This window comes from Bradyrhizobium sp. JYMT SZCCT0428 (assembly GCF_018131075.1).
Lineage (GTDB): Bacteria > Pseudomonadota > Alphaproteobacteria > Rhizobiales > Xanthobacteraceae > Bradyrhizobium.
Window position 1 is genome coordinate 112,751 of record NZ_JAFCLS010000010.1, and the last position, 57,671, is coordinate 170,421.

Genomic DNA, 57,671 nt, shown 5'->3' on the forward strand with positions numbered 1-57,671 from the left:
AGACGTCTGCGACAACCTCTTCAACACCGATCCCTACTACCAGCAGGGCGGCGACATGGTCCGGCTCGGCGGCCTCGCCTATGCCTGCACGCCGGCGGAAAGCGTCGGCAAGCGGATCTCGGAGCTGACGCTCGACAATGGCAGCCCGCTGCAAGCCGCCAAGAGCTACAAGGTGGCGGGATGGGCCTCGGTCAACGAGCAGACCGGCGCGCCGGTCTGGGATGTGGTGGCGAAGCATCTGAAGTCAGGCAAGCCGCCCAACCGATCGGCCCCGGGCGTGACGCTGAAAGGCGTCGAAGGCAATCCGGGCATTTCGAAACAGGTATGACAGGCCGCTTCACCATTATCCGCGCGATGACCGCGGCGCTGTTGATCGCCGCGACCGCACCGGCCGCGCGGGCCCAGCAGGCGCCGCTGCAGGACAAGCCGTTTGCCGAGCACAAGATCGTGCTGCAGCTTTCGGACAATGACCCGCGCAAGCAGGGCCTCGTGCTCAGCGTCGCCAGCAACCTGATGAAGCACTACGACCCCGACAAGGTCGCGATCGAAATCGTGGCATTCGGCCCGGGCATCGAGCTGCTGCGCCCGGAAAATCCCAACCGCAAGATGGTCGAAAGCCTGGTCGCTCAGGGCGCGCGGTTCGATATCTGCCTCAACACCGTCGACACGCTCGAACGCGAAAACGGCAAACGGCCGGAATTCATCGCGGCGGCGACGCCGGTCCAGGTCGGCGTCGCGCAGATTCTGTTCCTGACTGAGAATGGATACACGCTGGTCAGGCCGTGATCGGGCATGGATCAGCAAGATTACCTCAAAAAAGCGACCTCGAAGAGACGAAACCTGTTTGAGGGGGCAGCTGAAATAGAATAATATCCTCCGCAAGACTCCCATAGCGAACGCGGCAGCGATCATGATCTTTCGTCAGCTCTTCGACAGTGTTTCGGGCACCTACAGCTATTTGCTGGCCAGCCGCGCCGGCGGCGAGGCGCTGATCCTCGATCCCGTGCTGGAAAAGGCCGACCGCTATTGCCAGCTGCTGCGCGAACTCGACCTGCGGCTGGTCAAGGCGGTCGACACCCATCTGCACGCCGACCACGTCACCGGTCTTGGCGAACTGCGCGACCGCACCCAGTGCATCACCATCATGGGCGAACAGAGCAAGGCCGACGTGGTGTCGATGCGCGTCTCCGACGGCGACAAGGTGATGATCGAAGGTTTGAGCCTGGATGCCATGTACACGCCCGGCCACACCGACGATTCCTACAGCTACCTCATGGGCGACCGCGTCTTCACCGGCGACACGCTTCTTATTCGCGGCACCGGCCGCACCGATTTCCAGAATGGCAGCGCCCGGGCGCAATATGATTCGATCTTCAACCGGCTGCTGAAACTGCCCGACGAGACCATGGTATTCCCCGCCCATGACTACAAGGGCGACACGGTCTCCACCATCGGCGAAGAGAAGCGCTACAATCCGCGCCTTCAGGTGCGCGGCATCGACGAGTATGTCGAGTTGATGAACAATCTCAATTTGCCGAATCCAAAACTGATGGACGTGGTGCTGCCGGCCAACATGCATGTCGGCCTGCATCAGGACGATCTCGCCAAGCAGGGCCTCGCATTGTCAGCGCGCGCCGCGATCGACAGTATCGGCAAGCCCGACATCCTGCTGGTCGACCTGCGCGAAGCCAGCGAGCGCGCCAAGCACGGCACGCTGTCGGGCGCGCTGCATGCGCCCTACCCCGGCATCGCCGAAAGCTTGGCGCCGGGCGGCATGCTGCGCGAAGTCGCGGCCGCGACCGGACGGCGCGTGGTGTTCTTCTGCGCGTTCGGCGAACGCTCCGCGATGGCGGTCACCGCCGCCAAGAACGCCGGCCTTGCCAACACCGCCCATATCGAAGGCGGCATCGACGCCTGGAAGAAAGCCGGCGGCCCGGTGGTGATGGGGTGAGCGTTGCTGTCGTCCCTGCGAACGCAGGGACCCATACGCCGCGGCCTATCGATTAAACGACGCTGGCAGACGCCTTCTGCAACAAACATCGGTGACTATGGGTCCCTGCTTTCGCAGGGACGACGAAATAGTTTTACCGGGACTTCACCGCCCCACCCGCTTCAATTCCGCCGTCAGCACATCAAGCGCTTCCGCCAGCATCACGCCGCCGCATTCGGTCAGCCGTTCCGGGATCACGATGCGTTTTTCCGGCGGATAGAATCGCGCGAGCGCCGGATGCAGCAGAAAAGCCTGGCCGTCGTCGCGCGCGAAATCGCCGGCCTGCGACACCAGCAGCAAATCCGGCTTCTGGCTCACGATCGCCTCGAGCGAGGCGAAGCCGCCGAAGTTGAAGCCGAGATCGCCGGCCGTGTTGAACAACCCGGTCTCCGACAGCAGCGAGCCGACAAAGCTGTCGCTGCCCGCGACCCAGCCGCGCCGCGACAGCGGCAGCACCCGATAGTGTTTTGCGGCGACAGCCTGGCGCGCCCGCGCTAATGCCGCATCAAGCAACGCGATCTGGGCCGCCGCGCGATCGGGGTGACCGACGATGTCACCGAACTCGCGAATCTGGTCCTTCACCTCGGGCAGGGTCCGCGGCACCGGAAGTTCGGCGAGGCGCAGCCCGTGCGCCTTTAGCAATTCCCGCGTCGAACGCTTGTCGTACAGGTTGGCGACGACGATGTCGGGCTTCAGCACCATCACGTCTTCCGCGCCGCCCGACAGTTTTGGATAGCGCGCGACGTCACCGGCCACCCAGGCATCGCGCGAATACCGCGAAAGCCCCAGTATCTGTTCGGGGTCGGCCAGCGACAACAGCAATTGATCGCTGCAGACGTTCATCGACACGATGCGCGGCAGCTTGGCGGCCAGCGCCGCGCTATCAGACATCGCCAGCGCCGCAACCGCCAGCAGCACGGCAAGCCGGCGGCGCATCACAGATCCGCCCACGGCACGATCACGGCCTCGCGCTGGTATTCGGCGCGGTAGGCGCTGATCCGGAACACGTCGGCGATCACCTGCTCCGACATCGCCTCCACCGGCGCGCCCTGCGAGACCAGCCGGCCCTCCTTCAGTACCAGCACATGATCGGCGAATCGGGCGGCCAGGCCGAGGTCGTGCGTCACCACGATGACCAGCACGCCCTTGTCGGCGGTGGCGCGCAAATTCTTCATCACGTCGATCTGGTGGCGCGGGTCGAGCGAGGCGGTCGGCTCGTCGGCGAGGATGACAGGCGCCTCCACCGCGAGCACGCGCGCCAGCGCGACGCGGCTGCGCTCGCCGCCGGACAGTTCGGTGATGCGGCGTTCGCTGAACTCCACCACATCGACCGCCTGCATCGCACGCAATACCGCTTCGGTATCCCTTGGCGACAGCCGCGCCGGATCGGTCGCACCATGCGGATAGCGGCCGAGCGCCACGATGTCGCGCGCCGGCAGCGGCCAGTGCACGATGTGGCCCTGCGGCAAATAAGCAAAGCGTTTTGCGCGTTCGCGCAGCGGCAGGTCAGCCAGCGCATCGCCAGCAATATGGATGTCACCACTGGACGGCAGCAACCCGGACAGCGCGCGCAGCACCGTGGTTTTGCCGGCGCCGTTCGGCCCGACCAAGGCGACCAGATGACCCGCGGTCAGCGACAGCGAGACATCGCTGAGCACATGGCGACCGGCCAATGTCACGTTCACGCCGCGGGCGGTGAGAAGCGCGGCTTCGCTCATGCGACGCCTCCCCCGAGCGCCCGGCGTTCGCGCGCGATCAGATAGAGGAAGAACGGCACGCCGATGATCGAGGTCAGCACGCCGACCTTGATGTCGCTGGTCGAGGGAATGATCCGCGCCGCGATGTCGGCGGCGAGCAGCAGCGCCGAGCCTGCCAGTGCACTCGGCACCAGCAACCGCGCCGGATCATGCCCGATCAGGGGCCGCATCAGGTGCGGCGCGACGAGACCGATGAAGCCGATGGTGCCGGTGACCGCGACCGCGCCGCCGACCCCGAGCGCCACGCCGGTGATCACGATTAGCCGCAGGCGCCCGACATCGACGCCGAGGCTCTGCGCGGTTTCCTCACCGAGACTGAGCGCGCGAAAGGAATGGCGCTGGCTGAACAGGATGATGCCACCGGCGATGATGAACGGCAGCGCCAGCATCACGTGCTGAAAACTGCGATCCTCCAGCGAGCCGAGCAGCCAGAACGCAATCTCCAGCACCACGAAGGGATTGCTGGAGAGGTTCATCACCAGCGCAGTGGCGGCACCCGCCAGACTTGAAATCGCAAGACCCGCCAGGATCAGGATCAGCAGCCCGGCATTGCGGCCGGCGATCGTCAGCAGCACGAACACCGATCCGAACGCGGCCATGATCGCCACAACAGGCAGCGCATAGGAGCGCACATCTGCCCAGCCCAGCGCGATCACCAGCACCGCGCCGAAGGCCGCTGATTGCGGCGCGCCGAACAGCGAGGGCGAGGCCAGCGGATTGCGCAGCAGGCCCTGCAGCGACGCGCCTGACATTCCCAGGATGGCGCCGATCGCCACCGCCAAAATGGTCCGCGGCAGGCGGATTTCCCGCACGATCACCTGCGACACATCGCTGCCGCCGCCGAGGAGCGCTTCCATCACCGCCAGCGGCGACAGCCGCACCGGCCCGATGCCGAGCGAGATCAGCACCAGCAGCCCGACGAGGCCGGCAAGCGCGGCCGTCACACCAATCCGGCGCCGCGCGGCCTCCTCGTTTGCAGCAATGATGGTCTCGACACTCATCGATCGTCCCCGAACGGTCAGCCCGTACCGCACAACGCGTTCGAACGGTACTGCTCATGCGACATAAAAGACGCACTCGTCCAGTGAGGATCGCAGGCGAGGCCTGACGGGATTGACTCTATCTTTGACAAACTTCTACCATAATTTTCGACGGTTCCCGTTTTGGGGATCAAAAGGGAATGCGGTGCGGGGACAATCCCCCAATTCCGCGGCTGCCCCCGCAACTGTAAGCGGTGAATCTTTCGTCCTACGCCACTGGGATTCTCGGTCCTGGGAAGGCGACGAAAGGTAACGACCCGCAAGCCAGGAGACCTGCCGTCAGCCGTGGTCACACGCGAAGATGTCGGTCGGGGAGTACAGGCATTAGTTTCACCAGAGCTGTTTGCAGCACAATGGTGGGACTTGGTTCGCTGTGACGTGCCACTGACGTCATACCGAGGCCTGAACCATGTCTTCCACCACCACTGCCGCAAAGCGGTTCCGCCGTCTTTTGCTGGCGTCCAGTTTTCTGGCGCCGATCATGGCGATCGCCCATTCCGGCGCGCAGGCCCAGCAGACCGTCGCGGCCGCCGATCAATTGCCGGCGATCGAGGTCAACCCGCCCGGCGACCAGAACCGGACCCGTGCCAAGCCTGCGTCCGATCAGGACTCGGGCACGCGCCGCGTCGTCGCGCCGAACCCGAGGCCGTCAAGCAATCGGAACCCTGCGCCGGGGACCGGCTCGAACGTCGCGTCGCAAGGCGATGGCCAGGGCGGCGGCGGAGCGCCCGTCCGGCAATTCGCCGGCATCGTCGGCACATCGGCGACCGTCATCACGGCTGAAGAAATCGCGCATTCGCCTGCGCAGACCTTGCAGGAAATCATCGCGCAAACACCGGGCGTGCAACTGACCAGCCTGTTTGGCGGCGTCAACGGCGCGAAGACCAGCGTCGATCTGCGCGGATTCGGTGCGTTTGCGACCTCCAATACCCTGGTGCTGATCAACGGCCGAAGGCTCAACGACATCGACATGGCCGGCGTCGATTTTTCGACCATTCCGCGCGATTCGATCGAGCGCATTGAAATCACCCGCGGCAACAGCGGCGCGGTGCTGTACGGCGACAATGCCGTCGGCGGCGTCATCAACATCGTCCTGAAGAACGGCGTCGGTGGTCCCCCGGTCGCGATCCGCGGCGAAGCCGGCGTCGGGTCCTTCAATCAGCGCATGGCCTCGGTCTCGGCCGCGACCAATTTTGGTCCGTGGTCGACATCGTTCTACGGCAACGGCATCAAGTCCGACGGCTACCGCGTCAACAATGCGCTCGACCAGCGCAACGGGGTCGGCAACCTCAACTACACCACGCCCGGCCTCACCGCCTTCGTAACCGTTACCGGCGACGACCAGAAGCTCGGCTTACCCGGCGGCCGGCTGGTCGATCCATCCATTGGTCTCAACGAGCTCGTCACCAACCGCCGCGGCACCAGCACGCCGTTCGATTACGGCAACCAGCAGGGCGCCAGCGCCACCGCCGGCTTCACCAAGACCCTGTGGAACGGCGTCGATCTCATCATCGATGGCGGTGTGCGGGACAAGAAACAGCAGGCCGCGTTCTTCAATCCCTTCGCCAACAGTTACGTCGACAGCCATCTGCAGACATGGTCCCTGACGCCCCGATTGAGCGTCAAGAACGTCATGTTCGGGCTGCCCTCTTCGATCCTGACGGGCATCGATTATTACGATGCAACGTTCCACCAGGAGCGGCCGGAATTCAAGGGCACACCGCCGATCCATACTTACGATCTGTCGCAAAGAACGATTGCAGGCTATTGGCAGCAAACCCTTGGGCTGTTGCCGACAACGGATTTCTCGTACGGCGCGCGAATCCAGAACACCAGCCTGAGTGCGCGGGACCGTCTTAACGATCCGCCGAATTGCGCCCTGTTTTTTACCTGCGGCGCTCAGAACCTTCCGCTGGATAGCAGCGAAGTCCAGCACGCGCTGCATGTCGGCCTCGAACATCGCTTCAACAATATAGTCTCGGTATTCGGCCGGGCCGCCCGCGCATTCCGCACGCCGAATGTCGACGAGAGATTGTCCTCCGGACCCTCCTTCGATCCTGTCCTCTTCACTCCAATTCCCGGCACCTTCCAGCTGAAAACCCAGACCTCGCACGACGTCGAAGGCGGCTTCCGCATCAAGTCGGGCGGATTCCAGATGCAGTCCAGCATCTATAACATGGACCTCGAGAACGAGATCCATTTCAACCCGGCGCTGTTCTACAACGTCAACCTCGATCCGACCCGCCGCTACGGCTCCGAAACCAGCGCCTCGCTTCGCGTCAGCGACAGCGTGCTGCTTCGCGGCGACGTGGCCTACACCCGCGCGGTGTTCCGTGAAGGGCAGTTCGCCGGCAATGACGTTCCGCTGGTGTCCCGCTACACCGCCAGTGGCGGCGTGACGTGGAATATCTGGCAGAACTATCTGGTTGCGGACGCCACGGTGCGCGGCTGGAGCGAGCGCTACATGGACAACGACCAGAAGAATACCCAGCGCCGCATCCCGGCCGATGCCACCATCGACTTCAAGCTGAGCGGGGCATATCAGCACTTCTTCTGGTCGGTGAGCGTCAACAACGTGCTCAACGCGCTGTACTACGACTATGCGATCGCAAGCACGTTCACCGACGGCCGCTTCAGCGCCTATCCGCTGCCGGGCCGGACCTACATGGTGAAGGCCGGCGCGACGTTCTGAGCCCGGCCGCCGGTCCGGGGCCCGCTCCGGACCGGCTTGTCCTGACCTGACAAGCCAGTATTCTCTTTGGCCCCGAGTTAAGGGAATGCTGGTTGATGCCTGATGTTTCCGCCGTCGCGGCGACCGATCTGTTGCAGCGGGAAATCGCTGATCCCGACACGCAATGGAGTCTCGGCACGTTCGGCGCCATCGCCGAATTCGCCCGCGACCGCGACGAGCCGGTGCGGCTGACGCAATCGGTCGAGGCCGTTGCAGCCGTGACGCCGCGCGGCGGCATTGCATTGAACCACAACGGCAACAGCCGGCCGTTCGCCTCCGAGAGCATCAGCAAATCAGGCTGGAGCCATCGGATCGCGCTGTGCCTGCCGTCAGGCGATTGCGCGATGAACCGCCGTAACGCACTGACGGAAGTCGGCGCCGATCGCGAGGCGCTGCGGCCGGAGGACCGTGAAGCCATCCTGTTCGATCTCGGCCTCGGTGCGCTGCAGGCGGATTTCTGCGTGCGCATCGCTGACCCCTATCTCGCCGCGCGGCTGCGCCAACTCTGCGGCCGCGCCATCTTCGAACACGACAATCCCGCGATGGAGATGATGCTTGGCGCGAACCCGCATCGCGTCTTCATCAGCCGGCTCGGCCGCATCGAGGTCTATCAGCCGATCCCGCCGCCCTCGGGCAAGAGCCCGGAAGGGCCGCACACGCATGTGCTGCCAAGACTGCTGAAAAGCGGCCGAACCCATGCAGCCACCGAGCCGGTTCCCGAAGGCTGGATCCCCTGCGCGCACATCTATCCGCCGCATCCGTTGCGTGACGGAATGGGCGAAGCGCGGCCGTTCGACCGGGCACATCACCAGCGTTTTCAACGGATCCTGGCGGCGTGCGGCGATCCCGAAACGCTGGCGATCAAGCGGCGGGTCGTCGCTGCGGTGCTGGCGGGGGAGCCGCCGGTGACGATCGCCGGCGACCGTCACGGCCGCGCCGGCATCCGCATTGCGCTTCGCCAGGTGAAAGCCGAAGGACAGGCGTCAACGACATTGGCGGCCTGGCTGGCCACTTTCGACCAGAGTGGTCCTGAAGACGGCGATGATCCCGCCGCTCTTCACCATGAGGGCTGAATCAACGAGATAACGGGGCGTTTTCGAGCCAAATTCGCGCCCCCAGCGGCGCAATCCATGGTATTACGGCCGAAACACCGCCCGACGGCATGCGTCGCGGTTCCAGAGGTATATGATGAACGACGAACCGAAGAGTCCGGCCGAAATGAAAGAGATTCGGCTGCACCGCAAGCGTACCCAGGAGGTCGAGGGCATCAAGGCGATGGCCGAGATCGCGGCCTCCGACATTGCGATTCGCAAGCGGACTGAAAAGCTGCGCGCGCTGCGGCTCGCCAAGGAAGCTGAGGATCTTGCCAATCCGCCCGAGCCGAAGGCCAAGCCCAAGGCGAAAGCCAAAGTGGCGAAGAAGGCTGACGTAAAATGAGCAAAGATGATCGCGACCGCGCCCAGGCGCGTCTGGATAAAACCACCCGCGCAGCCCAGGATGCGCGGTCCGGCAAGGCCGACCGCGATGCGGCCTCGAGGGCCATGCTCGACAATATGGCGAAGCTGAAGGCGTTGCGGCTTGCCCGTGAGGCCGCCGCGCCTCCGGCTCCCGTCAAGGCAAAGAAGGCCGCTGCCAAATCGAAACAGCCGGGCGAGAAGCGCCCGACCCCGGCGTTGGGCGATTGGCTGGCGAGTCAGCAAAGCGGCGGACGACGGACTTAAGATCGAAGACCATGAGCTGAGCTCTTTGAGCTCAGCTTTGAAGTTCAGTCTTGAAGTGTCGAAGTCAAGTCTTGCGCCGTTAAGCCGGCGGCCAATGGATCATCGAGCGCGTCTTGGTCTCGGCGTCGTAGACCTGCACTTGCAGCATCTGGAATTTGTTCTTCAGCGCTGTGCCCGCCTCTTCGGCGGCTTCGACCGTGTCGTGGTGCGATTTGAAGTGACCGTCGACCACCAGCGAATATCCTGACGTCGGCGCCTTGTCGGCGCGAATGACTTTGCGCGGCTGCTGTTCTTCGGTTTCGATGCGAGGCTTCTTCATTCTGACTCCGTTTGATTGCCCCGTTTGAAGCCCTATCGGCAAAAAGGGCAAGGAAAATTCGTGTTGCTGGCGGTAGTATATTGCGCAAAGTCGGTCGGATTGCGGTGAATGCGTACCTTCCACCGGATAAAGCCGGCTGCGCCGGCGAAAAGGAGCGATATGGGTGGAAACGGGAAGAAGAACGAGCCTGCCAGGCAGGACAACGACAAGCCCGTGAAGCCGAAAGGCCCGCCTGTCGAGGACGACGATTACGAGGATGGCGACATCGCCACGCCCAAACGTGATCGCCACGGCAATGACGACGAGCCGTTGTGATTATTGTCGTCCCGGCGAAGGCCGGGACCCATAACCACCGATGTCTGTTGCCGAAAGAATCTCTACCCACCTGCCGCATCACGACGGCTGCGGCGTATGGGTCCCGGCCTTCGCCGGGACGACGCGGTAAACCTAGCCAAACTCTCCGCTCTCAATCTTCCGGATACTCCCGAGATCAAGCAGATGCGCGCCAAAACCGCCGCGCGCCAGTTTGATCGCTGACGACGGCGAGGCCAGCAGAAATGCTGCGGTCATCGCCAGCGGCACGGCGCTGAACCAGTCCAGCCGCACCGGCGTCAGTTCTTCGCGACTGCCGGCGTAAGGTCCGGTGGCGGTGAACACCCGGCCGCATTCCCGGATAATATCGCCGCGCGTGCCGCCGCGCGATGCGCAGCCGAGCAGCGCCTGCATCGCCAGATGCGTGAGCACGCCCTCGCGGCTTTCCGGCAGCGGCTCCGGCGTCTCGCCTTGCGAGACACGCAGCAATAGCCCAACGAGATCGATGCCGGCGCGATAGGCGTTGACCGGTTCGACCAGCCGCGGGTTGCAATCGATCAGGAGCGGCGCCGTGCCATCGTCGGGCATGATAAAATCGACCGACAACGCACCGTGCCAGCCGAGATGCCCGCCGATGGTCTCGAGATAGGCGCGCACCATCGGCCGGCCCACGCTTTGCTTGATTGCCTCGCCGCCACCGACGCCGAGGGCGACTTGCCGATAGGCATGAAAGCCGACCAGCCGTCCCCGGCAAAACACCGACTGCGCCTTCTCGGTGGTGCCCGTGATGAGCTCCTGCGCCAGCACCTCATCGGCGAACGCATCGTCGGCGCCGAGATCACGCAAAGCTATTTCGAGATCATCCGTATTGCGCACGAACCAGATGCCGCGGCTTGCGGTGCCGATCGAGGTCTTGACCACGGCTGGAAAACCGATGGCGTCGCGCAGCGCGCGTGCAGATTTCACGATCCGCGTCGGCGGCTGCGGCAGCTTCCATTGATCGAGCAGCCGGCTGAATCCAGCCTTGCTGTGCGCGGTGCGATAGCTCTCGAATGAAGGCAACGCGACACCGGTACGGCCCTCTAGTCGCGCGCGCATCCGCGCAAACAGAAAACCCTGCTCGTGCGTCGGCAGCAGCACATCGAAACGTTCGCGCGCCAGCAATTGTTCGACAAACGCCAGAAATCCGGCGGGGTCCGTGCGCAGGCCCGGGCAGCGGTGAAATTTGCGGACGAAGCGTGAGAACCGCGCCAGGCAATGGGCGGAGGGATCGCAAACCTCGACATGATGGCCCGACAGGCCCAGTATCGTGATGGCCTCGCGGGCTGAGGTACTGGAACCTTCTGACACCAGCACCCGGAGCGGCTTCCCCGGATCGATCATGCCGGATCATTGCCGCGCCCGCCGACTTTGTCCCTGAACTAATTGACGCATTTGGCCCCTTCGTACCCTGCGCCGGGGCAGCCATGCAGCGGTATTCATGGACAAATAACCGCTAACCACTATTTTCGCCGGGCATTTTCAAAAGCCAGCCTTTGCCGGGCCGTAGATCGAGACGGGGTTTGACGCTGATATGGTCGATGTTCTGACCGCACCGCAGCACGTGAAAGCGGACAGTTCTCTGCGCACGCTGGCGGGAATTTCGGTGGCCCATTGGGTCAGCCATTTCCATATCTTCGTGCTGCCGATGCTGTTTCCTTATCTGAAGGCACAGCTCGGCGTCGGCTATATCGAGCTCGGCTTCGCCCTGACCGTGTTCGGATTGGTGTCCGGCCTGACCCAGGCGCCGATCGGCTATCTCGCCGACCATATCGGCGCGCGCAAGGTGCTGCTGATCGGCCTTTGTGTCGGCGGTCTCGCGCTGATCATGCTCGGCATGAATCTGAGCTACACGTCGCTGATCGTCTGCGCCGCGCTGCTTGGTCTCGCCAACAGCGTCTATCATCCCTGCGACTACGCCATCCTCTCGGCGCATATGGATGTAAGGCGGATGGGTCGCGCGTTTTCGATCCACACGTTTGCGGGCTTCCTCGGCGGCGCGGTGGCGCCTGCGATCATGGCAGCACTGGTGGCGTGGCTTGGCGGCCTCGGCGCGCTGATCGTGGCCGGCGCGGTCGGACCTGTGGTGGCGCTGCTGTTGATCGTGGTCGGCATTCCCGATGCGAGCTCGGCCGACCGCAAAGTGGATGGCGCGACACCCCACAGGCAAAGCGTCATCACGTCGGCGATCATCATGCTGACGTTCTTCTTCATGCTGCTGGGTCTCTCCAACGCCGGCATCAGCAATTTCGGCGTGGTCGCACTGATGAGCGGCTATGGCGTGACCTTCTCCGCCGCCAATATCGCGCTGACGGCGTTTCTCGGCGCCAGCGCGGCGGGCGTGCTGGCCGGCGGCTATCTTGCCGACCGCACCACGCGCCACGGACAGGTCGCCGCCGCCTGCTTTGGAATCAACGCCATCATCATGCTGGTGATCGCGACGACCACCCTGCCCTCGGTGGTGCTGACCGCGGCAATGGGAATCGCCGGGTTCCTCGGCGGCGTGATCGCGCCCTCGCGCGACATGCTGGTGCGCAACGCCGCCCCTCCAGGTGCGGCCGGCCGCGCTTTCGGCATCGTGTCCACCGGATTCAACTTCAGCGGCATTTTGAGCCCGCTATTGTTCGGCTGGATCATGGACCAGAACCTGCCGCATTGGGTGTTCGGCGCCTCCGTCGCCTTCATGGTTTTGACGGTGCTGCTGGCGCTCATCACCGACCGCAAGCCGAAGACGCGGTCCGAGGGCCCGGTCACAAGCGTGATGCATTCCTGAACCTCAATCCCGGCGGTTGACTGCATCAGGGTATTACCGATGATGCAGTCAACAAAACTTCAACCCGGGATGAATCGCCATGACCAGTTCCCCTGATCTCGTGATCCGCGGCGGCAACATTGCCGATGGCAAGGGCGGCGACCTCTATGAAGCCGATATCGCCATCTCGGGCGGCCGCATCACCGAGGTCGGCAAGGTTTCGGGGAAAGGCAAGGAAGAGATCGACGCCAGGGGCAAACTGGTCACACCCGGCTTCGTCGACGTCCACACCCATTATGACGGCCAGGTCACCTGGAGCCAGGAGATTACGCCGTCGTCGCAGAACGGCGTAACTACAGCGATCATGGGCAATTGCGGCGTCGGCTTCGCGCCGTGCCGGCCGAGCGACCATGTCCGCCTGATTCAGCTGATGGAAGGCGTCGAGGATATTCCGGAGCCGGTGTTGAGCGCCGGCATTCCCTGGGCCTGGGAAAGCTTCCCGGATTACATGGAATGGCTGTCGAAACGCAGCTTCGACATGGATGTCGGCGCGCAACTGCCGCACGCGGCCTTGCGCGTCTATGTGATGGGCGACCGCGGCGCGCGCCGCGATCCCTCCACGCCCGAGGACAACAAGGCAATGGCGGCGCTCGCCGCGGATGCCGTGCGCGCGGGCGCACTCGGCTTCTCGACCTCGCGCACGCTCAATCACCGCACCTCGACCGGCGACTACACGCCGACCTTGAAGGCCGGCGAGGACGAGTTGACCGCGATTGCCGCCGCGATGCACGGCCAGGGCCGCAGCGTGCTGCAGTTCGTGCTCGACCTATCCACCATCAACGAAGATCTCCCGATGATGCTGCGGGTGGCCGAGAACACCAAAATTCCGGTGACGTTCTCGATCACGCAGAACGACAAAGAGCCGCAGCGCTGGCGCAAGACGCTCGACATGATCAGCGCAGCATCTGCGCGCGGCCTCGACATCACCGCGCAGATCCCTGCCCGTCCGGTCGGATTGATGCTCGGACTCGAATTGTCGCGCAACCCGTTCCAGACTCATCCGAGCTACAAGGCGATCGCCCACCTGCCGCTGGAGGAACGCCTGAAGCGCCTGCATCAGCCCGAGATGCGCAAGGCGATCCTGAGCGAGCATGCGACCGCGACCGACGATCCGCTATTCTTCCGCCCGAACTACGACAAGATGTACCTGCTCGGCAATCCGCCGGATTACGAACAGCCGCCGGAAAACACGCTGGGCGCGCAGGCTCGCCGCCAGGGCCGGCAGCCGGAAGAACTTGCCTACGACGCGATGCTCACCGACGACGGCCGTGGCATGCTCTATGTGCCGTTCCTCAATTATTCTGACGGCAATCTCGATGCGACCCGCGAGATGCTGCGTGATCCGCATTCGGTGCCGGGCCTTTCCGACGGCGGCGCGCATTGCGGCATCATCTGCGACGCCAGCTTCCCGACCTATCTGCTGACGCACTGGACCCGTGACCGCACCCGCGGCGAAAAGCTCTCGATCCCGTTCGTGGTCGCGGCGCAGTCGCGCAAGACCGCGCTCTCGGTCGGCCTCTACGATCGCGGCGTGATCGCACCTGGCTTCAAGGCCGATGTCAACGTGATCGACTACGACAAACTGCATCTGCATCCGCCAAAGGTGCATTACGATCTGCCGGTCGGCGGCCGCCGGCTGATGCAGCAGGTCGACGGCTATGACGCCACCATCGTATCCGGCGTGGTGACGCAGCGCGGCGGCAAGGCCACCGGCGCACGCCCCGGCAAACTGGTGCGCGGCGCGCAGGGATCGCAACCGAAGTTTGGTGCAGCGGCGGGCTAGGGCGGGATTGGCTTAGCCGCAATCGACGTCAAGCGCGTGACCGCGCTTCGATGCCATCCGTCGCAGATCAGCCGCCACCAAACTTGGACGGATCATTGTAGGCCGGGGTCTGGTCCATGAGCACGGGTGGAAAGCGCGGGTCTACCGGCTGGACGGGACGGACAATGACATGTCGCGGCTTGGCGTGATGCACCTTCTTTGCGGCGCTGGCGGAAGCACTAAAGGCGATCAAAAGGCCCAGGGCCAAAATAAAACGCATCGCAAATTTCCTTTAATCACCCCCCGCTTCCCATGTGTGGCCCCTACCGCACTGCCGCAATCTGTGACGGCTTCAAAATCGCTCAAATCGGGGTGATCGCAAGGCGCAGGTGCACGCCCGGGCAACCGGCGCGCGGGGGCGCAAGGGTGTCACGACCGAATTTTGGACCAGCGTCAGGCCTTGGTCGCAGCCTGGGTGACAAATTGATGGCCGACCCACCATACCGGTTGGCGGGGATTCAATGCCTCATGCAGCATGGCGTATCCGCAGGCCTTGAACACGATTTCACTCAGCGCCGCCGTGAGAAGCTTGCGGCCATCCTTGTGCATGTCGATGATTGCTTTCGAGGTGGCGTGCATCAATTCCATCTGCTCGGGGCCATTGTGCTGCGGCCATTGTTCGAACTTGGTCCAGCGCTGAATAATGTCTGAGCAGAAATAATTGTCGGTGAGCTCGATCAGCGCCTCAAGGCTGTGTTCGGGTTTCAGCAGGTCGGCACACTCGGCCAGAAGCTTCCTGGTGACCGGATGATCGGGCGCCTCTTTCTTGAAGGCGGTGAGCAACGGATAGAGCGCCACTTCAACACCCAGAAAGATCGAGCTTGAATTGGTCAGGATCTCCGGCGCATTGAAGACACTCGCTTTCACGCCCTGCTCGGTCGCGCGCCGCGCGATATTTTCGAGTTCGATTTTCGCAAAACCCTGCAGGTAAGGCGAATAGCTCTGCCAATGATACTCGCCGGCAATCAGTATCTCGGTGCCATGATAGCCGTAGGCCACGTAGGAAACCTGACCGCCGTTCCTGGCGACGCTGTCGCGTAGCCCGGCACCCAGTTCGATCAGATCCGAAAGACTATTCGCACTCACATCCATAAAGCTCATTTCGCAGAGCCGGCCGAGGTCGCCTTCCCAAAAATCCTTGGAAGAGGTCGCGGTCCCTTTGAAGACCCGGTTCATCACGGGCATCATGATCTTCGCGCGCGGAACGCCGCCGGCCATGGTGTGAGCGATCAGGACCTTGGCGCCATCGGGAATTTGCTTTTGCAATTCGACCAGATATTGCGTCACGCGCGTGCGAAAATTTTCGCGGCCGGCCTTGCGCGACTCTTCCACCTGCGCAAGATCAACCGTGGCCTTGTCCCACTCGCTGAGCTTTAAGCCCTTGAGCTGGTCGCATGGACTGAGACCCTTGCTCGATTTTGCCAGATCAAATCCGCATTCCAAGGGAACGTTGACCAGCGGCTGGTCTTTCTCCGCCAACTCCTCCGCCGTCAGGGGGCGTAGCTGCTCATTCTCATCGCGGCGTCCGACCGTGCCATAGATGACAGTCATCCCGGCCTTCTTGGCTTCATCGATCAGGCCGTTGACGTAACCTCGGGCAAAGACCTCGCCGAAAATGACCAGAACGTCGTTTTTGCCGTAGCCTGAAACGGGGTTGACCTGACGAAGCGGCTCGAACTTTTGCACGCGGATATCCTTGGCTGGAGAGGGTCTTCGAATACTAACAAACTGACCGCTACCAAGTACATCGGTTCCATCCTGAACCCAAGTATGAACCCAAGCATCGATACGCTATCGATAGGCGCCGTGCTGGCTTTCCCCATACCCGGAGGGTATAATTTGAGGGAATTTGGCGATGGTACGGATGTCGATCTTTGCAGGCAGATTAGGTCTCGCACTCGTCCTGGCGGCGCTCTGTCTGGGCGGGCGGACGGCCCACGCCCAGGCCGCCCCTGTGCCCTATTGGAGCCCGAGTTGGCCCCTCGGCTTTGGCGGGACCCTGCCCTCCGACCAGGACTCCCCGACGCGCTACAATTTCCAGAACGGCATGTTTATCAGCGGCACCAGCATTCCTGCGGGAATGAACTGGAACGGCATCAACCAGGCTGGAGCGTTCGGCAATTTCGGCTCGCTCCGTTACGAGGGCGTGCAGACCGGCTACAATTTCGGAAGCGCGGGCGGGTTACCCGTTTCGCTCTATGCCGGCTTCGAAACCTTGAAGTACGATGGCGGCGTCGGCGGCCCGTTTGCGGCATTCGACAAGAAGTCCGGCACGCTGCCGGGCTATCGCGCGAATGCCGGCATTGAATTCCAGCCGGCGCCGAATCTCAGCCTGTCACTCGGCTTCGGCTACACCCAGCGCTCCGGAAGCGTCCCCGTCGACAGCGAAATCAATTCGCTGCCCGGCGCTTCGATTATCCCCAGCGCTCCCCGCTGAACGCAGGGCTTCCGGCCAACTCCGGTCGCCGCCATCAGAGCGGACCGAGGATGCCCCATCGACGATCGCAATATTCCTTGATGGCCGCCACGACACCGCTGCTGATGATGTCCCGGCGTTCGGCTGAGTCCATCTGGAGCTCTTCGTCCCGGTTGATGATCGAGCCCGCCTCCAGCAGCACGGCAGCCATCCTGGTCTTTTTCAGCACGATGAGCTTGTCATAGCTGTAGACACCGGTTTCCTTGTTCAGCAGCGGATGCTGGTAGCGGCCCATGATGGGCTGCGAATATTGCTCGGCATATTTCAGGCCCTGGGCCTTCATTTCCTTCGCCAGCAATTCGGCGATCGAGAGGCTCGCCTTGTATTCCGGGTTATTGCTGGAGACGAACACCGAATAGCCGCTGAAGCGGTCGCTGAAACGGCTTTTCCTGCCGCCGAACTCCCAGTCCTCGAGAAATTTCTTGGGCACGGAGTCATGGTGGATCGACAGGAACAGATTGGCGGGCAGATTGTTCGCCGCGGCGACGCGCTTGACCAGGCTGGCCCTCGCCTTGCCTTCGGTCAGCAGCAACTTCGTCTCGGTGAAGCCTTCGGCCTTCAGTTTCTCCTCGATCCGCTGCGTCAGCCGCAAATTGTAGACGAACTCGGAAACGTTGCGGGCGCTGATCGCGCCTTCCGACTGGGCGGTATGCCCCACATCCAGAACGATCCGGAACTTTGACGGTTCGCAGGTGGTTGCAACCGTCTTCGAAACCGACGGCTTGGCCGCCGCCCTCGGGGCAACAGCCTTCGCCGTGCGGCGGTTCGGAGCGGCCGCGGGCTTCGCCACCCTGGCTGGCTTTGACGAAGCGGCCGGCTTTGGCACAGCGGTGCGCTTTGGCGATGGACTCTGCTTTGCCTGCTTCGACGTGCCCTTGAAGACATCAGACAGCCAGCCGGCGTGACTGGCCTCGACCGACAGAAGCAGCAAGGCGACCATCGCGGCGACAATGGTGCGGCGGGGCCAACCGCCAAAGCCTGACTGGTCGAATGTTTTCCTTACCGACGGCAATCCCCACTCTCCCCCAGAGTGACCTTCTATGCGCGCTTCACGACCGCATTGGACAGCATCGGCCCGTAGTATGAACCATGAGTTACCGGTTGCAAGGTTCCACCGGCCGGCTTCAAACCTTTTGCCCCGCCTTGATCTCCTTGAACCTGGCAAGCGCCTGTTCGAATTTGGCATTGAACAGCCACATCGCATCGAGGATTTCGCGCATGGTTGCAGACGTCCGCGCCCTGTCGGCCTGTCCAAAGGTGAAAACGCTGTTGTTCCGCAAGAATCCCATGATCCTGGGATCGGAAATCCGGTAGTTGAGTAAATTGCCTGACTTGAGCGCGGATTTGGTCGGCGCGGGAATAATCTGAATCAGCTCGAACAGCTTCATCTGGTCGATCGGGTCCGGCAGCGTCCTCACGATCGACGGCACCTGCGGGAACACTTCCGCATGCGCGTTCATCAGGGCATCCCGCACCGAGGTCCAGTGGTTGAACCGGTGATCCATATTGCCGGCCCGCGCCTCCTCCTTGTCGTCGCGCTGGATCAGCGCAGGATCGAACGCCGCGATCGACGGCTTGATCGCCGCCCACTTCCTGCGGCCGTTCAGATCTTCGGATGTGCCGGTTTGCAGGCTGCCCTTGTACTTGTTCGAGCGCGCATTGCCGATGGTTTGATTGCCATTGGTCTCGGCAAAGAACAGCCCGAGGCTGATCCGGCCTGCCGCCTCGGCATTGACAGCATCGAGGCCTTTGGCGCGCGCGATCGCTGTTCCCAGATCGACGACGTCCTTGAACGGGGTATCCGATTTTTGCGCGCTGGCGGGCGGCGCCTGCATCACATCGAAAAGCTTCCGGTACTCGTCGAGCAGCGGCTCGGTAGCCACGTTGAAATAGGCCGGCGGGATTTCGTATTTGTTGGGCCCACCGATCCTGGACGGCATCGCGTCGGTGAGATCCTTGTAGGCGCTCAGCATCTTGTTGCGCGCCAGATAGAGCGCCTGTCCAGGCAGGTTCGGCAGCGGTTGCTTCGCATTGATCTGCGCGCGCCGCTGCCCCAGGATCAACTCGAAGTTCCTTACCGCCTCATTGTACGCATTGAGCGCTTCCGATTGCGTCTTCGTGAGTGCACCCTGCGCCATCGCGGGGCCTGTGAAACCGATAGCCATCGGCAGCGCAAACAACAGCGCGAGCGCAAGCGCCGCCACGGACGCGCCGATGCAATAAAGCTTGTAGCGGGCCATTGGCTCACGCGAACTTCGGTTGTGCGGCCTGAGCCAGCAGCCGCGCACGCTCGCTATTGGGCCACAGCAGCAGCAAACCCAGCAACCCCGACGACACCATAACGACCGCGTTGATGGTGAAGCCGGTCAGATAGCCGTCGAGCGGCGTTGCCGCGTGCTTGATGACGCTTCCCATCACGAGGGGAGCGACAATGCCCGCCAGCGTGTAGATTGCGCCATAGATCGCAATCACGGCGCCACGCTGCTGCACAGGCGTGAACTCGCCGAGCATCGGCGGACAGACGACATAGATCGAGCCGCACAAACCGGAGCCGACCACAAGCAGCGCGATCATCGTTCCGCCCGGCGCGGAATAGGGCATCATCGCGAGAATCAGGCCGCCGATGATCAGCGGCACCGAGCCGAGCACGCCGCGCGCGCCGCGGGTGGTAAAGCCCCGCGTCAGCATCACTTGCGAGATCCAGCCCGTGAGCAGCACGATCACCGCGCCGAACACCCAGGGCAGCACCGAAATCCAACCCGCATCCTGTTGCGAAAAGCCGAGCCCCTGCACGATGAAGGGCGTGAACCAGGTGAGACCGAGCGACAGCGCCCAGTAGGCACCGAAGGTCGCGGCGCAGCAGCCGATGAAGGTCCGCGAGGTCAGGAGCTGAAAATAGGGAACGCGCGGATCGGCGGCGGCCATCGCGACCGTCTGCACCAGCGGGCCTTCCTTGCCCATGATCAGCCACGCCACCACCCACATCAGGCCGACGACGCCGAGCGCGCCGAACGCATAATGCCAGCTGTGATTGACGATGATCCAGTTCAGCGCCGGCACCGCGAGAATCACGCCGAAGGCCGAGCCCTGCGACAGGATCGCGGTCGGCAGCGTGCGCTTCTCGTCCGGAAACCATTTGTAGACCGCATGCACGGCGACCGAGAACGCCGGGCCTTCGCCGGCGCCGAGAATGATGCGGCAGATCAGCAGCGTCGTGAAGCTGACGGTGCCGACCATCGGGAACTGCGCCACCGACCAGACCACCGCCATCGCGAGCAGAACCCAGCGGGTCGGTACGCTATTGACGATGAAACCGACGACGATCGCCGAGATCGAAAACAGCAGGAAGAACGAGGAGCCGAGCGTGCCGAACTGCTCCGCATCGAGCTTCAGCTCGGTCATGATCGGCACGCCGGCCAGGCCGACCACGATCTTGTCGGCAAAATTGACCAGCATGAACAGAAACAGCAGAAATGTGATTGTCCAGGCACCTTTGGGCGTCACATGTTCAGTCATGGCTGCTACCCCAAGTTTATCCTTGCCGATTCAGTGACTTCGGCATTCGATGCTAGCCATGGCCTCCCCGGCAACGCAACTGCGCATTTTGACCGGAGGGTGCCCTGTAACTCCGCACGGCCGGATGCGCACCGTTACAACCGAATCACGATCCCGTCGTCTCTGATATTGAGGCCGTGATCTGACATCGCGGTCCTGATATGTTGCAGGGCATCATGCCAGGGGAATTTCATGGTCAATTCGATCCATCGTCACATCGATATTTTGGCCAGGCCGGCTTTCCCCACGCGCCGGAAGCTCGCGTGATCAGCGCATGAGCAACGGCGAATCAATCGTGCTCACCGTGAACGGCCTGACCAAGAGCTACCGCGCCGCCGGCGAGGAGGTCGCGGTGCTGCGCGGCGTCAATCTGTCCGTCGCGGCCGGCGAGAGCGTCGCGCTGACCGGCGAATCCGGCAGCGGCAAGAGCACGCTGCTGCACCTGATCGCCGGCCTCGATGCCGCCGATGGCGGCGCGATCAGGCTCGACAACGCGCTGGTCTCCGAACTCTCGGATGCCGGCCGCGCCGAACTGCGCCGCGATCGCCTCGGTCTCGTGTTCCAGCAATTCAATTTGATCCCGAGCCTGACCGTCGAGGACAATCTGGTGTTCCAGTCGCGCATCGCCGGACGCCACGATGATGCCTGGCATCACGAGTTGGTGGAGCGTCTGGGCCTGAAGAATTTCCTCAAGCGCTATCCCGAGCAATTGTCCGGCGGTCAGCAGCAGCGCGTTGCGATCGGCCGCGCGCTGGCAACCAAGCCGCTGCTGCTGCTGGCGGACGAGCCGACCGGCAATCTCGATGAAGCGACCGCCGACGAAGTGCTGGCGCTGGCGCGCGATCTCGTGGCGCGCAGCGGCTGCGGCTTCCTGATGGTGACGCACAGCGCGCGGCTCGCCGCCACGCTGGACCGCCAGGTCAATCTGCACGCCGGGGTAATCGCGTGAGGCGCGCGCTCTGGACGCTCGCCGTGTTGCTGAGCCATTGGCGGCGGCATCCGATGCAGCTCGCGACCTTGCTGATCGGCCTGATTTCGGCGACCGCGCTATGGAGCGGCGTGCAGGCGCTCAATCAGCAGGCGCGCACCTCCTATGACCGCGCCGCCGCGACATTCGGCGGCACGCGGACGGCGATGCTGGTCGGCCGCGACACGCCAACCTTCCCGCAACAATTCTTCGTCGACCTGCGCCGCGCCGGCTGGCCGGTATCGCCGGCGCTCGAAGGCCGCATCCAGATCGGCGGACGCTCGTTCCGCCTGCTCGGCATCGAGCCCGTGACGTTGCCGCGCGAGGTCGGCAGCGCGCCCGGGGTCGAAACCGCCAATCTGCAGGCCTTCATGACGCCGCCCGGGCAAATGCTGGTGGCGCCGGAAACGCTTTCCGATCTCAAGCTCGCCGAGGGCGCCACAGCCGTCACCAATGGCGGCGTGGCATTGCCGCCGCTGCGCGTGCAGACGCAGCTGGTGCCCGGCGTGCTCGTCGTCGACATCGGCATCGCGCAGACTCTTTTGAAAATGCCGGATCAATTGTCCCGCCTGCTGATCGGCAAGGCTAAGGGCAAACACCCCGCGTTGGAAAATGTCGTCGGCGACAAATTGCGGCTGGTTGCGCCGGATGCCGAAAGCGATCTCGAACGGCTCACCGACAGCTTTCATCTCAACCTCACCGCATTCGGACTGCTGTCGTTCTTCGTCGGCCTGTTCATCGTCAATTCCGCCATCGGCCTTGCCTTCGAGCAGCGCCTGCCCACCTTGCGCACGCTGCGCGCCTGCGGCGTGTCGGCGCGAATGTTGAACAGCGTGATGGTGATCGAACTGCTGTCGCTGGCGCTCTTCGCAGGCCTGATCGGGCTCGTCTGCGGCTACCTGATCGCGGCGACATTGCTGCCCGACGTCGCCGCATCCCTGCGTGGACTTTATGGCGCGCAGATACCGGGGCAGTTGACGCTGAAGGGCGAATGGTGGCTCGCGGGCATCGCCATCAGCATTCTGGGCGCGCTCGCGGCCGCGGCGACCAGCCTGACCAAGGCGCTTCGTTTGCCGCTGCTCGCCACCGCGCAGCCCTATGCCTGGCAACAGGCGCAGCGCCACTGGCTGATGTTCCAGAGCGCGGTGGCGCTCAGCGTATTCGCCGCTGCCGGCGCGTTTTTGCTGTTCGGCGATTCCCTGGTGTCGGGCTTTGCCGTGCTCGCGGCTCTGCTGCTCGGCGCGGCGCTGATCCTGCCGATGCTGCTGGAAGTCGTGCTCGCGTTCGGCCAGCGGCACGCGCGCGGCCCGCTCAGCACCTGGTTCTGGGCCGACAGCCGCCAGCAGCTTTCGGGATTGTCGCTGGCGCTGATGGCGCTGCTGCTCGCGCTCGCGGTCAATGTCGGCGTCGGCACCATGGTCGGCAGTTTCAACCGCACGTTCCTGGTGTGGCTCGACGGAAGGCTGGCGGCGGATGTCTATATCAGCGCGTCCAGCAATACCCGGGCGACCGAGATCAGGGCGTGGCTGCGCGAACGGCCCGAGGTCGAGGCGATCCTGCCCGGCGGCCGCGCCGATACGCAACTGGCAGGCGCGCCGCTCGAAGTGCTGGGCCTGCCCGATCACACCACCTATCGCGACAGCTGGCCACTGCTGGATCAGGCGCCGAACGCCTGGACCAGACTTCGGCCCGGCACGACCTGTCTCGTCAGCGAACAATTGGCGCGGCGCCTGAAATTGTCGATCGGCGATCGCATCGACATTCCGGCGCCGGGCGGCAACTGGACACTGGAAATCGTCGGCATCTATGCCGACTACGGCAATCCGAAGAGCCAGATCGCGGTCAACTACGCCGCGCTGACGCGGCGCTTTCCGGAGGTCCCGCTCACACGGATGGGCCTGCGCGTTGCACCCGGCCAGATTCCAGCGCTGATCACGGCCTTGCAGGAAAAATTCGGGCTCGACGATCGAAGCGTCGCAGACCAGGCGACCATGAAGGCGGAATCGAAACGCATCTTCAACCGCACCTTCTCGGTGACTGCGGCGCTCAACGCCTTTACGCTCGGCGTCGCCGGCATCGCGCTCCTGACCAGCCTGCTGACGCTGAGCAATTCGCGGCTGCCGCAGCTGGCGCCGCTATGGGCGATCGGCATTACCAGGCGCAGGCTGGCCGCGATCGAGCTTCTGAAGACGATGTCGGTCGCATTGATCACCGCGCTGTTCGCGCTGCCGCTGGGCCTCCTGGTGGCGTGGTGCCTGCTCGCGATCGTGAACGTAAAGGCCTTTGGCTGGCGGCTGCCGTTCCACGTCTTCCCGGCGCAATTGCTGTGGCTGGTCGGCGTCGCGATGGCGGCGGCCTTTTGTGCGGCAGCGCTTCCGGTGATGCGGCTGGCGCGGATGCAGCCGGCCAGCCTGATCAGGATCTTTGCCAATGAACGGTAGCGGCCTGATATCCCGCCGCAGTTTTGTGAGCGGCTTGTTGATCGCCTCGCTCGGAAGCAAGGCGTTGGCGCAGGGATTTGCCGGCTTAGGCGAAAGCGCCAGCGGCTATGCCGCCGTCATTCCCGGCAGGACATTTTCATTTCCCGCCGATCATGACCCGCATCCGGAATTCCGGATCGAGTGGTGGTACGTGACCGCCAATCTTACCGATGCCAAAGGCACCGCCTATGGCGCGCAGTGGACGTTATTCCGGCAGGCAACAAAGCCGGGCACGCAACAGGAAGGTTGGGCCAATCAGCAGCTCTGGATGGGCCATGCCGCGGTGACGCGCGCCGATACCCATCGCACCAGCGAAACCTTTTCCCGCGGCGGCGTCGGACAGGCCGGCGCTGAAGCTGCGCCCTTTCTCGCCTGGATCGATTCCTGGGAAATGCGCGGGCTTGATTCCATGAGCGCAACCAACATGGCGCCGCTCGAACTCAAGGCCTCAGGCGCCGATTTCAACTATGCGCTGCGCCTCGATGCCGACCGGCCGCTGGTGCTACAGGGCGAGGCCGGCTACAGCCGCAAATCGCTGCGTGAGCAAGCCTCCTATTATTACAGCCAGCCGCATTATCAGGCGAAAGGCAGCATCACCATCGACGACAAAACCGTCGATGTAACCGGACAGGCCTGGCTCGACCGCGAATGGAGCAGCCAGCCCCTGGCCTCCGACCAGAGCGGCTGGGACTGGCTGTCGCTTCATTTCAAGACCGGCGAAAAGCTGATGCTGTACCGGATGCGCCAGACCGACGGCCAGCATTACGGCTCGGGCAAATGGGTTGCCCGCGACGGCAGCACTGAGCCGCTCGCTTCAGCCGACATCAGTTTCACGCCGCAGGCTTACACGGAGATCGCGAACCGCAAGATCCCGACCTCATGGCGCATCGCGATTCCCAAACTCGCCGTCACGATCGACTGTACGCCGCTCAACCCGAAGAGCTGGATGGGAACGAATTTTCCCTATTGGGAAGGCCCGATCAGCTTTGGCGGCAGCCACACCGGATTAGGCTATCTGGAGATGACGGGGTACTGAAAGCGCTTCTGATTCATTCACTCATGGCCGGGCTTGTCCCGGCCATCCACGTCTTTCCAGCCTAACCGAAGCAAGACGTGGATGCCCGGCACAAGGCCGGGCATGACGAAAGAAAGAATCCAAGAGGAATCATTCACCAATGTACCACTTCACCGCTCTCGTCACCTGCCTTGCCATCCTGTTCTACTTCTTCACCTCGATCCAGGTCTCGAAGGCGCGCAGCGCGTTCGGCGTCAAGGTGCCGGCGACGTCAGGCCATCCGGATTTCGAGCGCGTGTTCCGCGTCCAGATGAACACACTGGAATGGATGCCGATCTTCCTGCCATCGCTGTGGCTGTTTGCAATTTACATCAGCGACCCCTTTGCGGCAGGGCTCGGCCTGGTCTGGATCGCCGGCCGCCTCCTCTACATGTTCGGCTATTCGCAGGCCGCCGCCAAGCGCGGCCGCGGCTTTGGCATCCAGGCGCTTGCGGCGAGCGTGCTCTGGGTAGGGGCAACAGGTGCGATCGTGTGGCGCATCGTGCAGGGGTGAGTGATCTCCCTCGCCCCGCTCTTGCGGGGAGAGGGTCGGGGTGAGGGGCTCTCTCCGCACGACTGTCTGCGAATCGTTGGACCTGTACCCCCTCACCCGGATTGCTTCGCAATCCGACCTCTCCCGCAAGCGGGGCGAGGTAAGAAGCCCCTCACTTCACCAGCGGGCAGCCCGAATCCTTGGCGGTCGGAAACGCCTTGTCGCCGGGGACCACGGCGAGCTGCTTGTAATAGTCCCACGGCTTCTTCGACTCCGACGGCTTCTTGACCTCGAACAGATAGAGGTCATGCACCATGCGGCCGTTTTCGAGCACCTTGCCTTGCGCGAAGAGATCGTCGACCGGAAGCTCCTTCAGCTTTTTGGCGACGGCCTCGGTATCCTTGGTGCCGGCCGCCTTGACCGCCTTGAGATATTGCAGCGTCGCGGAGTACGTGCCGGCCTGGATCATGTTCGGCATCCGGCCGGTGCGCTTGAAGAAGCGGTTGGCGAGGTCGCGGCTCCTGTCGTCGCGATCCCAGTAGTAGCCTTCCGTGAGCACCAGGCCTTGCGCCGCTTCCAGTCCGAGGCCGTGGACTTCGGCGAGCGTCAGCAACAGGCCTGCCAGCTTCTGTCCGCCTCTGACGATGCCGAATTCGGCCGCCTGCTTGATCGAGTTGGTGGTGTCGAGACCGGCATTGGCGAGCCCGATGATTTTCGCCTTTGAACTTTGCGCCTGCAGCAGGAACGACGAAAAATCCGACGAGTTCAGGGGAATGCGGACCGCGCCCAGCACCTTGCCTCCCCTTTCCTTGACGAGGTCGCCGGTGTCTTTTTCCAGCGCATGGCCGAAAGCGTAGTCCGCGGTCAGGAAGAACCAGCTGTCGCCGCCGGATTGCACCAGCGCGCCGCCGGTGCCGACCGCCAGCGCGTGGGTGTCATAGGCCCAGTGGAACCCGTAGGGTTGGCAGGCGTCGCCGGTGAGGCGCGAGGTGGCCGCACCGACGACGATGTCGATCTTCTTCATCTGCTTCGACAGATCGTGGATCGCGAGCGCGACCGAGGAAGTCGTCAGCTCCGTGATCATGTCGACGTTCTCGACCTCATACCAGCGCCGCGCGATCGCGGTGGCGAGATCGGGCTTGTTCTGGTGGTCGGCGGAGACGATCTCAATCTTGTGGCCAAGCACCTCACCGCCGAAATCCTCGATCGCCATCTTGGCGGCCTCGAACGACCATTTGCCGCCGTAATCGGCATAGACCCCGGACTGATCGTTCAGAATGCCGATCTTGACCCCCTGCGCCGAGGCCGATCCGGCGAACAAAACGCCGCTCAATGCCGCGGCCGCCAACAAACCCGCCTTCATAATTCTTGCTCCCAGCAGTTCCGTTCAGGGTAAATTCCGCCCGACAATATTTTATAACCCTGCCGCTGCCCATCTATTTCAGATCGGCCGATGGTATGGGGAGATCCGTCACCCTGAGGTGCGCGCTCTTGCGCGCCTCGAAGGGCGACGGCCCGTCTGTGGCCGATTCATCCTTCGAGACGCGCGCAAGAGCGCGCTCCTCCAGCGATAACGGCAAAGCCGTTACGCGGGGATGACGGGGATGGAGTCCGCGACTCACACCGCGGCGGCATCCTTCGGCTTCTTCGGATCGGCCAGCCCACGGACGATCATGTAGAAGATCGGCGTGAAGATCAGGCCGAACAGCGTGACGCCGATCATGCCGAAGAACACCGCGACGCCGACCGCCTGGCGCATTTCCGATCCCGAGCCGGACGAAATCACCAGCGGCAGCACGCCGAGGATGAAGGCGAACGACGTCATCAGGATCGGTCGCAGCCGCAACCGGCAGGCTTCGATCACCGCCTCCAGCCGCGGCTTGCCTTCAAGCTCGATGTCGCGCGCGAACTCGACGATCAGGATCGCGTTCTTCGCCGCCAGCCCGACCAGCACCACGAAGCCGATCTGGGTCAGGATGTTGACGTCCTGTCCCATGATCCGCACGCCGATGGTGGCGGCGAGCAGGCACATCGGCACGATCAGGATCACCGCGAACGGCAGGCTCCAGCTGCCATATTGCGCCGCCAGCACCAGGAACACGAACAGCACGCAGATCGGGAACACGTAGAGACCCGCATTGCCGCCGGTGACCTGCTGATAGGACAGGTCGGTCCATTCGAAGGAGAACCCGCTCGGTAGCGTGTCCTCCGCGAGTTTCTTCATGGTGTTGATCGCGGTCGTCGAACTCGTGCCCGGCGTCCCCTCGCCCTGCAGCTCCGCCGCCGGATAGAGGTTGTAGCGCGCCACCCGGTCGGGGCCGGATACGTCACGGAAATCCACCACGCTGCCGAGCATCACCATGTCGCCTGCGGCGTTGCGGGTGCGCAGCCGCGCCAGATCCGACGCCTCCTTGCGGAACGGCAGGTCGGCCTGGGCCGTGACATGATAGGTGCGGCCGAACAGGTTGAAGTCGTTGACGTAGGTCGAGCCGAAATAGGTCTGGATCGTTTCGTTGACGCCGGAGATCGGCACGCCGAGCTTCTGCGCCTTGACCCGGTCGATGTCGACGAAGAGCTGCGGCGTATTGGCGGTGAAGGGCGAAAATACCTGCGTCAACTGGGGCGCCTTGCGCGCCGCGGCGACAAGCTCGTCGTTGGCGGCTGCCAGAAGTTCAGGGCCGCGGCCCTGACGATCCTGGACCCGCATGGTGAAACCTCCACCTGTTCCGATGCCCGGCACGGGTGGCGGCGGAATGACGATGATGAAGGCCCCCTGTATCGCGGCCAGGCGCTGTCGCAGATCCGCGGTGATCGCCTGCGCGGTCAGGCCTTTCTTCAGACGCACTTCCGGTTCTTCGAACACCGGGAAGAGAGCCGCAGCATTGCCCGACTGCGTCCGGGTCGCGCCCGAGAAGCCGGCGAATGCCGCGACGCGAATGATGCCTGGGGTATCCAGCGCCGTTTTCTCGATCTGGCGGACGATATCGGTGGTGCGCGCCAGCGATGCGGCTCCCGGTAACTGCGCCGATATAATGACGTAGCCGCGGTCCTGGGCGGGGATGAAGCCTTGCGGCGTGATGGCAAGCAGCCATCCGGCGCTGCCGATCAACGCCAAATACACGAGCAGCATGACCGTCGAATGCCGGATCACGAAGTTGGCCGCATTGGCATAACCGTGGGACAGCCGGTCGAAAGTCCGGTTGAAGACGCCCGCAAATGCGTCCCAGCCGCGGGCGATGAAATTCCAGCTTGCCGGCGGCTTCTTTTCCGCGTGCGGCACCAGAATCAGCGAGGCCAGCGCCGGCGACAATGTCAGCGAACAGAAGCAGGAGATCGCGGTCGCCACCGCGATGGTGACGGCGAATTGCTGGAAGAACTGTCCGGAAATGCCGCCGAGGAACGCGGTCGGCACGAACACCGCGCACAGCACCAGCGCGATCGACACCAGGGCTGCGCCCACCTCCTCCATCGTCTTGAGCGCCGCGTCGCGCCGGCTCATGCCGTGCTCGAGATGCCGTTCGACATTTTCCACCACCACGATCGCATCGTCGACCACGATGCCGACCGCGAGCACGAGCCCGAACAGCGTGAGATTGTTGATCGAGAATCCGAGCGCCGCCATCACGGCGAAGGTGCCGACCAGCGACACCGGGATCGCGATGATGGGAATGATCGCCGGACGCCAGCCCTGCAGGAACACCAGCACCACGATGACGACAAGGATCATCGCCTCGTAGATCGTCTTGATCAGTTCGTGAACGGACTGCGCGATGAATTCGGTGGGGTTGTAGCCGATATTGTAGTCGAGGCCCTTTGGAAAACGCGCCTTCAGCTTCTCCATGGTATCGGAGATTCTTTTCGCAGTCGCCAGCGCGTTCGAGCCAGGCCGCTGCGTTACCAGCAGCGCGACCGCCGATTTCCGCAGCAGGAAACTGTTGGTCGAATAGGACAACGCACCGAGCTCAACCCGCGCCACGTCGCGCAGCCGCACCGTGCGGCCGTCGGCGCCGGCCCTGACCACGATGTCCTCGAATTGCCTCTGATCTTTCAGCCGTCCGGTGAAGGTGAGATTGGGCTGGAATGCGCGGTCGGCGATCGGCGGCTCGCCGATCTGCCCGCCCGTGATCTGCAGGTTTTGCGCGCGGATCGCAGCTATCACCTCGGCCGAGGTCAGGCCGAGCGTCGCGATGCGGTCCGGGTCCAGCCACAGCCGCATCGAGTAGTCGCGGGCGCCGAACATCTGGATGTCGCCGATGCCATCGAGGCGAAGCAGCTCGTCGCGCACCTGCAGCAGCGCATAGTTGGAGATGTAGAGCTGGTCAAAACTGTCGTCGGGCGACAGCATGAACACGACCATCAGGATGTCGGGGCTGTTCTTGCGGGTGACGACGCCGTTGCGTTGCACCTCTTCCGGCAATCGCGGCTGCGCGATGGCGACGCGGTTCTGCACCAGCACTTGCGCCTTGTCGAGATCGGTTCCGAGCTTGAAGGTGACCGTGATGGTGAGATTGCCGTTCGAGGTCGCCTGGCTATAGAGATACAGCATATCCTCGACGCCGTTGATCTCCTGCTCGATCGGAGCTGCAACGGTGTCGGAGACGGTTTGCGCGGTAGCGCCGGGATACTGTGTGGTGACGACGACGGTCGGCGGCACCACTTGCGGATACTCCGAGACCGGCAGCGTGGTGTAGGCGATCGCGCCGACGATCAGCAGCACGATCGACAGCACCATCGCCAGGATGGGCTGGTTGATGGAGAGCCGGCCGAGGTTCATGACTTGCCACCGGCCGGCGCCGTCTGCGGCGTCACCTTCGCACCGACCCGGGCGCGCTGGATGCCGTCGACGATGACGCGATCTTCCGCCTTCAACCCCTCGCGAACCACGCGCAAGCCTTCGTCAAGCGGTCCGAGCTTCACAGCCCTTGCTTCGACGGTGTTGTCATCCTTGACGACAAAGACGATCTTGCGCGACTGGTCGGTGGCGATGGCCGTGTCCGGCAGCAGCAATGCCTCGTAGGGCGAGGAGCCGATCAGCCGCACGCGGCCGAATTGCCCCGGCAGAATCGAGAAGTCCTTGTTGGGAATGATGGCGCGGCTGCGCAGCGTGCCGGTCGAGACATCGAGACGGTTGTCGAGAAAATCCATCTTGCCTTCTTTCGACGGCTTTTCCTCGCCGGTCAGAGCGACCTCCACCGGGTTCGGCGTGTCGCGCGAACTCGGCCGCTTTCCCTCGAACCACAGCCTGTTGTTCTTGAGATAGGTCGCCTCGTCGACGTCGAAATAGATGTAGATCGGATCGAGCGTGACGATCGAGGTGAGCAGCGTGGCGCTGCCCTCGCTGCCCTGCACGAGATTGCCGGGGCTGACGAGATGGCGGCCGACACGGCCGGTCATCGGGGCCAGGACGTGGGTGAATTCGATATTGAGTTTCGCCGCCTTCAGCGCACCATCGGCCTGCATCTCCGCGGCATGCGCGGCCTGCAAGGCCTGGCGGCGCTGGTCGACGGTTTGTTCGGAGACGGCACTGGTCTGGACCAGATTCAGCGCGCGATCGAGTTCGCGCTTGGCAAGCTCCACTTTGGCGCGCGAATCCGCGAGCTGGCCCTCGGCCTGCGCGGCGACGGCTTCGAAGGGGCGGGAATCGATCGTGTAAAGCAGATCGCCGGCGCGCACGATGGCGCCATCGCGGAATTCGACGGTGTTGACGAAGCCGCCGACCCGGGCGCGCACCTGCACCTCTTCCAGCGCCTCGAACCGCCCGGTGAATTCATCCCAATCCGTGACGGTGCGCTTCACCGGCTGCGCGACCGTCACCGGCGGCGCCGCGGCCGCGGCCGGCTGCGGCGGTTTGTCACCACATCCGGACAACGCCAGCGCGGAGACCAGGATCAGCGGCGAGAGACTGCGAAGCGAGGGGAAGTAGACTTGACGGCCTCCCGGTTGAACCGGACGATTCCGTTTTTCAGTCGCGCTCAATTCCATCTGCTCGATCTCCCCTGACTTCCCGACATCTCGATCGATGGAGGCGGCTGCCGCTCCCCGGCGGAGGTCACAGATGTGACTGGTTCCCAGTCTGTTCAAGAAGGCGATGGGATCAAGCACAATCGTTATGCATGGCGGACGATCACGCCTTGCGCCGCCGCGGGTACCGGGTGGGTCGGAAGCGCTGGCCTTCAGGAAAATCGCCGATGGCGCGATTACCCCCACGGTCGAGGCCGCGCTCGAGATGACGAAAACGTGACATCACACAATTGTCGTCGGTCGCATCGCCCAAAGTTCCACCTGGGGGAAGAGGACGACCGGAAGCACCTCCGCGTCCACGTTACTGCCCACGCCTTCATGGTTAATAATCCGAGGACATTGACTCCAGGTTGTACGCTCGGCTACGATCATGGTTGCTAAAGCGTAAATTTTTATACAGCCGCATTTATCGAACATTGATTACCCCCTTTTCGTTGCGGTGTGAGTGAGAGGCATTTCGGAGTGACGAGCGAAATTTGTGTCGCTGGTAACAGGTCTCCCCGAATTGCGTTTGCAGTCCACCGTTCAACAGGCGGACCGGGCTGCTGCAGAATCGCACGCACCATCCATCAAAACATTCGACGTGTTCACGCATCGCGCTAGCCGCGCGACTGACTGTGTGACGCGGACAAGAAACTTGCGTTGGGAGTACGAATAATGGCGAACGAATTGCCCCCCGGTTCGATGCCGCCGCCCGCGACCGGCGGCACACCTCCCGGCGTAAACCCGCCGCCTCCGCCACCGCCTGGCCCCGGCACGCCTCCCGGTGGCCCCGGCACGGTCATCGTTGGGCCCGGACCACCGCCGCCGACAGCCAATACGCCGCCGGCGACCGCGACCGATATCAACGCCGCGGCCAACAATGTCGTCGAAGGCGCCGCCGTCAATACGCTGGTCGGCGTCACCGCGCGCTCGACGGACGCCGAAGGCCAGACCATTACCTATACGCTGGCGTCGGACACTTCCGGCGGCGGCTTCAAGATCGACGCGGCCACCGGCGTGGTGACGGTCGCCGATCCCGCCAAGATCAACTTCGAGACCGCGGCAGGCCACGCCTACACCATCACCGTGAATTCGTTCGACGGCTTCTCCACCTCGTCGCAAAGCTTCACCATCAACGTGTCACACATTGCGCCCTCGACCCCGGTCGACAGCAATGCCGGCGCCAACACCGTGGCGGAAGGCGCCGCCGCCAACACGCTGGTCGGCATCACCGCCTCCTCCAGCGACATCAACGGACCCGGCGTCACCTACAGCCTGAGCAACAGCGCCAACGGCGCCTTCAAGGTCGATGCCGCCACCGGTGTGGTGTCGGTCGCCGATCCCACCAAGATCGATTTCGAAAGCACCGCGACCCTCAACATCACCGCGGTCGCCAGCGACGGCACGCTGTCGAGTTCGCAGAATTTTGCCATCAACGTGACTGACGTCGCGCTGGCGACGCCGGTCGACAATAACGGCGCCGCCAACAGCGTGGCCGAGGGCGCGGCCAACGGTTCGACCGTCGGCCTCACCGCTGTCGCCGCCGACCCGAACGGACCGGCGACGACCTATTCGCTGATCGGCGACACCTCCGGCGGCGGCTTCACCATCAACGCCACCACCGGCATCGTCACCGTCGCCGACGGCACCAAAATCGATTTCGAAAGCGCGCCCGGCAACGCCTATTCCGTGACCGTGCAGGCGGCCAATGGCGTCTCCACCACGACGCAGAGCTTCACCATCGGCGTGGCGGATGTCGCGCCCGCGGCCCCGACCGACAGCGATGCCGCGGCCAACTCGGTGCTGGAAGGTGCGGCCAACGGCACCTTCGTCGGCATCACCGCCGCCTCGGCCGATATCAATGGCGGGGCTGTGACCTATTCGCTGACCGGCGATACATCCGGCGGCGGCTTCACCATCGACGCCACGACCGGCATCGTCACTGTCGCCGATGCGAGCAGGATCGACTTCGAGACCGCGGCCGGCAACGCCTATACCGTCACCGCGCAAGCCAGCGACGGCACCCTCACCAGTTCGCAAACCTTCACCATCGGCGTGACCAATATCGCACCATCGATCCCGGTCGACACCAATGCCGGCGCCAACGCGGTAATCGAAGGCGCGGCCAATGGTTCAACCGTCGGCATCACCGCTTCCGCGACAGATATCAATGGACCCGGCGTGCTCTGGAGCCTCGCCGACAGCGCCGGCGGCCGTTCACCATCGATGCCACCACCGGCGTCGTCACCGTCGCCAACTCCAGCGCCATCGACTTTGAGAGCGCGCCGGGCAACCTCTATACGATCGTGGCGCGGGCCACCGACAGCGGCGGATTATTCAGCCAGCAGTCCTTCACCATCGCCGTCACCGACGCGACGCCTTCGACGCCCGTCGACGGCAACGCAGCCGCCAACACCGTCGCCGAAGGCGCCGCCAACGGCTCGACCGTCGGCGTCACCGCGTCTTCGACCGACGTCAACGGCCCGGGCGTGACTTACTCGATGGTCGGCGACACCTCGGGCGGCGGCTTCACCGTCGACGCCGCGACCGGAATAGTTACCGTTGCCGACGCCACCAGGATCGATTTCGAAACCTCGGGCGCCAGCTATACCGTCGTTGTGCAGGCCAGCGACGGCACCCTGGCCTCTTCGCAGGCCTTCGCCATCAACGTATCGGACATCGCGCCCTCAACGCCTGTCGACAGCAATGCCGCGGCCAACCAGGTCGCCGTCGGCGCCGCGGCCGGCGCCACTGTCGGCGTCATCGCGTCGTCCACCGACGTCAACGGCCCGGCCGTCACCTATTCGCTGGTCAACGACACCTCAAACGGCGGCTTCACCATCAATGCCGCGACCGGTGTCGTCACCGTCGCCGATCCGAGCAAGATCCTGCTCGCCGATCCCAGCTACGACATCACCGTCGATTCCAGCGACGGCACGCTGCACAGCCAGCAGACGTTTACGGTCAATGTCGTCACCAACCTGGCGCCGGCCATCGATTCCGACGGCGGCGGCGCCGTCTTCGCCAAATCGATCGCGGAGAACACCACGGCGGTAACCACCGTCCACGCCACCGACCCGGATGCCGGCCCCTCGCCGGTCACCTATTCGATCGTCCCCGGTGACGACGGCGCCAAATTCGCGATCGATGCGAACACCGGCGTTGTCACTTTCATCACCGCGCCCGATTTCGAGAATCCGACCGATACCGCGACCAGCGGCAACAACACTTATGTTGTCACCGTCCGCGCCTTTGACGGCCTCTCGTCCGACGACCAGACCATCACGATCACTGTGACCGACGTCAATGACGCACCGGTCATCACCTCGAGCGCTTCGATCAACGTCAACGAGAACCAGACCGCAGTCGCCACGGTCACCTCGTCAGATCAGGACAGTCCGGCGCAGACACTGACCTACTCGCTCGCCGGCGGCGTCGACGCGGGCAAGTTCTCGATCGACCCCGGCACTGGTGTACTCACCTTCCAATCCGCTCCGAACTTCGAGGTCCCGACCGACATCGGCGCTGACAACAACTATGATGTCATCGTTCGCGTCACCGACAACGGCGCGCCGAACCTGCACACCGATCAGGCCGTCACCGTTCACGTCCAGGACGTCAACGAGGCGCCCAATACCAACGCCATCATCGCGACCGGCAACGAAGACCCGGCCGGGCCGGCCTACATTCCCATCACGATCACCGGCACCGACGTGGACGCCGGCGACTCCGTTGCGTCGTTCCACATCAGCGGTTTGCCGGGCGGCGCGCAGGGCACACTCTACAGCGACGCCGGCCTGACTACGGTCGTGACCGAGGGCGCCGATGTGGCGGCCTCAGGCAACGCCGCGACGCTGTATTTCGTCCCGGCCGCAAATTTCAACGGCCCGGTAACGTTCAACGCGGCTGCGACTGACAGCCATGGCCTCACCGACGCGACCGCGGCGGTCGAGACCATCAACGTAACGGCGGTCAATGACGCGCCGGTCAATACCGGCGTGCCGGGTCCCTTCACGGTGATGTCCGGATCCACCCATCCATCACCGGCCTGTCGGTAGCTGATATCGACGTCAATGAGGCCGGCGTTGCCACCGACATCACGACGACGCTGACATCGGCCGGCGGCGGCGCGGTGACGATCGGTGCCGTCGGCGGCGGCGCGGCCATCGGCGGCAACGGCACCGGTACGGTGACGCTGACCGGGCTCGATCGCAGAGATCAACGCTTCACTCGCGGGCAGCGTGGTCTACACCGCGGCGGACGGCGCCACCGGTTCATCGCTGACGACGCTGACGATTGCCACCAACGACCATGGCCACACCGGCATCCCCGGCGCCATCACCGACACCGATGTCATCCAGGTCGGCGTCACGCCGCAGGTCTGGTTCATCAACGGCGACCAAAGCGCCATCGACGGGGCCGCGCCGCGCGGTTCTCAGACCAATCCATTCACCGACGTCACCGAATTCAACGGGTCCAGCGGACCTGGCGTCAACGACTACATCTACGTCAAGGCCGGCACGTATACCGGCCCCGGCATCAACCTGAAGGACGGGCAGACCCTGCTCGGCGACGACCAGCCGCTGTCGCTCACCGATCCGTTCGGCGGCCCGGCCATCGTCATCGAAACCGCCAGCGGCGCGCGGCCGACCATCAATGTCACCAGTGCCGGCGACCAGGGCATCGACCTCGCCCAGAACAACACCATCCACGGCATCAACATCACGACCGCCGCGGGCACCACCGGCCTCGACGACGGCCAGGGCGGCGGCGGCAACGCGGTCGGCAGCCTGACCATCGACCAGATGCAGATTTCGGGCGCCGGCCAGGCGGTCGACATCGACCAGGGCGGCGCGCTCAACGTCACAATCGACACGTTGAGTTCATCCGGCGGCGCCTATGGCGTTCAGCTCGGCGGTGCGCTGACCGGCACCTTCACCGGCACCACTGGCACGCTGTCCGGCCACACCACTGCGGAATTCGACATCAACGGCGGCACTGGCAACATCAGTTATGGCGGTGCGATCGGCAATGGCACCGGCCTGTCAGCTTCGGTCGCCAGCCACACCGGCGGTACGGTTGCCTTCTCCGGCGCCGTCACCGACAGCAACGATGCCGGTGGCGGCATCTCGCTCACCGGCAATACCGGCGGCACCATCAATTTCACCGGTGGCATGACGCTGGATACCGGCGCCTCGAACGCCTTCGTGGCGACCGGTGGCGGCACGGTCAACGTGACCGGCACCAACCACCTCACCAGCAGCACCGGCACCGCGCTCAACATCGCCAACACCACGATCGGCGCCAGCAACGTCACCTTCCAGGACATCTCGTCCAACGGCGCGGTCAACGGCATCGTACTCAACACCACCGGCACCAGCGGACATCTGGTCGTCACCGGCACCGGCACGACGGACGGCACCGGCGGCACCATCCAGAACACTACCGGCCACGCCGTCAGCCTGACCAATACGCAGGACGTCACCCTGCGCAACATGAACATCACCGGCGCCGACGGCAACGGCATCAACGGCAACACAATCAACGGCCTGGTGTTGAGCAACCTCAACATTTCCGGCAGCGGCGACTCCACCGCGGGCAACGGCGAAGGCAATATCTATCTGTTCGAACTGACCGGTAACGCCAGCCACGCCACCACCTTCGACGACCTCAACGTCACCAATTCCTATGTCCACAACGTCTTCATCGAGAACACCGGCGGCACGCTGACGGATCTGGTGGTGACCGACAGCACCTTCTCCAACAACGGCGCCTCGACGTTCGCCGGCAGTCAGTTCGTGGCCAACCTCGCCTCCGGCGGCGTCGCGGGAACGCCAACCGCGACGGTTCACGCCACGCACAATACGTTCAGCGGCAATCTGTCGACGCCGTCGACCTTCACCGCGACCGGCTTCCAGGGCTCGTCCAACGACGGCACGCTCAACGTCCACATCGGCGACGGCACAGCCGGCGGCCTCAACACCTTCAATACCAACAATTCCGGCATCACGCTCTCGAACTCGAACGCCGGCAACCTCAATTTCGACGTCAACAACAACACGGTCACGAATAACCGCGCGGTCGGCATTGCCATCAACCATTTTGGCACCGGCACCGTCACCGGCTTCCTGCAAAACACCACGATCGGCACCCAGGGCGTGGCAGGTTCCGGCGCGCAGATCGGCAACGGCCTTGACCTCCACGACGAGGCCGTCAGCGGCACGATGACGCTGAGCGTCACCAACAACATCATTCAGAGCGTCGGCGGCGGCGGCCTGGGGTTCGAGGGTATCGTCGCCCAGGTCGGCGTCGGTGCCCAGAACTCGGCGAGCACCTTCAATCTCACCCTGACCGGCAACACCATCCGCGACATCATCGATGACCGTGGACTCTTCGTGAATAATTTCAACACCGCCGGCCTCAGCGTGATCAACGCGAATATCAGCGGCAACACGTTCTCCAACGCCAACGCCAGCGGCGCCAACACCACCGCGCGCGTCGGCGGCGCGCCCGGAGGGTCTGATCACGTCAACGTCACCCAGGCCAACGCCGCGGCGCTGGCTACGGCCAACGGCCTGACCGCAAGCGGCGCACCCGGCAACACGATGCGGGTCGACACCAACGTGTTCTTCAGCCAGCCCGCCCCGCCGTCGCCGCCGCCGACGCCGCAAATGGCGTTGAACGGCCAGGGCCCGGGCAGTTCGGACGTCCTCACGATGGACGCGCTGGCGCCGCTGCTCGCGGTTGCGATTGCGCATTGGGCCGCTGCCGGTGCTTCAGCCGCGCAGATCGAGCAAATGCATAATGCCCAGATCCGCATCGCGGACCTGCCGAATTCCGGCTTCCTGGCCAACAGCGACGAGCGTGGAATCACGATCGACAGCAACGGCGCAGGCTGGGGCTGGTTCGTCGATCCGACACCGACCAACAACAGCGAATTCGATACAGTGGCGCCGAACCAGCTGACGGCAACCAGCGGGAGCGCCGCCGGTCGTATCGATCTGCTGACGGTGATCGAGCACGAACTCGGTCACGTGATCGGCCTGGAGCATTCGGACGTCGCCGGCCTCATGAATGTCGTTCTCAATATCGGCGAACGCAGGTTGCCCGACACGATCGACGTCGCGCTGGCCCCAACCACGACCCTGACGCCGACGATCTCGCTCGGACCGGTGACACCCACCACGCCAGAGAGAGCTGTCGCAAATGCCGGCAACGACACCATCGATGCCGGCCATGGCGGTGGCTTCCTGTTCGGCGGCGGCGGCGCGGACACTTTCGTGTTCGCCAATGTCGACGTCCACGCGGCGGCGCCGCCGCAGGTCACGCATGTCGTGGATTACAGCTACGCCGAAGGCGACCGGTTCGACTTCTCCGCGCTGACCTCGCAGTTCCACGCGACCGGCTTCAGCGACGGGATGATCGTGCGCGCGGTCGAGGATGGCAGCGGCCAGTTCGCGACGCTGCAGGTGAACGCGAACGACCCCTACGGTCCGCCGGCCGCGGCCAATTGGGTGAGCGTCGCGCAAATCGACGGCGCGCATTCCGGCAGCGCCGTGAACGTGCTGATCGACAGCCATTCGGGCGTTCATCTCACCCAGATCCACGTCGGTTTGCTGGTCTAGAGCCAGCACACTGCGTTTGGCCGTTGCGCCGTCCCCTACGGATGAATGGCCGCGCCCCTCCCGCGCGTCGCTGCAGATTCATCTCGACGGCGAAGATAAGATAGGTTAACACCTTAGGTAGATCGACTGGAAGCAAGGGGAGAGAGCGTGGGTCAACCTTACCTGGGTGAAATCAAGCTTATTTCCTGGAATTTTGCGCCGAAGAACTGGGCGTTCTGCAACGGGCAGCTTCTGCCGATCAATCAGAATCAGGCGTTGTTTTCGATACTCCAGACATTCTATGGCGGCGATGGACGGACCACCTTCGCGCTCCCCGATCTGCGCGGGCGAACCGGGCTTCATCAGGCCCCGGGCTTCGCCATCGGCCAGAAAAGCGGCGAGGAGTTTCACACGCTGATTACCGGCGAAATGGCCGCACATAATCATGGACTGCTCGCATCCGACACGCAGGGCAACGTGAACACGGTGCAGGGCAACATCCTCGCACGTGAGGTTGGCATCCCCTATGGGGGTCTCACCTCTCCAACGACATTGCATCCCGAGACCGTATCGAACGTCGGCGGTGGCCAGGCTCACGAGAACCGACAGCCATTTCTCGTGGTCAATTTCATCATTTCCCTGACGGGCATCTACCCGTCGCGAAACTAGAGATTTTCCATGAGCAATCCCTATATTGGCGAAATTCGAATGTTCGGCGGCAACTTTGCACCAGTCGGCTGGGCGTTCTGCGACGGGTCCCTGATTGCGATCTCGGAGAACGACGCGCTCTTCACCCTGATCGGCACCACCTATGGCGGAGATGGCCAGTCTACTTTCGCCCTGCCCGATTTGCGGGGTCGCCTGCCGATCCATCAGGGACAGGGCCCCGGTATCGTGCAATCCTACACCATCGGCCAAACTGGCGGCGTCGAAACGGTGACGCTGACTACCCAGCAGATTCCGATCCACAATCATGCGTTCATGGCCTCGACTGCGATCGCGACGAACCCGAGCCCAAGCGGCAATGTGCTGGCGACCTCGCCAACCATCAGCCCCTTCGTGATCGATGTGGCGGGCCCTCAATTGGTCGCCACCGCCGTCCAAGGCATCGGCTCCAACCATCCGCACGACAACATGATGCCTTTCCTGACCGTCAGCTACATCATTTTCGCTGTACGGCATTTTCCCGACGCAAAGTTAGAGGCCATCCATGTCAGACCCGTTCGTTGCGGAGATCAGGATATTCGGCGGCGACTTTGCGCCGACAGGATGGGCGTTGTGCAACGGCCAGCTCATGCCGATCTCGCAGAACACGGCCTTGTTTTCGATAATCGGGACCTACTACGGCGGCGACGGCAAATCGACCTTTGCGCTCCCCAACCTGATGGGCTCAGGCGCCATCAGCCAGGGGCAAGGGACGGGCCTGAGTGACCGCTATCTCGGCGAATCCGGCGGCGGCCAGACGGTGACCCTGTTGCAGGGGAACTTGCCGCTCCACAACCATTTTATCCAGGGCTCGACCGAGAACGCCACGCTCAAGGAGCCGACGCCTACCGAATTCCTCTCGCGATCCAAGGCGGGCACCATCTATCAGTCCAACATCGCCAATCTCGTCCAGATGAATGCGCAGACACTGGCTCTTACCGGCAGCTCGCATCCTCATAACAACATGCAGCCGTATCTGACGCTGACCTACATCATCGCCTTGCAGGGCGTTTTCCCGCCACGCGGATGAACCTGCGGCCCGCCGACATCTCGGCAGTTTCGTTCGGCTGGTTGCGCGCTGCCGGCGCAGGTCTCGGCTTCCGCCGCATCGCCGACGCCGATCTGGCGTTCCTCGCCCGGCTGTATGCCTCGACCCGCACCAGCGAGCTCGCGGCTTTTCCGTGGAGCGAGGCCGAAAAGGCGGTGTTCCTCGACATGCAGTTCCGTGCGCAGCACACACATTACCAGAGTCAGCATCCCGAAGCCGACCGGCTGGTGGCGATGCGAGCCGGAGAAAACATCGGCCGTCTCTACATCGAACGCTGGCCGAGCCAGCATTGCATCATCGACATTGCGTTCCTCCCCGAACATCGCGGCAAAGGGCTTGGCGAAGCCCTGCTGCGTGACCTGCTGGACGAAGCCGCCGCCGCCGGCAAGGACGTCTCGATCCATGTCGAGAAGTTCAATCCGGCGATGCGGCTGTACCGGCGCCTCGGTTTTGTGACCGAGGAGGACAAGGGCGTCTTTGATTTGATGCGGTGGCGGTCGGGGGCATCCTGAAACTCGTCATGCCCGGCCTTGTGCCGGGCATCCACGTCTTGCGGCCAAAAGAAAGGCGTGGATGGCCGGGTCAAGCCCGGCCATGACGGGGACTCACGCAAATATCGCCTGATAACCGCTGCCGCCTTGCAGCGGTCCGATCGGCACCAGAAATATTTCCATCACCCCAAGCACAGGATGCGTCACCGGATAGATCGCCTGCGGCAGCGATGTGCCGGCGGGTGCTGCGAACAGCAGCGAGAACGCCGCGCCTTCCCTTCCGCCCGCGCCAGTCGGATCGGCCTTCACCAGCTTCAGCGGCAGCACGCCGCCGGTCGTCTGCATCTCGAAGTCAGCATCGAGATGGGCTGCGAAATCGTCGAGCTTGAGCGTCGCAAGGTCCGGCGATGAAGCCATCAACTATCCCCTTCGGTTGTGGCAAGCGTCTAACATATCGCGGAATGATGCGCCCGGATTTTTGTGCAGTCCAAGGCAATACACCCTCCGTCATTCCGGGGCGCGCGCAGCGCGAACCCGGAATCTCGAGATTCCGGGTTCGATGCTGGCGCATCGCCCCGGAATGACGATTTAATTAAACGCCTCTCCCCGTCATTGCGAGCGCAGCGAAGCAATCCATATTGCGCCAAGCCGAGGAATGGATTGCTTCGCTCCGCTCGCAATGACGGCTGGGTGCGACATAGTGGACCGACGGCTGCGCCCGGCGTAGCCTTGGCGAAGCCGGGGAAAATCACTTCTGTTTATCGTAAATCATGTCAAGCACAAAATTTCCGAAAATCAAAAATATTTTGCTTTACAGAAAGCAAATCAGTGACACAACTATCGCCATCCCGTCCCACTCAGAGGGGCGTCGGCCGTCGTCACGACGAGGGGCGGGGTTGCGGTGGACGTTGACGTTGCGATTGACGGTCGCGGCTGAAGCGTACGGTGAAAGCGTGTGGTCCTGGCGCCCGTAACGGCGTCAAGCTCTGAAGAAGCTAACGCTTCCGAAGAGTGACGGTGGCAATAGAGGCCGTCTCACCGGGGAGAGCGCGTTATAAGCCGTAAAGCCACTGCGCAGGGAATGTCGGATGTTCTCCGCTGCCCTGTATGCTCGTGTGCAGCTTTCTTTGCACTATTCGCACACGAGACCGCGGGTGCAGCGCGCATCCGGCATTCCCTGCGCCCTCTGATTTTTGGGGGCGGACGTTACCTGCAAACCTCGGGCGCATCGTGCCGCGAGAATGTGGACATATGTCTACCCGTCATCCTGAGGTGCGAGCGTAGCGAGCCTCGATGGATGAATCGGCCACAGACGGGCCGTCGTCCTTCGAGGCGCGCAAGAGCGCGCACCTCAGGATGACGGGTCTGAGATCGCAGCACCACCACCGCGACGCGCCGCACAAACGGCGACGCATGGCCGCCATCCGGCACCGTCCACCCCTCCGCATCATCTTCGGGCATGACGGCCGGAAATTCCTCCGCTAACCTCCCCCCAACAAGACCAAAATGTCCGGGGAGGACAAGCGTGCATAGAGGGCGTGTGGTATTCGGCGCCATGGATGAGGTCGTGTTCGGGCGGCCGGCATCCGAGGTAATCGTCGAGCAGATGGAACGGCTCGGCGCCGTCAGAGCGTTCCTGATGGTCAGCGGCACGCTCAACCGCGAGACCGACGTGATCAGGAACATCCGCGACATGCTGGGGCCGCGCTGCGTCGCGACCTTCGACGCGATGCCTGCCCATACGCCGCGCGCGGCCGTGATAGCGGCGACCGAACAGGCCCGCGCCGCCAACGCCGACCTCATCGTCACCATCGGCGGCGGCTCGATCACCGACGGCGCCAAGGCGGTGCAGCTCTGCCTCGCCAATGACATCACGACCGTCGAAGGCATCGACAAAATAAGGGCCGTTGCCGGCGCCCCGCCGCCGATGAACCCGCCATTGGTGCGGCAGATCAGCGTGCCGACGACGATCGCCGGCGGCGAATTCACCGCGAACGCCGGCGTTACCAATGAGCGCACCAAGGTCAAGGAAGCGCTGCGCCATCGGCTGGTGATGCCGCGCGCCGTGATCCTCGATCCTTCGATCGGCCTGCACACGCCGGAATGGCTGTGGCTCTCGACCGGGATCCGCGCCGTTGACCATTGCGTCGAGGGCATTTGCGCGCGCGAGGCGCATCCCTATGCCGACGCCCAGGCGCTGAAGGGACTGTCACTGCTGGCGCAGGCGCTGCCGCGGGTGAAGGCCGATGGCTGCGATCTCGACGCGCGGATGGACTGCCAGATCGGGACATGGCTATCGACCGGCCCCTTGGCCGCGGGCGTGCCGATGGGCGCCAGCCACGGCATCGGCTATGTGCTCGGCGCCGAGTTCGGCGTGCCGCACGGCCATACCTCGTGCGTGATGCTCCCTTCCGTGATGCGCTGGAACCTATCTGTTAATGCCGAGCGCCAGGCGCTGGTATCAGCCGCGATGGGGCATCCGGGCAAGGACGCCAGCGAAGTGCTTGATAAATTCATTGGCGGCCTCGGCATGCCGCGCAGCCTGCGCGAGGTCAAAGTCGGGCCCGAGCATTTCGACCGGATCGCGCAGCAGGCGATGGCGACGCCGTGGGTGCCGCGCAATCCCCGCAAGATCGAAGGGCCGGCACAGGTCCGCGAAATTCTCGAACTGGCTGCCTAGAGCATGATCCGGAAAAGTGGGCACCGGTTTTCCGAGAAGATCATGCTCAAAACAAAAAGATAGACGGGAAGTAAATGTACACCGGCAAACATGCTCGACTTCGCCCCCTGCAGCCCGCCTTCATCATGGCGGCGACCGGCGAGACCGTGACCTACCGCGAACTCGACGCGCGCTCCAACCGGCTGGCGCATCTGTTCCGTCAACGGGGCCTGCAGCGACTCGACCATTATTCGATCTTCATGGAGAACAACAGCCGCTATCTCGAAGCCTGCGGCGCTGGCGAACGCTCCGGCCTCTATTATACCTGCGTGAACTCCTACCTCACCGCGAGCGAGCTCGCCTACATCCTGACCAACAGCCAGTCGCGCATCCTGATCACCTCTCGGGAAAAACTCGATGTCGCGCGCGAGGCGCTGAAGGAATGCCCGCAGGTGGAGCTTTGCATCGTCGCCGATGGCGAGAGCGAAAGCGACCGCGTCGTCGGCCTGCTGGACGTAACGGCGGGATTGCCGCACACACCGATAGCGGATGAATGCGTCGGCACCGCGATGCTGTATTCCTCCGGCACCACCGGCCGGCCGAAGGGAATTCTGCGCCCGCTGCCGGAACTGCCGGCCGATCAGAATTTGCCGCTGTTCGATTTCCTGGTGAAGATCTGGCAGTACCGCGAGGGCATGATCTATCTGTCGCCGGCGCCGCTCTACCATTCGGCGCCGCAGGCCGCCGTCAACCTCACGATCAAGATGGGCGGCACCGCCATCATCATGGAGCGGTTCGACCCCGAACATTATCTCTCGCTGATCCCGAAATGGGGCATCACGCACACCCAGCTGGTGCCGACGATGTTCTCGCGGATGCTCAAGCTGCCGGAAGAAGCGCGGACGCGCTACGACCTCTCCTCGCTGGAGATCGCGATCCATGCCGCCGCGCCCTGCCCGGCGGCGGTCAAGGACGACATCATCAAATGGTGGGGCCCGATCATCCACGAATATTACGGCGCCACCGAAGGGCTCGGCTTCACCTCCTGCAACAGCGAGGAGTGGCTGGCGCATCGCGGCACCGTGGGTAAGGTGCTGCTCGGCGATCTACATATTCTCGACGAGAGCATGCAGGCCGTTCCCGTCGGCACGCCGGGCACGGTGTGGTTCAAGACCGCGACCCCGTTCGAGTATTTCGGCGACCCGGCCAAGACAAAGGAAGCCCGCTCGGCCGACGGCAGCATGAGCACCGTGGGCGATGTCGGCTACGTCGACAATGACGGCTTCCTCTACCTCACCGACCGCGCGACGTTCATGATCATCTCCGGCGGCGTCAACATCTACCCGCAGGAATGCGAGAATCTGCTGATCACCCATCCCAAGATCGCCGACGCCGCGGTGTTCGGCGTGCCCAATCCGGATCTCGGCGAGGAAGTGAAGGCGGTGGTGCAGCCAATGCCCGGCGTTTCGCCGGGACCTGATCTCGCGGAGGAACTGATCGCGTTCTGCAGCCAGTCGCTGTCGCGCCAGAAGGTGCCGCGCTCTATCGACTTCGAGAAAGAGCTGCCGCGGCTGCCCACCGGCAAACTCTACAAGCGCCTGCTGCGCGACCGCTATTGGGGCAACAAGACCTCGCGGATCGTGTGAGCGCGGATCGCGTGAGCGCTCGGGTGAGGCAATATGGCGCGATCATCTTGTGTGCGTCGCAACGACGGCGGCCATTGCTCAGCCATTTCCGTGCAAATCGCCGCAAAAGTCAGGCCAGTTCCGCCATACGGAGTTTCAGTAGTTCGAATTGCCAACCTCCGCACGGCCTTGGCCGGTTGCCCGGCAGGATGGTCATGCTATCGTCGGCGGTAATCGGCCATTGAGACCGAACATTCTCGGGAGGGGACACCATGCGGAGCGTGCGAACGCTTGCCGTCGCGGCGTTGTTATTGTTGCCGGCCTACCATGTTGCATCGGCGGGCGAGCCCAAGCAGGGCGGCATCCTCAAGGTCTACCACCGCGATAGCCCGGCCAGCGCCTCGATCCACGAGGAAGCGACCTATTCGGTCAACATTCCCTTCATGCCTGTTTTCAACAACCTCGTGATCTACAAGCAGGACGTCCCGCAGAACTCCATGGAGTCGATCGTCCCGGATCTCGCGGAGAGCTGGGCCTGGAGCGGCGACAAGAAGAAACTCACCTTCAAGCTGCGGCAGGGCGTCAAATGGCACGACGGCAAGCCGTTCACCTCCGCCGACGTCAAATGCACCTTCGATATGCTGATGGGCAAGTCGCAGCAGAAGTTCCGCAAGAACCCGCGAAAATCCTGGTATGACGAGGTCGTCGACGTCACCACGTCAGGCGATTTCGAGGCGTCGTTCAACCTGAAACGGCCGCAGCCGGCGCTGCTGGCGCTGCTCGCCTCCGGCTATACACCGGTCTATCCCTGCCACGTCTCGCCCGGCGACATGCGCACCAAGCCGACCGGCACCGGTCCGTTCAAGTTCGTCGAGTTCAAGGCCAATGAATCGATCAAGCTGACGCGCAACCCGGATTACTGGAAGAAGGGCCTGCCGTATCTCGACGGCATGGAATTCACCATCATCACCAACCGGTCGACCGCCATTCTCGGCTTCATCTCCGGCCAGTTCGACATGACCTTCCCCACCGAAGTGTCGATCCCGCTGCTCAAGGACGTCAAGAAGCAGTCGCCGAACGCTGTGTGCGTCGTCGAGCCGATCAACGTCTCGACCAACATCATCGTCAACTCGTCTTCGCCGCCGTTTGACAGCCTGGACATCCGCCGTGCGATGGCACTGGCGATCGACCGCAAGGCGTTCATCTCGATCCTGTTCGAAGGACAGGCCGATATCGGCGGCACCATGCTTCCCGCCCCGGGCGGGTTGTGGGCGATGCCGAAAGAGATGCTGGAGACGATCCCGGGCTACGGCCCCGATATCAACGCCAACCGGGAAGAAGCGCGCAAGCTGATGCAGAAAGCGGGCTTTGGGCCGGACAAGCGGCTCGCGGTCAAGGTCGCAACGCGCAACATTCCGATCTATCGCGACCCCGCCATCATCCTGATCGATCAGCTCAAGAGCATCTATATCGATGGCGAGCTCGACGTGGTCGAGACCGCGAACTGGTTCTCGAAAGTCGCGCGCAAGGATTATGCGCTCGGCCTCAATTTGACCGGCAATGCGGTCGACGATCCCGACCAGTCGTTCTACGAGAACTATTCCTGCGGCTCGGAGCGCAACTACACCAATTACTGCAACAAGGACATCGAGAAGCTGTTCGGCGAGCAGTCCCAGGAAACCGACGTCGCCAAGCGCAAGAAGATCGTCTGGGAGATCGACAAGAAGCTGCAGGAGGACGTCGCCCGCCCGATCATCTATCACGGCCGCTCGGGTTCCTGCTGGCAGCCCTACGTCAAGGGCATCACCATCATGGTGAACAGCTCCTATAACGGCTATCGTTACGAAGACGTGTGGATGGACAAGTGAAGCGTTTTCCAGCGAAGTGGACACCGGTTCGCGTCAAGAAAACGCGTCAAAACATGAATCTAGAGCCCGTTCCGATGCAATCGGAACGAAGGCTCTAGCGTCCGCCATTACGTCGGCCGGCCAGGGAGAATAGCCAGGTGTTTGCTTATATCGTGCGACGCCTCGCGTTGATGTTCGTGACCCTGATCGGGATCTCGATCATCATCTTCGTGCTGCTGCGCGTCGTTCCCGGCAATATCGTCGACATCCTGTTCGATGCGGCGGGATTCGTCGATCCCGCCGACAAGGCCAATCTGGAAAAGGAACTCGGTCTCAGCGACCCGATCGTGGTGCAGTATTTCCGCTGGATCGGCGGGCTGCTGCACGGCGATCTCGGCTATTCCTATGTGTCGGAAAAACCGGCGCTGCAGGAGATCCTGCCGCGGATTCCGATCACGGCGCGGCTGGCGGGGCTGGCGCTGCTGTTCTCCGCAGCGATCGGCATTCCCCTCGGCGTCATCAGCGCCGTTCATCAGGGCACAAGGCTCGATTACGCCTTGCGCATCGTCAGCCTGAGCGGGCTGTCGCTGCCCTCGTTCTGGCTCGGACTGCTGATCCTGATGGCGTCGGTTTCGATGTTCGGAACCATGCCGATCTTCAACCCCAACCCGAAAACCTGGACCGAAGCGATCGCCATCTATTGCGTTCCGGCGATGGCGGTCGGCTTTCGCAGCGCCGCGCTGACAATGCGCATCACGCGCTCCTCGATGCTGGAAATCCTGCGCCAGGATTTCATCCGCACCGCGCGCGCCAAGGGCGCCTCGGAAAATTCGGTCAACTACCGCCATGCGCTGAAAAACGCCATCCTGCCCGTCATCACCGTGATCGGCATCGAGGCCGCTTTCCTGATCGGTGGGCTGATCGTCACCGAAACCGTGTTCAATATCCCGGGCATCGCCCGCTTCCTGGTCGAGGCGCTGCGCTGGCGCGACTACCCGATCGTGCAGAACCTCGTGATGCTGATCGCGGTCGTCGTGGTGTTCGCCAATTTCACCGTCGACCTGCTGTATGCCGCGATCGATCCGCGCATCCGCTACGGGGATTAGGAGTTATCAGTTTGGCCGTGGTCAATTACGATAGCGAACTGAAACGCGCCGGCGCCCATTCGACGCATGGCTGGCGCCGGCTGACGTTCCTCGCGCAACGCTACATGCTCGGCACCATCGGCCTCTTCATCATGGTGATGTTCGTCTGGGTGGCGATATCGGCCGATCTGATCTGCCGCTTCAGTCCGCTCAGCGTCGATTCCACGCACCGGCTGGCGGCGCCCGATGCCGTGCATTGGCTGGGTACCGATTCATTCGGCAGGGATGTCTGGAGCCGGATCGTCCATGGCGCCCGGATTTCGCTGGCCGTCGGCATCGGCGCCACGCTGCTGGGCTCGACGCTCGGCGTCATCGTCGGCCTCGTCTCCGGCTATCTCTCGGGCTGGGTCGATTTGCTGTTCCAGCGCGTCACCGACATTTTGCAGGCCCTGCCGCTGCTGGTGCTGGCGCTGGTGATGACGGCGGCCCTGGGGCCGTCGCTGCCGAACGTCATCATCGCGATTGCGATCCCGCTGATTCCGACGGTGGCCCGCGTGATCCGCGCCAATACACTGGCGCTGCGCGAACTGCCGTTCGTCGAAGCGGCCAAATCGATCGGCATGAGCGAAACGCGCATCGCGATCCGCCACGTGCTGCCCAACACGCTGGCGCCGCTGATCGTGCTGGCGACCGCGCAGCTCGGCTCCACCATCCTCACCGAAGCCTCGCTGTCGTTCCTCGGCCTCGGCATTCCCGAGCCCTATCCGTCATGGGGCCGCATGCTGTCGGAATCGGCGGCGGAGTATGTCCGCACCGCGCCGTGGCTGGTGATCTTCCCCGGCGTCGCGATCAGCCTTGCGGTGTTCGGCACCAATCTGTTCGGCGACGCGCTGCGCGATATCCTCGACCCGAGGCAGCGCGGCTGATGACCGAGGCACGGGCGGAAGAGATGGTTCTCGATGTGAAGAACCTGCAAACAGTGTTCTTCACCAATTCGGGCCTGTTCCGGGCAGTCGACGACGTGTCGTTCCACGTCCGCCGCGGCGAGACGCTGGCGATCGTCGGCGAATCCGGTTGCGGCAAGAGCGTCAGCGCGCTGTCGATCATGCGGCTGGTACCGGACCCGCCGGGCCGGATCGTCGGCGGCTCGGTGACGCTCGAAGGCACCGACCTGCTCGGTATCGGCGAAGCGGACATGCGCAAGATCCGCGGCAACCGGATGTCGATGATCTTCCAGGAGCCGATGACCTCGCTCAACCCGGTGATGCGGATCGGCGACCAGATCACCGAGGTGGTGCGCCTGCACCAGGACATGACGGCGAAGGAAGCGTGGGCGAAAGCCGTCGAGATGCTGCGCCTCGTCCGGATTCCCGAACCGGAACGGCGCGCGCATGAATATCCGCACCAGCTTTCCGGCGGCATGCGCCAGCGCGCGATGATCGCGATGGCGCTGGCGTGCCGCCCGGCCCTGTTGATCGCGGACGAGCCGACCACCGCGCTCGATGTCACGATCCAGGCGCAGATCCTGGCGCTGATCGTCGACCTGCAGAAGACCCTCGGCACCGGCCTGATCCTGATCACCCATGATCTCGGCGTGGTGGCGCAGACCGCGCAGCGCGTCATCGTGATGTATGCCGGCAAGAAGGTCGAGGAAGCTGATGTCGAGGCGCTGTTCGAGAATCCACGGCATCCCTACACCCGCGGCCTGATGGCCTCGATGCCGGCGGTGATTTCGCTCGGCGCGAAAGAGGATGTCAGGTTGAACGAAATTCCCGGCATGGTGCCGTCGCTGACCAATTTGCCGCCGGGCTGCGCCTTTGCGCCGCGCTGTCCGTTCGCGATCGACCGCTGCCGCGTCGAATATCCGCCGCTACTGGATTTCGGCGATAATCATTTTGCGGCGTGCTGGCGCGCCGCGGAAATGGTGGCCGCGCCATGACCGACGCAACGCCCCTGCTCGAAGTGACCGACCTCGTCAAACATTATCCGGTGCGCGGCGGCATCCTGCGCCGGCGCATCGGCACCGTGCATTCGGTCGACGGCGTCAGCTTCTCGGTCGGCAAGGGCGAAACGCTGGGGCTGGTCGGCGAATCCGGCTGCGGCAAGTCGACGGTGGCGCGCAGCGTGCTGCGGCTGGTGGAGCCGACCAGCGGCGCCATCAAACTCAACGGCACCGACATCACCAACCTCAGCAAGGCGGATCTGCGGCCACATCGGCGCTCGATGCAGATCGTGTTCCAGGATCCGTTCGCTTCGCTCAATCCGCGCATGACCGCCGGCGACATCGTCGGAGAACCGCTCGGCGTCCACGGCCTTGCCACCGGCGCTAAGCAGCAGGAGCGGGTCGCCGAACTGTTCGCCCAGGTCGGCCTGCGCGCGGACCAGATGAAGAACTATCCGCACCAGTTCTCCGGCGGACAGCGGCAGCGCATCTGCATTGCCCGCGCACTGTCGCTCGGGCCGAGCCTGATCGTCTGCGACGAGCCGGTATCCGCGCTCGACGTCTCCATCCAGGCGCAGGTGATCAATCTGTTGATCGACCTGCAGCGCAAGAACAATTTTTCATACTTGTTCATCGCCCATGACCTCGCCGTGGTCGCCCATATCAGCCACCGCGTCGCCGTGATGTATCTCGGCCGCATTGTCGAGATCGCCGACAAGACCGAGCTGTTCGCCAACCCGCGCCATCCCTATACGCAGGCGCTGCTGGCCTCGGTGCCGGTCGCCAACCCGAAGGCGAAGAAGCTCGCGCCCATGATCGACGGCGATGTGCCAAGCCCGATCAACCCGCCCTCCGGCTGCGCCTTCCACACCCGCTGCCGCTACGTGATGGATCGCTGCAAGGTGGAGCGGCCGTCGCTGCTTGATGCCGGCGCGCGGCATGAGGTGGCGTGCTGGCTCAATGAGGGCACCGGGCGGGCGGAGTGACCTCCACCGTCATCCCTCCCACCGCATCGTCGTCCGGCGAACGCCGGGACCCATAACCCCGGTCATCTGTTGTTGGAAGAAGCCTTCGACCATTGTGCTCAACAATAACTGCTGCGGCGTATGGGTCCCGGATCGCGCTTCGCTTGTCCGGGACGACATATAGTTTGCTGCTATACCGCCGCCTCGATCTCAACCACGATCTTCCCCGTCGTCACCTGCTCGCCCTCGGCGACATCGATCGCCGCGACCTTGCCCGCGACACCCGCCGTATGCACGTGCTCCATCTTCATCGCTTCCAGCGTCATGACAGGCTGGCCGGCCGAGACCTGCTCGCCCGGCTTGACCAGCACGGCGACGACGCGGCCATTCATCGCCGCGCGCACCTTGCCGTCGCCGCCGCTGGCCGCGGCCGACACCGGTGCCGCCAGCGTCAGGTCGCGAACCGCAATCGTGGTGCCGCGGTGCAGGAAATAGAGCCGGTCCCGGTCGCGGAGGAATTTGACGGACTCCGCAAGACCGTCGCGGCTGAAGCGGATGGTGTCGCCGTCGACGGCGTGAACTTCGATTCGATAGAGCGTGTTATTGAGCCCGCGATAGCTGCCGTCACGCTCGCGCACGATCTCGATCTCATGGACCGCGCCGCCGATCTCGACACGAACGGGAACCGGGAACGCTGCCGCCAGCGAGCGTCCGGGCTTCCATTTCGGCGCAGAGGGATCGGTGACGTAAAGCAGCAACGCCGCGAGCTCGGCTTCCGAAGCTGCATCCTTTCGCGGCGCCAGCAATTTATCGCGGTGGTTGCCGATGAAGGAGGTGGTCGCCTCACCCGCGGCAAAAACGGGATGGCGCAGGCATGAAATCAGAAAGCCCTGATTGGTGGTGACACCGAATGCAGCTACCTGCTCCAGACCGACGATCAGCTTGCCCCGCGCCTCATCGCGGGTGGTGCCACGGCTGATGATCTTGGCGATCATCGAATCATAGAACGGCGGAATCTCGGAACCCGATTGCAGCGCATGTTCGACCCGGATACCGTCAGGCATCTGCCACAACGCCATCGTGCCGGATTGCGGCATGAAATCGTGGCCTGCGTCTTCCGAACACAGCCGCACCTCGATGGCATGGCCGGAAAATTTGATGTCCTCCTGCACCAGCCCGAGCGGCTCGCCACTGGCGACGCGCAGTTGCAGTTCGACGAGATCGAGGCCCGTGATCGCCTCGGTCACGGGATGCTCGACCTGCAGCCGCGTGTTCATTTCCATGAAATAGAACTCGCCGCTGCTATCGAGCAGGAATTCCAGCGTGCCGGCGCCCTCATAACCGATCGATTTCACCGCTGACACCGCAACCGCGCCCATCCGCGCCCGCAGCCGCTGCGACACCGCCGGCGACGGCGCCTCCTCGATCAGCTTCTGGTGGCGCCGCTGCACCGAGCAATCGCGCTCACCGAGATGCACGGCGTTACGGTAACGATCGCCGAACACCTGGATTTCGATATGGCGGGGATTGACGATGGCGCGTTCCAAAATGACCGTGGGATCGCCGAACGCGCCCTGCGCTTCCGACCGCGCGCTGCGCAGCGCATCTGGGAATGCCGCGGCATCCGCGACCAGCCGCATACCGCGCCCGCCGCCACCCGCGACCGCCTTGATCATCACGGGAAAGCCGATCTTGCTGGCTTCCGCCACCATCACAGCGTCGCTCTGGTCGGCGCCCTGATAGCCGGGCACGCAGGGCACGCCGGCCTTCTCCATGATCTCCTTGGCGCCGGCCTTGTTGCCCATCGCGCGGATTGCCTCCGGCGACGGTCCGATGAAGACGAGGCCCGCATCGCGGCAGGCTTGCGCGAAATCTTCGTTTTCGGCGAGGAAGCCGTAGCCGGGATGGACCGCCGTGGCGCCGCTGGCTTTGGCCGCCGCAATGATCGTCTCGATCCGCAAATAGGATTGCGCCGGCAGCGCCTCCCCGATCCGCACGGCCTGGTCGGCTTCGCGGACATGCAGCGCGTCGCGGTCGGCATCCGAATAGACCGCGACCACGCCATAGCCGAGACGGCGCGCGGTGCGCATGATACGCAGCGCGATCTCACCACGGTTGGCGATCAGGATCTTGAAGAACGGCGTAGCCTTCATCATCGTCATGGCCGCGCGACCGAGAATTGCATGGGCTGCGGCGTGCGGGCTTCGGCCTCGCGGCAGATCGCCAGCACCTCGGACAGGACGCTGCGGGTATCGCGCGGATCGATCACGCCGTCATCGAGCACCCGGGCCGAGGTCGAGAACACATCCATCTGGCCGTCGAACACGCCTGTTATCTGCGCCTTCATCGCCTCCAGCTTTTCCTTCTCGATCGGCTTGCCACGCCGCGCAGCGGCAGCTTCGGTGACGATCGCCATCGTCTCCGCCGCCTGCTCACCGCCCATCACGGCGGTCTTGGCATTGGGCCAAGAGAAGCAGAAGCGCGGATGGAAGCCGCGCCCGCACATGCCGTAATTGCCGGCGCCGAACGAGGCGCCGCAATAGATGGTGATCTGCGGCACCGTGGCCGAGGTCACCGCCTGGATCATCTTGGAGCCGTGCTTGATCATGCCGGCTTCCTCATAGGCCTTGCCGACCATGTAGCCGGTCGTGTTGTTCATATACAGAAGCGGCGTGCGCGACTGGCAGCAGGCCTGGATGAAATGCGTCGCCTTGTTGGCGCCGGGCACGTCGAGCGGGCCGTTATTGGTGATGATGCCGATCGCCTGCCCCTCGATGCGGGCGTGGCCGCAGATGGTGGCGGGGCCGTAATTGCTGCCGAATTCGGTAAAATCGGAATCGTCGATGAAGCGCGCGATGGCCTGCCGCATGTCGACCGGACGCTTGTGGTCCATCGGCATGATGCCAAGCAGTTCCTCCGAATCATAGCGCGGCGGCCGATACGAGGCTTCAGCTGGCTTCGGCCGGTCCCACTGCATGTTGGTCATAATGTCGCGCGCGATCCGCAGCGCGTCGCGATCGTCTTCGGCGAGATAATCGCCGAGGCCGGAAATCGAGGTGTGCATCTCGGCGCCACCGAGTTCCTCTTCCGTCGCGATCTCGCCGGTCGCGGCCTTGAGCAGCGGCGGCCCGGCGAGGAAGGCGCGGGTGCGGCCGCGCACCATCACGATGTAGTCGGAGAGCCCGGTCTGGTAAGCGCCGCCCGCGGTCGACGAACCGTGCGTCACCGTGACGACAGGCAATCCCGCCGCCGACAGCCGCGCCAGGTTGCGAAAGATATTGCCGCCGCGAATAAAATCCTCGACCCGGTAGCGCAGCAGATTGGCGCCGGCGCTTTCGACCAGTTGCACGTAGGGCAGCTTGTTCTCCAGCGCCAGTTCCTGCACGCGCAAGGTCTTGTCGAGGCCGTAGGGCTGCAACGCGCCGGCATCGATGCCGGAATCATTGGCGCTGACCATGCAGCGGATGCCGGAGACGAACCCGATGCCGGCGATCGCCCCGCCGCCCGGGATGCTCTTGTCGGCATCCGGCACGTCGAACATGTAGCCCGCCAGCGTCATCAATTCGATGAAGGGCGAGCCGGGATCGAGCACCAGCGCGACGCGCTCGCGCGGCAGTAATTGGCCGCGCTTGTGAAAGCGATCCTTGGCTGCGGCGGAGGCGGTGCGCGTCCGCTCCTCAAGCCCGCGCATGCGCGCAATCAGCGCCAGCATGCCGTCGCGGTTGGCCTGATAGGTGGCGCTGCTTGGGGCGATCGTATTTTCGATTACAGCCATGACTCTCCCTGCGTCATTGCGAGGAGCGAAGCGACGAAGCAATCCATACTTTCTTTGGAACCCGCTATGGATTGCTTCGCTTCGCCCGCAATGACGGCACTAATGCCTCGTCCCAAATATCTGCCTTGCCTCGGCAGGGCTAGCGATCTCTCTGCCGGCGCGGCGGGCGCAGGCGGCGATGGCTTCGATTAACTGGCCATTGGAGGTCACCTTGGCGCCGTCGGCGAGATAGAAGGTGTCCTCAAGCCCGGTGCGCAAGTGACCGCCGAGCTCGGCGCAGCGCTGGTGCAGCGGCCAGATTTCGGCGCGGCCAATGGCCGTGACCTGCCAGTGCGCTTCCGGCAATTTGAGCTTCAGCAGGATCGGCAGCAGGTCCGGATCGGCCGGCATGCCAGAGGCTACGCCCATCACGAAATTGTACTCCAGCGGCCCTTCGTACATGCCGGTCTGCCGGTACATGCCGACACAGCGGACGATGCCGACATCGAAGCATTCGAACTCCGGAATCGTGCCCGCGACCTTCATCGCGTCGAGATAATCCTGCACCTTCTCGACCGCGTTATCGAACATCATCGGCAGCCAGGCCCAGGTATTGTCGGATTTCACCTTGAGGTAATTCAGTGAGCCGGCGTTGCAGGCCGCGATTTCGGGTTTTGTCTCGCGCACGCAATCGAGCGCGCCGCCATAGTTCGGGCCCGAGGTCCCCGTGGTGTGGTTGATGATGACGCCGGGGCAGGCCTCGCGCACCGCCTGCTGGATCTCTTTGCTGACGCTGACCTCCCACGACGGCAGGTGGCCCTTGCCCGGCTGCTGCTGGCGCAGATGGATGTGCATGATGCTGGCGCCGGCGTTGAACGCGGCCCTGGCCTCGCGCGCCATCTGTTCGGGCGTGACAGGCACGTTGTGCTGTTTCGGGTCGGTCAGCACGCCGTTCAGCGCACAGGTAATGACGGCCTTGTCGCTCATGAATCAGCCTTTGGATCAGCCTTCGGAAATGGGCGGAAATCGCCTTTGTTTTGCGCATGATCCGTTCGGAAAACCGCTTCACACTTTTCCGGATCATGCGCTGGCGATCATGCGGCCCGCATCAGCCCGCTTCTTGCGTCAACCCGCTATTGGCGCCGCCGGTGCGATTGCTGCGGTAGATCGCCAGATCGCGCGAGCCGGAAAAGATCGCGCGCGGCTTCAAGCCGTAGAAGCGGCGGATCGAGTGGCTGAAATGCGTGGAGTCGGGATAGCCGATGTCCTGCGCGAGATGCGCAAGGTTGATGTCCTGGTTGGCGAAATGCAGCAAATGCCGCGCCCGCTTCCAGGCACGGAACGAGCGGAACGAGATTCCGGTCTCTTCCTTGAACAGATGCAGGAAGCGCGACGGCGAGAGGCCTGCTTCCACCGCGCAGCTCGCGGCCGTCACCGGTTCGCCGCAGAATCTTCCGATCTGCAGTATGGCGCGCGCCACGCGTGGATCGAGCACGCGTTGCGGGAGGGCTTCGCCAAGGCACAGAAAGTCGAACTCGGCGCCGGAGAAATCCTCGCCCGCATGATGCTCGCGCAAGGCGAGATAGGCGGCGCGAATGCGGTCGGCAAAGGCTTTGCCTTCAGGCCCCGACAGCCGCGCGGCGAGGTCTTCGAGCACGCCGGGACAAACGCTTTCCGGCTCGATCACGACGCTCAGAACCGAACGATAATCGCTGGCGATGGTATGCCTGATGTTCGGCAGCACCGCGAACATTTCGGCATGGCTGTTCCGGCCCTCGGCCGTAAGCCGCAACCCGCCCTCGATCGCGACATAGATGTTGAACGCACCCGAGCAGCGTTCCCGCGGCCGGCCGAGCAGGCCCGCGTAAAACACGCGCTCCGGAGTGATCAGCATCAGATGGCCCGATTTCCGGCCCATGTCGTCCAAGGCGTCGTCCATGGTGCATCCTCCTCGCGCGGCTCTTGGGCCGCTGCGATGGGGGCAACCATAGCTGAAAATGGGGGGCTGTCACGGACGAGAATTGGCCCAAACAGGACCGCAAATGCCGATAAAAGCCGTCATTGCGAGCGAAGCGAAGCAATCCATAGCGCGGCATAACGGATAGATGGATTGCTTCGTCGCTGCGCTCCTCGCAATGACGGAGGGGGCGTCAGTTCCTTATCCGCGGCGCCACATTCTGCTCGACGCCGGCCTTTTGTTCCGCCGCCACCGCCCGCTGGTAACCATCCCGCGCCTGCAGCCGCGCCCAATAGGCTGCGACATTGGGCCCGAAATCCTTGGCCAGACCGATATTTCCGGCCAGCCGCAACGCATAGCCGTTGGCGATATCGGCGGCGGTAAAGCGGTCCGCGCACAGCGTTTCCGATTTACCGGT

46 protein-coding genes, 3 pseudogenes and 1 riboswitch (2 of these 50 running past the window's edge) are annotated in these 57,671 nt (G+C 63.5%); of the genes and pseudogenes, 30 read left to right on the plus strand and 19 right to left on the minus strand.

All coding sequences use genetic code 11. The features are described from left to right. From soxB to JQ575_RS12690, 3 genes are all read left to right on the plus strand, one after another. Positions 1-328, plus strand: partial view of a thiosulfohydrolase SoxB gene (gene soxB, locus JQ575_RS12680; protein WP_212033520.1) — the 3' portion only. Its footprint begins 1,415 nt before the window's first position; the window shows 328 of its 1,743 coding nt (coding positions 1,416-1,743); its start codon lies beyond the left edge, outside the window; it ends in the stop codon at positions 326-328. After that, positions 325-786, plus strand: coding sequence for a hypothetical protein (locus JQ575_RS12685; protein WP_212033521.1), 462 nt, complete (start codon positions 325-327; stop codon positions 784-786). The genes soxB and JQ575_RS12685 overlap by 4 nt, the downstream gene beginning before the upstream one ends. A 124-nt stretch (positions 787-910) precedes the next feature. After that, the gene (locus JQ575_RS12690) at positions 911-1,951 is read left to right on the plus strand and encodes an MBL fold metallo-hydrolase (protein WP_212033522.1); all 1,041 of its coding nucleotides are present in this window, start codon (positions 911-913) and stop codon (positions 1,949-1,951) included. A 144-nt stretch (positions 1,952-2,095) separates the two neighbouring features. Here the strand turns inward: JQ575_RS12690 and JQ575_RS12695 are convergent, their stop codons facing one another. From JQ575_RS12695 to JQ575_RS12705, 3 genes are read right to left on the minus strand one after another with little or no spacing between them, the layout of a single operon-like run. Further along, complete coding sequence (locus tag JQ575_RS12695; RefSeq protein ID WP_212033523.1) at positions 2,096-2,926, minus strand: ABC transporter substrate-binding protein; 831 nt, start codon at positions 2,924-2,926, stop codon at positions 2,096-2,098. After that, the gene (locus tag JQ575_RS12700) at positions 2,926-3,708 is read right to left on the minus strand and encodes an ABC transporter ATP-binding protein (protein WP_212033524.1); all 783 of its coding nucleotides are present in this window, start codon (positions 3,706-3,708) and stop codon (positions 2,926-2,928) included. Before JQ575_RS12700 ends, JQ575_RS12695 begins: the two co-directional genes overlap by 1 nt. Then, a complete protein-coding gene (locus JQ575_RS12705; RefSeq protein ID WP_212033525.1) occupies positions 3,705-4,748 on the minus strand; it encodes an iron ABC transporter permease in 1,044 nt (347 codons plus the stop codon). The genes JQ575_RS12700 and JQ575_RS12705 overlap by 4 nt, the downstream gene beginning before the upstream one ends. A 134-nt stretch (positions 4,749-4,882) precedes the next feature. Then, a riboswitch (cobalamin riboswitch) is annotated at positions 4,883-5,083 on the plus strand. 113 nt (positions 5,084-5,196) lie between these two features. Here JQ575_RS12705 and JQ575_RS12710 point away from each other — a divergent pair. The 4 genes from JQ575_RS12710 to JQ575_RS12725 all read left to right on the plus strand — a co-directional run bounded on the left by JQ575_RS12710 (position 5,197) and on the right by JQ575_RS12725 (position 9,239). Then, entirely contained in the window at positions 5,197-7,479 is a 2,283-nt protein-coding gene (locus JQ575_RS12710) for a TonB-dependent receptor (RefSeq protein ID WP_212033526.1), read from the plus strand. 95 nt (positions 7,480-7,574) lie between these two features. After that, positions 7,575-8,591, plus strand: coding sequence for a DUF6925 family protein (locus JQ575_RS12715; protein ID WP_212033527.1), 1,017 nt, complete (start codon positions 7,575-7,577; stop codon positions 8,589-8,591). A gap of 115 nt (positions 8,592-8,706) precedes the next feature. Continuing rightward, the gene (locus JQ575_RS12720) at positions 8,707-8,955 is read left to right on the plus strand and encodes a transcriptional regulator (RefSeq protein WP_249128059.1); all 249 of its coding nucleotides are present in this window, start codon (positions 8,707-8,709) and stop codon (positions 8,953-8,955) included. Further along, positions 8,952-9,239 (plus strand): hypothetical protein, encoded by a 288-nt coding sequence (locus tag JQ575_RS12725; protein ID WP_249166615.1) that lies wholly within the window; start codon positions 8,952-8,954, stop codon positions 9,237-9,239. Before JQ575_RS12720 ends, JQ575_RS12725 begins: the two co-directional genes overlap by 4 nt. A 79-nt stretch (positions 9,240-9,318) precedes the next feature. Here JQ575_RS12725 and JQ575_RS12730 read toward each other — a convergent pair whose 3' ends face one another. Next, the gene (locus JQ575_RS12730) at positions 9,319-9,558 is read right to left on the minus strand and encodes a hypothetical protein (protein ID WP_192735553.1); all 240 of its coding nucleotides are present in this window, start codon (positions 9,556-9,558) and stop codon (positions 9,319-9,321) included. 159 nt (positions 9,559-9,717) lie between these two features. Between JQ575_RS12730 and JQ575_RS12735 the strand changes: the two genes are divergently transcribed. Further along, entirely contained in the window at positions 9,718-9,873 is a 156-nt protein-coding gene (locus JQ575_RS12735) for a hypothetical protein (protein ID WP_212033528.1), read from the plus strand. A 132-nt stretch (positions 9,874-10,005) separates the two neighbouring features. Here the strand turns inward: JQ575_RS12735 and JQ575_RS12740 are convergent, their stop codons facing one another. Beyond that, on the minus strand, positions 10,006-11,253 hold the full coding sequence (locus tag JQ575_RS12740; protein WP_212033529.1) for a hypothetical protein: 1,248 nt from the start codon (positions 11,251-11,253) through the stop codon (positions 10,006-10,008). Positions 11,254-11,443: 190 nt separating this feature from the next. Between JQ575_RS12740 and JQ575_RS12745 the strand changes: the two genes are divergently transcribed. Then, on the plus strand, positions 11,444-12,682 hold the full coding sequence (locus tag JQ575_RS12745) for an MFS transporter (RefSeq protein WP_212033530.1): 1,239 nt from the start codon (positions 11,444-11,446) through the stop codon (positions 12,680-12,682). A gap of 79 nt (positions 12,683-12,761) precedes the next feature. Continuing rightward, positions 12,762-14,504, plus strand: a complete 1,743-nt coding sequence (locus tag JQ575_RS12750; protein ID WP_212033531.1) for an amidohydrolase family protein — start codon at positions 12,762-12,764, stop codon at positions 14,502-14,504. 67 nt (positions 14,505-14,571) lie between these two features. Here the strand turns inward: JQ575_RS12750 and JQ575_RS12755 are convergent, their stop codons facing one another. Further along, positions 14,572-14,763, minus strand: a complete 192-nt coding sequence (locus JQ575_RS12755; protein ID WP_212033532.1) for a hypothetical protein — start codon at positions 14,761-14,763, stop codon at positions 14,572-14,574. 173 nt (positions 14,764-14,936) lie between these two features. Further along, on the minus strand, positions 14,937-16,229 hold the full coding sequence (locus JQ575_RS12760) for an enoyl-acyl carrier protein reductase FabMG (RefSeq protein ID WP_212033533.1): 1,293 nt from the start codon (positions 16,227-16,229) through the stop codon (positions 14,937-14,939). Between the two features lie 178 nt (positions 16,230-16,407). On the opposite strand from JQ575_RS12760, the gene JQ575_RS12765 reads away from it, so the two are divergent. Next, positions 16,408-16,980, plus strand: a complete 573-nt coding sequence (locus JQ575_RS12765; RefSeq protein ID WP_212033534.1) for an outer membrane protein — start codon at positions 16,408-16,410, stop codon at positions 16,978-16,980. A gap of 34 nt (positions 16,981-17,014) precedes the next feature. Here the strand turns inward: JQ575_RS12765 and JQ575_RS12770 are convergent, their stop codons facing one another. From JQ575_RS12770 to JQ575_RS12780, 3 genes are all read right to left on the minus strand, one after another. Continuing rightward, positions 17,015-18,031 carry an N-acetylmuramoyl-L-alanine amidase gene (locus JQ575_RS12770; protein WP_249166616.1) on the minus strand — a complete coding sequence of 339 codons (1,017 nt, stop codon included), beginning with the start codon at positions 18,029-18,031 and terminating at the stop codon, positions 17,015-17,017. 112 nt (positions 18,032-18,143) lie between these two features. Next, positions 18,144-19,259 (minus strand): hypothetical protein, encoded by a 1,116-nt coding sequence (locus JQ575_RS12775; RefSeq protein WP_212033535.1) that lies wholly within the window; start codon positions 19,257-19,259, stop codon positions 18,144-18,146. Positions 19,260-19,263: 4 nt separating this feature from the next. Further along, entirely contained in the window at positions 19,264-20,535 is a 1,272-nt protein-coding gene (locus tag JQ575_RS12780; protein ID WP_212033536.1) for an MFS transporter, read from the minus strand. Between the two features lie 313 nt (positions 20,536-20,848). On the opposite strand from JQ575_RS12780, the gene JQ575_RS12785 reads away from it, so the two are divergent. From JQ575_RS12785 to JQ575_RS12800, 4 genes are all read left to right on the plus strand, one after another. Next, complete coding sequence (locus tag JQ575_RS12785; RefSeq protein ID WP_212033537.1) at positions 20,849-21,523, plus strand: ABC transporter ATP-binding protein; 675 nt, start codon at positions 20,849-20,851, stop codon at positions 21,521-21,523. Next, positions 21,520-23,982: an ABC transporter permease gene (locus tag JQ575_RS12790; protein ID WP_212033538.1), complete on the plus strand. Its 2,463-nt coding sequence runs from the start codon at positions 21,520-21,522 to the stop codon at positions 23,980-23,982. The genes JQ575_RS12785 and JQ575_RS12790 overlap by 4 nt, the downstream gene beginning before the upstream one ends. Continuing rightward, complete coding sequence (locus tag JQ575_RS12795) at positions 23,972-25,057, plus strand: lipocalin-like domain-containing protein (RefSeq protein WP_212033539.1); 1,086 nt, start codon at positions 23,972-23,974, stop codon at positions 25,055-25,057. The genes JQ575_RS12790 and JQ575_RS12795 overlap by 11 nt, the downstream gene beginning before the upstream one ends. Before the next feature lie 139 nt (positions 25,058-25,196). Further along, entirely contained in the window at positions 25,197-25,589 is a 393-nt protein-coding gene (locus JQ575_RS12800; RefSeq protein ID WP_212033540.1) for an MAPEG family protein, read from the plus strand. Positions 25,590-25,740: 151 nt separating this feature from the next. On the opposite strand, the gene JQ575_RS12805 is transcribed toward JQ575_RS12800, so the two are convergent. The 3 genes from JQ575_RS12805 to JQ575_RS12815 all read right to left on the minus strand — a co-directional run bounded on the left by JQ575_RS12805 (position 25,741) and on the right by JQ575_RS12815 (position 31,550). After that, positions 25,741-26,931, minus strand: coding sequence for an ABC transporter substrate-binding protein (locus tag JQ575_RS12805; protein ID WP_212033541.1), 1,191 nt, complete (start codon positions 26,929-26,931; stop codon positions 25,741-25,743). A gap of 255 nt (positions 26,932-27,186) precedes the next feature. Continuing rightward, positions 27,187-30,342, minus strand: coding sequence for an efflux RND transporter permease subunit (locus JQ575_RS12810; RefSeq protein WP_212033542.1), 3,156 nt, complete (start codon positions 30,340-30,342; stop codon positions 27,187-27,189). Further along, positions 30,339-31,550: an efflux RND transporter periplasmic adaptor subunit gene (locus JQ575_RS12815; RefSeq protein ID WP_212033543.1), complete on the minus strand. Its 1,212-nt coding sequence runs from the start codon at positions 31,548-31,550 to the stop codon at positions 30,339-30,341. The genes JQ575_RS12810 and JQ575_RS12815 overlap by 4 nt, the downstream gene beginning before the upstream one ends. A 723-nt stretch (positions 31,551-32,273) precedes the next feature. On the opposite strand from JQ575_RS12815, the pseudogene JQ575_RS44540 reads away from it, so the two are divergent. From JQ575_RS44540 to JQ575_RS12845, 8 genes and pseudogenes are all read left to right on the plus strand, one after another. Further along, positions 32,274-33,617, plus strand: a pseudogene (locus tag JQ575_RS44540) (cadherin domain-containing protein); the annotation flags it as partial. Between the two features lie 260 nt (positions 33,618-33,877). Next, positions 33,878-35,629, plus strand: a complete 1,752-nt coding sequence (locus JQ575_RS46060) for a cadherin domain-containing protein (RefSeq protein WP_212033544.1) — start codon at positions 33,878-33,880, stop codon at positions 35,627-35,629. A gap of 183 nt (positions 35,630-35,812) precedes the next feature. Next, positions 35,813-39,196 carry a matrixin family metalloprotease gene (locus tag JQ575_RS46065; RefSeq protein WP_212033545.1) on the plus strand — a complete coding sequence of 1,128 codons (3,384 nt, stop codon included), beginning with the start codon at positions 35,813-35,815 and terminating at the stop codon, positions 39,194-39,196. A 147-nt stretch (positions 39,197-39,343) separates the two neighbouring features. Next, positions 39,344-39,844 carry a tail fiber protein gene (locus JQ575_RS12830; RefSeq protein WP_212033546.1) on the plus strand — a complete coding sequence of 167 codons (501 nt, stop codon included), beginning with the start codon at positions 39,344-39,346 and terminating at the stop codon, positions 39,842-39,844. A 39-nt stretch (positions 39,845-39,883) separates the two neighbouring features. Next, a pseudogene (locus JQ575_RS44560) lies at positions 39,884-39,982 on the plus strand (tail fiber protein); the annotation flags it as partial. Positions 39,983-40,385: 403 nt separating this feature from the next. Then, positions 40,386-40,505, plus strand: a pseudogene (locus tag JQ575_RS44565) (phage tail protein); the annotation flags it as partial. 156 nt (positions 40,506-40,661) lie between these two features. Beyond that, the gene (locus tag JQ575_RS44570; protein WP_249166635.1) at positions 40,662-40,910 is read left to right on the plus strand and encodes a phage tail protein; all 249 of its coding nucleotides are present in this window, start codon (positions 40,662-40,664) and stop codon (positions 40,908-40,910) included. Continuing rightward, positions 40,907-41,440 (plus strand): GNAT family N-acetyltransferase, encoded by a 534-nt coding sequence (locus JQ575_RS12845; protein WP_212033548.1) that lies wholly within the window; start codon positions 40,907-40,909, stop codon positions 41,438-41,440. The genes JQ575_RS44570 and JQ575_RS12845 overlap by 4 nt, the downstream gene beginning before the upstream one ends. 93 nt (positions 41,441-41,533) lie before the next feature. Here JQ575_RS12845 and JQ575_RS12850 read toward each other — a convergent pair whose 3' ends face one another. Next, the gene (locus tag JQ575_RS12850) at positions 41,534-41,836 is read right to left on the minus strand and encodes a DUF6916 family protein (protein ID WP_212033549.1); all 303 of its coding nucleotides are present in this window, start codon (positions 41,834-41,836) and stop codon (positions 41,534-41,536) included. A 1,108-nt stretch (positions 41,837-42,944) separates the two neighbouring features. Between JQ575_RS12850 and JQ575_RS12855 the strand changes: the two genes are divergently transcribed. The 7 genes from JQ575_RS12855 to JQ575_RS12885 all read left to right on the plus strand — a co-directional run bounded on the left by JQ575_RS12855 (position 42,945) and on the right by JQ575_RS12885 (position 51,563). After that, positions 42,945-44,099 carry an iron-containing alcohol dehydrogenase gene (locus JQ575_RS12855; RefSeq protein WP_212033550.1) on the plus strand — a complete coding sequence of 385 codons (1,155 nt, stop codon included), beginning with the start codon at positions 42,945-42,947 and terminating at the stop codon, positions 44,097-44,099. Between the two features lie 74 nt (positions 44,100-44,173). After that, positions 44,174-45,724 carry an AMP-binding protein gene (locus tag JQ575_RS12860; RefSeq protein WP_212033551.1) on the plus strand — a complete coding sequence of 517 codons (1,551 nt, stop codon included), beginning with the start codon at positions 44,174-44,176 and terminating at the stop codon, positions 45,722-45,724. A gap of 251 nt (positions 45,725-45,975) precedes the next feature. Further along, positions 45,976-47,571 carry an ABC transporter substrate-binding protein gene (locus JQ575_RS12865; RefSeq protein ID WP_212033552.1) on the plus strand — a complete coding sequence of 532 codons (1,596 nt, stop codon included), beginning with the start codon at positions 45,976-45,978 and terminating at the stop codon, positions 47,569-47,571. Positions 47,572-47,708: 137 nt separating this feature from the next. After that, on the plus strand, positions 47,709-48,656 hold the full coding sequence (locus JQ575_RS12870; protein WP_212033553.1) for an ABC transporter permease: 948 nt from the start codon (positions 47,709-47,711) through the stop codon (positions 48,654-48,656). Between the two features lie 11 nt (positions 48,657-48,667). Further along, positions 48,668-49,561 carry an ABC transporter permease gene (locus JQ575_RS12875; RefSeq protein ID WP_192735580.1) on the plus strand — a complete coding sequence of 298 codons (894 nt, stop codon included), beginning with the start codon at positions 48,668-48,670 and terminating at the stop codon, positions 49,559-49,561. Further along, positions 49,561-50,574, plus strand: a complete 1,014-nt coding sequence (locus tag JQ575_RS12880) for an ABC transporter ATP-binding protein (RefSeq protein ID WP_212033554.1) — start codon at positions 49,561-49,563, stop codon at positions 50,572-50,574. The genes JQ575_RS12875 and JQ575_RS12880 overlap by 1 nt, the downstream gene beginning before the upstream one ends. Beyond that, positions 50,571-51,563 (plus strand): ABC transporter ATP-binding protein, encoded by a 993-nt coding sequence (locus tag JQ575_RS12885; protein WP_212033555.1) that lies wholly within the window; start codon positions 50,571-50,573, stop codon positions 51,561-51,563. Before JQ575_RS12880 ends, JQ575_RS12885 begins: the two co-directional genes overlap by 4 nt. A 170-nt stretch (positions 51,564-51,733) precedes the next feature. On the opposite strand, the gene JQ575_RS12890 is transcribed toward JQ575_RS12885, so the two are convergent. The 5 genes from JQ575_RS12890 to JQ575_RS12910 form a co-directional block, all read right to left on the minus strand. Then, complete coding sequence (locus JQ575_RS12890; RefSeq protein WP_212033598.1) at positions 51,734-53,695, minus strand: acetyl-CoA carboxylase biotin carboxylase subunit; 1,962 nt, start codon at positions 53,693-53,695, stop codon at positions 51,734-51,736. Between the two features lie 5 nt (positions 53,696-53,700). Beyond that, positions 53,701-55,317, minus strand: a complete 1,617-nt coding sequence (locus JQ575_RS12895) for an acyl-CoA carboxylase subunit beta (protein WP_212033556.1) — start codon at positions 55,315-55,317, stop codon at positions 53,701-53,703. A 99-nt stretch (positions 55,318-55,416) separates the two neighbouring features. Beyond that, a complete protein-coding gene (locus JQ575_RS12900) occupies positions 55,417-56,283 on the minus strand; it encodes a 3-keto-5-aminohexanoate cleavage protein (RefSeq protein ID WP_212033557.1) in 867 nt (288 codons plus the stop codon). A 121-nt stretch (positions 56,284-56,404) separates the two neighbouring features. Next, on the minus strand, positions 56,405-57,223 hold the full coding sequence (locus JQ575_RS12905) for a helix-turn-helix domain-containing protein (protein WP_212033599.1): 819 nt from the start codon (positions 57,221-57,223) through the stop codon (positions 56,405-56,407). A 223-nt stretch (positions 57,224-57,446) separates the two neighbouring features. Next, on the minus strand, positions 57,447-57,671 hold the 3' end of the coding sequence (locus tag JQ575_RS12910) for a glutathione S-transferase family protein (protein ID WP_212033558.1). 432 nt of this gene lie beyond the right edge of the window; 225 of the gene's 657 nt are visible here — the last part of the coding sequence; its start codon lies beyond the right edge, outside the window; its stop codon occupies positions 57,447-57,449.

Coding starts and splice junctions, on each gene's coding strand:
- JQ575_RS12740 (WP_212033529.1), bottom strand. CDS start 11,253: ATGATCGATCCGGGGAAGCCGCTCCGGGTGCTGGTGTCAGAAGGTTCC.
- JQ575_RS12860 (WP_212033551.1), top strand. CDS start 44,174: ATGTACACCGGCAAACATGCTCGACTTCGCCCCCTGCAGCCCGCCTTC.
- JQ575_RS12800 (WP_212033540.1), top strand. CDS start 25,197: ATGTACCACTTCACCGCTCTCGTCACCTGCCTTGCCATCCTGTTCTAC.
- JQ575_RS12785 (WP_212033537.1), top strand. CDS start 20,849: ATGAGCAACGGCGAATCAATCGTGCTCACCGTGAACGGCCTGACCAAG.
- JQ575_RS12780 (WP_212033536.1), bottom strand. CDS start 20,535: ATGACTGAACATGTGACGCCCAAAGGTGCCTGGACAATCACATTTCTG.
- JQ575_RS12850 (WP_212033549.1), bottom strand. CDS start 41,836: ATGGCTTCATCGCCGGACCTTGCGACGCTCAAGCTCGACGATTTCGCA.
- JQ575_RS12900 (WP_212033557.1), bottom strand. CDS start 56,283: ATGAGCGACAAGGCCGTCATTACCTGTGCGCTGAACGGCGTGCTGACC.
- JQ575_RS12720 (WP_249128059.1), top strand. CDS start 8,707: ATGAACGACGAACCGAAGAGTCCGGCCGAAATGAAAGAGATTCGGCTG.
- JQ575_RS12895 (WP_212033556.1), bottom strand. CDS start 55,317: ATGGCTGTAATCGAAAATACGATCGCCCCAAGCAGCGCCACCTATCAG.
- JQ575_RS12715 (WP_212033527.1), top strand. CDS start 7,575: ATGCCTGATGTTTCCGCCGTCGCGGCGACCGATCTGTTGCAGCGGGAA.
- JQ575_RS12710 (WP_212033526.1), top strand. CDS start 5,197: ATGTCTTCCACCACCACTGCCGCAAAGCGGTTCCGCCGTCTTTTGCTG.
- JQ575_RS12805 (WP_212033541.1), bottom strand. CDS start 26,931: ATGAAGGCGGGTTTGTTGGCGGCCGCGGCATTGAGCGGCGTTTTGTTC.
- JQ575_RS12705 (WP_212033525.1), bottom strand. CDS start 4,748: ATGAGTGTCGAGACCATCATTGCTGCAAACGAGGAGGCCGCGCGGCGC.
- JQ575_RS12700 (WP_212033524.1), bottom strand. CDS start 3,708: ATGAGCGAAGCCGCGCTTCTCACCGCCCGCGGCGTGAACGTGACATTG.
- JQ575_RS12730 (WP_192735553.1), bottom strand. CDS start 9,558: ATGAAGAAGCCTCGCATCGAAACCGAAGAACAGCAGCCGCGCAAAGTC.
- JQ575_RS12745 (WP_212033530.1), top strand. CDS start 11,444: ATGGTCGATGTTCTGACCGCACCGCAGCACGTGAAAGCGGACAGTTCT.
- JQ575_RS12815 (WP_212033543.1), bottom strand. CDS start 31,550: ATGGAATTGAGCGCGACTGAAAAACGGAATCGTCCGGTTCAACCGGGA.
- JQ575_RS12685 (WP_212033521.1), top strand. CDS start 325: ATGACAGGCCGCTTCACCATTATCCGCGCGATGACCGCGGCGCTGTTG.
- JQ575_RS12795 (WP_212033539.1), top strand. CDS start 23,972: ATGAACGGTAGCGGCCTGATATCCCGCCGCAGTTTTGTGAGCGGCTTG.
- JQ575_RS12775 (WP_212033535.1), bottom strand. CDS start 19,259: ATGGCCCGCTACAAGCTTTATTGCATCGGCGCGTCCGTGGCGGCGCTT.
- JQ575_RS12695 (WP_212033523.1), bottom strand. CDS start 2,926: ATGCGCCGCCGGCTTGCCGTGCTGCTGGCGGTTGCGGCGCTGGCGATG.
- JQ575_RS12885 (WP_212033555.1), top strand. CDS start 50,571: ATGACCGACGCAACGCCCCTGCTCGAAGTGACCGACCTCGTCAAACAT.
- JQ575_RS12880 (WP_212033554.1), top strand. CDS start 49,561: ATGACCGAGGCACGGGCGGAAGAGATGGTTCTCGATGTGAAGAACCTG.
- JQ575_RS12810 (WP_212033542.1), bottom strand. CDS start 30,342: ATGAACCTCGGCCGGCTCTCCATCAACCAGCCCATCCTGGCGATGGTG.
- JQ575_RS12750 (WP_212033531.1), top strand. CDS start 12,762: ATGACCAGTTCCCCTGATCTCGTGATCCGCGGCGGCAACATTGCCGAT.
- JQ575_RS12890 (WP_212033598.1), bottom strand. CDS start 53,695: ATGAAGGCTACGCCGTTCTTCAAGATCCTGATCGCCAACCGTGGTGAG.
- JQ575_RS12765 (WP_212033534.1), top strand. CDS start 16,408: ATGTCGATCTTTGCAGGCAGATTAGGTCTCGCACTCGTCCTGGCGGCG.
- JQ575_RS12755 (WP_212033532.1), bottom strand. CDS start 14,763: ATGCGTTTTATTTTGGCCCTGGGCCTTTTGATCGCCTTTAGTGCTTCC.
- JQ575_RS12865 (WP_212033552.1), top strand. CDS start 45,976: ATGCGGAGCGTGCGAACGCTTGCCGTCGCGGCGTTGTTATTGTTGCCG.
- JQ575_RS12735 (WP_212033528.1), top strand. CDS start 9,718: ATGGGTGGAAACGGGAAGAAGAACGAGCCTGCCAGGCAGGACAACGAC.
- JQ575_RS12725 (WP_249166615.1), top strand. CDS start 8,952: ATGAGCAAAGATGATCGCGACCGCGCCCAGGCGCGTCTGGATAAAACC.
- JQ575_RS12690 (WP_212033522.1), top strand. CDS start 911: ATGATCTTTCGTCAGCTCTTCGACAGTGTTTCGGGCACCTACAGCTAT.
- JQ575_RS12845 (WP_212033548.1), top strand. CDS start 40,907: ATGAACCTGCGGCCCGCCGACATCTCGGCAGTTTCGTTCGGCTGGTTG.